Raw genomic sequence first — 56,286 nt, 5'->3', positions numbered from 1 at the left:
TGGTCCGTCGATCAATGTTCGGAAGAACGTGTCGTCGACGGTCGTGTCACCGGTTAGCGGTGCCCAGGTGGGTCAACCGGTGACGTTGACCGCGACGGTGACCGGTGGTGCCGACGGTGATTCGGTGGAGTTCTTCGACGCAGGTTCCAAGATCGGCGCCGGCGCGCTCGCCAATGGTGTTGCCACACTTGACTGGACACCGACCACTCGTGGGAATCACTCGATTACCGCGAAGTTCGCCGGCACCGCGCGAGCTGTCGAGTCGACATCGGCGGCGCTGAACGTGAACGTCTCGCAGGCTGATTCTCCGTCGACTACAGCGCTGGCGCCGATCTCGGGCGCTCAGGTGGGTAAGTCGACCACCCTCAAGGCGACGGTGTCTGCGCCGGGAACGGGTGGGACGGTGACGTTCAAGGTCGGTACGACGGTTCTGGCTTCGGTGCCGGTCGCAGGCAATGGCGAAGCCACTTACGCCTGGGTTCCGGCGGTTGCGGGCGCGCAGACGGTTGAAGCTGTGTTCGCGGGCCGATCCGGTGTCACCGGGTCGAGCACCACAGCGAGTACGACAGTTGCCGAGCAACCAGTCGGAACGACAAATTCCACAACAGTTCTCAGCGCCGGAGCGGGTCAAGTCGGTGTTGCGCAGACCGTTTCGGCTCAGATCAACCCGGCAAACGCCGGTGGCACAGTCACCTTCAAAGACGGTGAGTCGGTCATCGGCACAGCAACGGTCGATTCTTCCGGCAAGGCCGGCATTTCGTGGACGCCGGCAACTCAGGGCCAGCGCGTCGTAACGGCCGAGTACTCGGGCGCCGGAACAGTGACGGCTTCGGCCGATCAGGTCTCCGTTCAGATCGCAGCACCCGTCGACGGCGGAGAGCCAGGTACAGGCGGAACAGGTTCGCTCGGCAACCTTGGAAACATCTTCGGCTCCTAAGGCATTCGACACCTGGTGATGCCCCGTCCGCGTGAAGCGGTGGGGCATCACCCATATCGCTCGCTTCTCGAGAAGGAAAATCTATGTCTGTTGGTTCTGCACGCCGTGTTGTCGGTGGTGTGAGTGTGTTTGCTGTTGCTGCGGGCTTCGTCGCGGCTGCCGGTGTCAGTGTCGCGGGTGCTGCTCCGGTGACGGCGGAGGGAAATGTGCACGGTTACCAGGTTGTGCGCACTATTTCGAACGGAACGCCCAGTGCGGGTGAGACGATTACCGTGAAGTCAGTACTGACTCGAACTGGTTCCCTCGAATACTTGCAGCAGGTTAAGGATGTTCATCCGGATTGTCTTTCCTATGTGACGGATTCGGCCAAGGTTGACGGTTCGGTGATCGGCCGTGACAAGGTCGAGGTTGCTGCCGACTACGCGAAGATCTCTGGCAGTTGGGCGGTCTACTGGGATGGTGGTCTGATCAATCCGAAGTACCGAACGGTTGAGTTCAGTTATACGGTCGGTGCGGGTTGTGCTCGTGGTGTGGATTTGACGACTGAGTTGCATGTGAGCGGGACTTTGGGGTCGGGGCAGCTCAAGGGTGTCGGTCCGTCGATCAGCGTGGCGAAGAACGTGTCGACGACGACGCTGTCCCCTGCCAGTGGTGTTCAGTTGGGGCAGTCAGTTCCGCTGAAGGCGACGGTTACCGGTGGCGGCGACGGTGATTCGGTGGAGTTCTTCGACGCCGGTTCCACGATCGGCACTGGCACGCTCGCCAATGGTGTTGCCACACTGGCCTGGACACCGACCGGCGTCCGCACACACACCGTGACGGCCAAGTACCTCGGCAACACGAAGGTGGCAACCTCGACGTCGTCGGCGGTCGACGTCGTTGTGTCCGAAGCGGACAAGTCCACGGCCACCACGATCACCGGCCCAACGACTGCGGACGCAGGTGAGTCCGTGACTCTCGAGGCTTCGGTCGCGCCTGTTCCGGTGGGCGGCACGGTGCAGTTCAAGGACGGCACAACCGATCTCGGGAGCGCAACGACCGTCGACGCCAACGGCAAGGCCTCGCTGACGGGTTCCTATGCAGCCGGTGAGCATTCGATCGTGGCGGTGTACTCCGGTTCCGGTCTTTACCAGACCTCGACGTCGACGCCGCATATATTAACGGTCGCTCCCGTCGTGGTCGAGCAGAGCACAACGACCACCCTCGTCGGTCCGTCGAGCGCTTCGACAGGAGAGGAATTGTCGTTTACTGCCACGGTGTCGACCGGCGCTGCGGGCGGCACGGTGCAGTTCAGGGAAGGGGCCAGAGATATGAGCTCGCCGATTCCCGTAGACGCCTTGGGTAAAGCCACGATCACACCGACGTTCAACGACGCCGGTGAATACAACATCACCGCAGTGTTCTCCGGTTCGGGGAACTTCCTGGGTTCGACCTCGAGCGTTCAGACTGTGAAGGTCGCTGCGCCGGCTCCCGTCGATCAGCAGACCCAGACGGTCTTGACTGTTCCCGCGAACGCAAAAACCGGTACGGCAGTGGGTCTTTCCGTGACGGTTACGCCGGCTCCGTCAGGTGGCACGGTGCAGTTCAAGGACGGTTCGGGCACTCTCGGCTTGCCCGTGGTGGTTGTCGACGGCAAAGCGTCGATTATGCATGAGTTCGGCAGCGTCGGTACTCACGACATCACGGCGGTGTACTCGGGTGCGAGCGGATTCCTCACCTCTACCTCGGTCGTGCAAGCGATTTCGGTCACGGCTCCGGCCGCAGAAGATCAGGAAACGTCCATCACAGTGAGCGCTCCGGCGTCCGCCACGAAGGGCACAAAGGTAGATCTGGCTGCTGCCGTTGTACCCACGCTCAACGGCGGGACGGTCCAGTTCATGGACGGCGCCACCCCGATCGGCGGACCGGTTGCCGTAGTGAACGGTAAAGCCACACTCTCGCATGCCTTCACCGAGGTCGGCGATCGTCGGATCACCGCGGTGTTCAGCGGAACTGACGGATACCTCGGTTCCGAGACGCAGGCCGGCGTCACCGTCAAGGTCACGGCAGAGCCCGGCACCGGCGCTCCGACCGGTTCGCTCGGAGACCTGGGCGCCATCTTCGGTTCCTAGCTCGAAGCAGCATTGACGAAAGGCCCCGCCGCGGAGAACACCTCCGCGGCGGGGCGCTTCGTGTCTGTGAGGTCAGGGGTTCGGGGCGACAACGTGCCAGGGCACGGTCAGGATGCAGTCACGCACGCGTCGCCGCGCCGGTTGAACCGGAATGCCCTGCCCACGAAGTATTTCCAGTGCCGCCGCCCAGCGGTGTCTGGGGCCGAACGACGCATGGGGCGCCGCAGTGGCCCACGCGCGATCCGCGGCCGTGAGTAGCGCGTGAATCGGTTCTCCCGGAACATTGCGGTGAATGAGGGCCTTGGGCAACCGTTCTGCGATGTCCGACGGTTTCTCGATGTCGAAGGGATCCCACGCCAAGGTGAGGGTCAGGGGTCGGTGCGCATCGAGCAGCACCCAGGCGCACCGACGCCCCAGCTCGTCGCACGTCCCGTCGAGGATCAAACCGCCAGGCGCCAAACCGGACTGAATGTGCGACCACGCCGATTCCACCGCGTCTTCGGGGTACTGGCGCAAAACGTTGAAAGCGCGAACGAAAATCGGTGACAGGCCGGCCAATTCGAACCCGCCGCGCGCGAAACTGACTCCGTTGCGGCTTTCCACCACGCGGGCGGGGTCGATTTCGAGTCCGATGACCCGGCGGTCGCGTCGTACCGCGGTGAGGCGGTCGGCCATCTCGAACGTCGTGTCGGGGCGGGCGCCGTAGCCGAGGTCGACGATCAAGGGGTCGGCAGCGTCGTGCAGTGCCCGTTGAACGGCCCGGTTGTGCACGAGCCAGCGGTCGCTGCGCCGCAGACGGTTGATGCCGGTTGTGCCGCGTGTGATGACACCCTCGATCTTCGGGGGTGGAGCAGTCCTCACCGGGGGTCAGCGAGCGGCGAGCCAGGTCGCGGTGACCTGAGCTTCGGTGCGGAACAGGTCGACAAGATTGGTGAGCATCAGCTCTTCCAACTTTCCGCCGACAAAGGGGATGTGCACTTTGGCTTCCGACGACGTCCGCAAGGTGCAGCCTGTTTCGGTGCCGAACAGTTCCATGGTTCCGGTGAGACTGCCCGGTCCGGCCGGGATGGAGGCCTCGTAGGTTCCGGTTACCGTGTCACCGAACGGGCTGTAGGACTCGGTGCGCGTGATGATCAGGTCGTTGCGCATGACGGTCTGCGCGATATCGGGCAGATCGGTGCGGGGCAGGACGTGGTGCAGGACGAGTTCGATTCCGGAATCGCTGACCTCGAAATGTTCCACCCGATTTTCGGAATGCTTGCGCATCTCTTCGACCCGGGCGTCCCAGTATCCGCGATCGGTCAGTGCTTCGTAGACCTGTTCGGGGGAGTGCTGGTAGCGGGCGGAGTAGTCGATGCGTCGAGCCATGATCGCAAACGATACCGGCTACCTGCTGTTACAGAAAAAACCTACCCCGCCCGCAATGCCCTATTTTGCGATCCAGTCCCGCGTGAAGTCCTGCTCCGCCTCGATCAGACGGGTGACCTCGTCGACGATCGCGCTTTCGATCTTGCCGCCGAAAATCGGGATCTTGACCTCGACCTCACCGGTGGCACTCAAGGTGCAACCCGTGTCGTCTCCGCTGAGCACCTGGGTGCCCTCGATGCGGGCAGGGACGCCGTCGACGTGCGCCGAGAAGGTTCCCGTCGCGGTTCCGCCGTTGAGCGGTGCGATGGTCTCGCTGCGCTTGATGACGATGTCACCCTTGATGAAGTTGGAGACCATGGAGGGAAGGTGCTCGGCTGGAATGACCTGCGACATGGTGACTGCGACGGTTTCGTCCCGGACAGTCAGTTCGTCGATGGTGGCGCCAGGGCCACCTACTGCGGCGATACGGTCACGCCAGTACTGCTCCGACGTCACCGCCTCATGGACCTTGGCGACGGGGACGGTGTACTTCGATGAATGCTCGATGCGACGGCTCACGATTGTGGAGGCTACCGTTTACCGATGTGTGGGACGTAACCATTGGCCAACGCGTCGTAGATTCCGGCGCTTTCGTGTCCGAGAACATTGACCTGTCCGGATTGACGACGCTCCGGGTAGGAGGACCTGCGCGGCTGCTCGCGGAATGCCCGACGACGCAGTCTCTGGTCGACGTCGTTCGGCTTCTCGATCGTGAAAACGTGCCGACGCTGATCTTGGCGGGCGGGTCGAATCTCGTCATTTCGGACGAGGGTTTCGACGGAGTTGTGGTTCGTGTGGCGAACACCACGGTGACCCTCGACACGGATCGTGTTGTCGCCGAGGCCGGCGCCGTGTGGGACGAGGTGGTCGGTCAATCCGTCGCCGCGGAATTGGGCGGACTCGAAGCCCTGTCGGGAATCCCTGGTTCGACGGGCGCAACCCCGGTGCAGAATGTCGGCGCATACGGCGTCGAGGTGGGCTCGCGACTTCGGCGGGTCCAGTTGCTCGATCGCCGCACCGGAGAGGTGTCCTGGGTCGATCCGTCGACTCTGCAACTCGGCTACCGCTCGAGCGTCCTCAAGCATTCGGACGCAGCGCTGGTTCTGGCGGTCGAACTCGACGCGACAACGGATGGACTGAGCGCGCCCCTGGCTTACCGGGAACTGTTCACGGCACTCGATGCTCAGGAAGGTGATCGATTGCCGTCGTCGCAGGTCCGCGAAGCTGTTCTGGGTTTGCGCGCCGGTAAGGCGATGGTGCTCGACCCTTACGATCACGACACGTGGAGCGCGGGTTCCTTCTTCACCAACCCGGTTGTGCCCGAGGATCGGTTGCCCGCAGTTCTTTCCGCTATTACGACGCAGCTCGGGGAAGTGACTGTCCCGCAGTATCCGGGGGTCGGCGGAACCAAGCTGTCTGCGGGGTGGCTGATCGAACGAGCCGGCTTTTCCAAGGGATACCCGGGCGAGGACGCGCCGGCTCGGTTGTCGACTCGTCACACACTCGCCCTGACAAACCGCGGCGACGCGAAGTGCTCGGACATCGTGGCTCTCGCCCGCACCGTGCGAGACGGCGTGGACGCCGCGTTCGGTGTGCGTCTCGAGCCGGAACCGGTCACCGTGGGTTGCCGGATATGAGCTGACAATCGTTAGCGCGGGTAGCCTGTTGAGGTGCATCAGCTGGGTATTCGGAGAAAACGTTCGCGTCTTGCTGCTTTGGTAGCTGTTCTGCTTGCGGCGATGCTCGCTGTTGCGGGATGCACCATCGGTGGCGCCGAGACGGCCGGCGAGGCATCACCAGCTGACAAGGCACCCGTTGCGCAGGTTGTCGAGACGCCGGTTGTCGGTGCCAGGGACGTCAGCCCGATCGCCCCGGTATCCGTCACAGTCACCGGCGGCACTCTCGACGAGGTTGCGCTGAGCAACTCGGCGGGTACCCCCGTCGCAGGTCAGCTGTCTGCGGACCGGACGTCTTACGTCGTCAGCGAGGCTCTCGGGTACGCGGCCACGTATTCGTGGTCTGGTTCCGCCACCGGCACGGACGGAAAAACCGTTCCCGTCGAGGGCAGTTTCACAACGTTGGCACCCGATTCGCAGACCGGCGGCACCCTCAACATCGCCGACGGTCAGGAAGTCGGAATAGCAGCGCCGATCACCCTCCAGTTCGACAACTCCGTCGTCGACAAAGCAGCAGTGGAGAAGGCGCTTGTTGTCACGAGCGTTCCGGCGACCGCAGGTTCATGGGCGTGGCTGCCGGACGATAACGGGGGCTCGCGCGCGCATTGGCGTCCCGCCGAGTACTGGGTCCCGGGAACCGTCGTTCATCTGGACGCGAAGCTGTACGGACTGAACTACGGCGGCGGCGCGTACGGCGATCAGGACCTCACTCTCGATTTCACTATCGGTCGTAGTCAGATCGTGAAGGCAAACGCGCCCAGCCACCGTATGCAGGTCGTCCGCGACGGCCAGACGATCATGGACATCCCCGTCAGCTACGGCGAAGGCAACGAGGCCCGCAACGTCACGCGCAGCGGCATCCACATGGTGACCGAGAAGTACGAAGATTTCCTCATGTCCAATCCGCCGTTCTACGAGAACGTCCGCGAACGGTGGGCCGTTCGCATTTCCAACAACGGTGAGTTCATCCACGCAAACCCGCAAACCACGGGAGTTCAAGGTTCGTCGAACGTCACCAACGGATGTATCAATCTCTCGATGTCGGATGCGCAGGAGTATTTCGGAACCGCGCTGTACGGCGACCCCGTCGAGGTGACCGGGACGTCGATCGACCTCTCCGCCGCCGACGGCGACATCTACGACTGGGCGATCGATCTCCCGACCTGGAAGTCCATGTCCGCGTTCGCCTGAGCCGCAAGAATCTTTTCTGTCGGCGGAACCCCTGGCATCACCGATGCGTCTATCCAGGTAGACACGGATGAATTCGGGGGATAGTCGTGAGTCTTCATGATGTTGTGGCGGATGGTCTCGCCCTTGTGGCATCGGTGCCCGGTCGTGTCGCCGATGTGGCATTGGCCCCGACCGCTGTGCTCCAACATTTCACCGACGATCGCGGCGAGTTCGACGACACAATCGCCGAAGCATCGAAGGTCGCCGACCTGGAACGCGAAGTGAACTGGGCAATCCGCGATGCACTGACTCCGCGGGCGACGGCGTTGGAGTACAGCGAACACGCCATTCTTGAAGACGATCCCTTCGACGCGATGTCTCATGCTCAGATTTTTGCGCATGTCGACGAGATGAAGCCCGACATTCTTGTCGCGATCAGTAAGGCCTGGACCGAGATATCGGAGCGGGTTGTGAATGGAATCTCGGCCTTCAACCTCGCCGTCGGATCGGCAATCGGTGACGGCTGGCAGGGCAAGGGTGGATCTGCGGCCTTGGAGGCTGTTCTTGCGTACTCAGCTGACGGCCAGGAACTTCAGACACGAGTGCAACTGGTAGCCAACAAAGTCGAAGAAGCAAAGATCGCACTGGGACAGGCAAAACAGTCGATACCGCGTCCAAGCGACGCATCGCTTGGGGAACAGCTCATCAGCATGATTCCAGGGGAGTCGTGGCGTCAGGCGCAACATGAAGCCGAAGAAGCGGAGCGACTGGCGCGCCAGGTCATGAAGGAGATGTACCTGCCGTACATGAAGCGCGCCGATGATCAGGTTCCCGTCCTGCCGCCCGCATTCAATCCCATCACCTCCGGCGGCGGAACCTCCGGCGGCCGTAGTCCGTTCCAGACCGGTACCGATCAGATGTCGTACGAGCAAGCGGCATCCGCCGCGGGCAACTACCAAACATCTGGCGGTGGTAGCGGATTGGAACAGCGCACAGCTGATTCGCCAGGTGGCGCCGGGACTGACCCGACGGTCGGCGGCGCGGGTAACGGTGCTTCGGCTGGTGGATCAGGTGCGACGCCAGGCGCTGCGCTCGGCGACAGCGGACGGGTATCCGGGTCGGGAATCGGCCGGAGTGAAAGTGGTTCCGGGCCGGCGACTACCTCGGCGGCGTCCGCTGTGCCGCAGTCTGTCGGCGGTGGGTCCATCCCTGGTGTCGGACATGGCTCCGGACTTGGTGGAGGTACCGGTCTCACCGGCGGACCTGGGAGTGGCGGATTTGGCGGTGGCGGATCTGCAGGTGGGGCAGGTGGCGGCATCGCGGGCGGTGGATCAGGCGCGACTGGATTGGGCGGCAGTGGTTTGGGCGGCAGTGGTTTGGGTGGCAGTGTGGCAGGCGGCGGTCTGGGCAGTGCCGGCGGCAGCGGTGCCCGCGGCGGTGCGGCAGGCAGTCTCGGAGCAGTCGGTAGCCGGGGCATGATGGCCGGCGGAATGGGAGGCATGGCAGGCGGCCGCGGACAAGGCGACGACGACAAGATGCACGAGACGCCGGGCTACCTCATCACTCTCGACAACGGAAACGAACTGATCGGGGACCTGCCGATGGTCACGCCGCCGGTGCTGGGGCAGTGAACACTGGTGCTGGGGCAGTGAACACTGGTGCTGAAGCAGTGAACACACAGTCACAGTGGCGCTTCACAGGAATGGAATTCCAGATTCTGTGGGAAGCCGTAGGTCGGGACAGATTGCCGTACCCATTGAAATTCCGTCCGGCGGCCGAAACCATGACCGAACTGACTATGCAGCGGAAAAACGCGGCACTGCGGATCCGGCAGATTCTCGACGAGAATATGACCGACGCGTTGCAGATACTGGCGGAGCCCACTGTACGCATCGAAGTGTCAGGATTTCACGGCGCCCGGATGAACATGGTGACACGGCTGCACGGTGCGATCGCCGGCAAGTGGGGAGTGCTGGTTCAGCAGTTGCCAGGTGCGGCAGCTGATTCCGGCTCCGATGTTGTTCTTTCGGTGCAACGGGCGTCGGTGCTGGTGTCCGCGATGGTGACGCACCTGCCGCAATGCCCGGCGGGGAAGGTTCGGGTCGCGTCGGCTCGGAGCACGAAACATATTCCGGGAGAGTCGATCCTGAGTCGAGCCGACGATCCGCGACCAGCGCAGGAGCTGGTGAGGTTCTTTCGTCGGCCGCGCACGTCGATCGGTGAAATCACTATCTCGTCGGGCAGTGCCATAGACAGCAGACCGAACCGGGGTGACGTTGTCTTTCAATGGAACGACTTTGCCGACGACGGTAGGTACATCGTGAGAGGTGGTGAAACGCTCAGCGCTGTTGCGGCTTCCGCCCTCGACGTGGAAACGGCGATCATGGCCGCCGTTTCCACGAAGAGACAACAACGCTAGGTGGTTGGGCTGTGCTAGGTCGTAGTGCGGTGGAAGCGTCCAGCACCTGCCTGATCGCGAGGACGCACGACGATCTGATCCAGGTTCACATGTGACGGACGTGCCGCGACAAAGCCGATGATCTCGGCGATGTCCTGAGCCACAAGCGGAGTGATGCCTTCGTACACCTTGTCGGCCTTCTCCTGATCGCCCTCGAAACGGACCAGGGAGAATTCGGTTTCGACGGCGCCGGGAGCGATCTCCGTCAACCGAACGGGCTTGCCCAACAATTCGCCGCGCAGGGTCCGATGCAGAACGGCCTGAGCATGTTTGGCGGTGGTGTACCCGGAACCGTTGTCGTAGGCCTCGAGTGCGGCGATCGAGGTGATGGTGACCACCAAACCGTCGCCGGAGTCGATGAGCTTGGGCAGCAACGCTTTTGTGACCCGCAAAGTGCCAAGCACATTGGTTTCCCACATCCAGCGCCAGTCGTCGAGATCCGCCTCCATGACTGTCGCCAGGCCCTTGGCGCCGCCCGCATTGTTCACCAGGACGTCGACGCGGGGCAGGACCGCGGCAAATGCGTCGACGGAATCCTCGTCGGTGACGTCGAGTTCGAGCGCGGTGCCGCCGATCTCCTCGGCGATCTTCTCGAGGCGATCGAGGCGCCGGGCCCCGATCACCACGTGAAATCCCTGATCGGCAAGCGTGCGGGCAGTGGCCTCGCCGATTCCGGAGCTGGCTCCGGTGACAACAGCGACGCGGGCATCGGAAGAAATGGTCATGACGTAATCGTAGGGCTAGTCGGCCGCGTACTCCGCCTCCCGCTCGATGGATTCGATGTGACGGGCCGGGACCTGGACGGTTCCCGGGGTGTATGTGACGGCTCGGAGCGCGCCGCTGTAGCGGAAGCTGCCGCGTCGACCATGCAGGTCCCAGGACACCGGTCCACGCGCATCGACGCCGACCGAGATGCCGGTCCACGGCGCCATGCCCACAAGTTGGACCTGATCGCGGAGGTAGCCGGCCGGAACGCCGTCGACGCTGACGTCGAGGTTCCAGCGCAGGCGCGGCGCGACTCTCACCGCAACGTCGATGCGGGTGCTGCCCACCGCGAGCGGCCCGGTGTCGATGCTTCGGTAGTCCCCGAACGCGTTGTATCCGAGATGGAGATGGCCGTCTTCGACGTACAGGATGTACCCGCCTTGGGGGTCGCCGTGCGCTACGAGGACGCCGGAGTCGCCGCCCTGGTAACCGCTCAGTTCTACGGTGATGTCGAAGTCGCGGAAGGCGATGAGCCGAGACGATCGGTATCGCTCGAGGGTTGGGGTTCCTGCCAGGATTCGCACCGGCCGCGACAGCGCTTGTTCTTCGGGCCGACGCACCGCTCCGACGCCGTTGCCCAACAGCGGGAAGACGGTGTTCGCCCACGCCGAGTTGTCCCAGGCGTCGGCAAGTTCGCGGACCTTGTCCGGGTACTGCGCGGCGAGATTGTTCAGTTCGGTGGGGTCTGCGGTGACGTCGAACAGGTGCCAGTCGGGTTCGTCGATGTTGTCGGGTGCCAGCGCCAGCAGTTTCCAGCCGTCCTTGTAGTACCCGCGGTTGCCGGTCATTTCGGTGTATTGCTCGGTGTGGGAGCTCGGTGCCACCGGTGAATGCAGAACGTGGGCAGCCGAGACTCCGTCGAACTCCTTGGCGGGAAGGCCATGACGCACGGTCGGAACGTCGATGCCTGCAAGATCGAGGAGGGTGGGGGTCAGATCGGTGACGTAGGCAAACTGGTCTCGAATGCCGTTGTCGGCCGCAGCCGGTTTGATACCGGCCGGCCACGACAGGACAAACGGCACTCGGACGCCACCGGCAAACGACTGGCCCTTGTAGAACCGGAACGGGGTGTTGGACGTCTGTCCCCATCCGCGAGGGTAGTGAACACCCAACTGCGGACCACCGATCAACGATTCGTCGTGCGGGACGTCGCCTACCCACTCGGGATCCTGCACGTGCGCGAATTGCGCGAAGTAGCTGCGCGTGCCGTCCGAACCACCCTCGGCCGTGCCACCGTTGTCGGAGGTGAAGACGATGATGGTGTTGTCCAACTCTCCGAGTTCTTCGAGCGTCTCGACAATGCGGCCAACGCTTTGATCGACCGAATCCACCATGCCTGCATAGACTTCCATGTAGCGGGCAAACCGCGACTGTTGCTCCGATGTCAGGGAATCCCATTCGGGAACGTCGAAACCAGGCTCGGAATTACGCGGTGCTTGCCGCGTACCTTCGGGGAACAGTCCCGCCGTGAGCTGAGCAGCAAAGCGGGATTCGCGGATTCGGTCCCAGCCTTCGTTGTAGCGGCCCCGGTACTTGGCTTGATCTTCGGGTTTGGCTTGCAACGGCCCGTGCATGGCGACGTGCGCAAAGTAGAGGAAAAACGGTTTCTCCGCATCGTGAGCCCGGAGGTCCTTGATGTAGCCGACAGCTTTGTCGGTGAGATCGTCTGTCAGATAGTAATTCTCGGGATACTCGTCGACGTCGACGACGGAGTTGTCGGAGATCAATTGATTGGGGTAGTAGAAGGAATTGAGGCCTTCGAGTGATCCGTAGTAGCGGTCGAATCCGCGCTGCGTCGGCCAGGAGTCGCGGCTGCGACCCGGCGCGAGGTTGGCATCACGCACAAGGTGCCATTTACCGACGGCGTATGTGGCGTAACCGGATTCGCGAAGGATCTCAGGCAGGGTCAGGATGTCGTCACCAAGCTCGAGCCGTAAGCCCGGGTAGCCGGGGTCTGCGTTTGCCACGAACCCGTATCCCGCGCGATGTGGATTGACTCCGGTCAGGAGCGCTGCCCGAGAGGGTGAGCACAGCGGCGTCGTGTGATAGTTGGTGAGCCGAACACCTTGTGCAGCAAGTCGGTCCAGGGTCGGTGTCTCGATCTCCGATCCGAACGGGCCGATGTCGCTGTATCCCATGTCGTCGATCAAGACGACCACGATGTTGGGGGCATCCGACGCCGGTGACGCTGTCGACGGCCAAGACGGGATCGAGTCGGCTGCGGTACGGCCGATCCGGCCACCGAACCCCTCGTAGCCGCGTGCGTGTGGTGGGGGAGTGGTGTCTGCGCCGGTCATGTCAGCACTAAAACAGCTGTATTTGCGGTTGGCCATAGTTGCATTCACTGTGATCGTTACCGCACCCGATTTGTGAAACTGGGCAGAGCTGCTATTTTTGGATCTATGTCGACCGACCAGCCTGCCGCTTTGCGCGTCACCTATGTGACCGCTGCGTTGGGGTCGCGTCTGCCTCTGGCACGCGAACTGTGTTGTTGCCGCCGTTCTTTCTGCAGCTAATTTTCTGCGCCGCTCTCCACCCTTTCTTCCTTGACCAGCATTGATGCCGGTCCGAGGGCTGAAGTGTGCGCTTTCTCCTCCTTCTGCAAGGGACTGCCATGTCGACCCCCACACTTACTGCCCCGCAGCTTCGATCACGAACCGTCCTCTCCGGACCGCGGCCTCAGGTTGTTGCACCTGAGCTGCGCATCGCCGACGGACCGGCGGCTACGGTCCTCCGCATCGCTCGGCTGCGAGGCCCGATTTCGCGGGACACTGCTGCCAAGGCCTCCGGGTTGAGCATTGCAACCGTCAATCGGCAGGTCACGAGCCTGCTCGACCTCGGAGTGGTCCGTGAGCGAGCAGATCTGATTGCCTCAGGTGCCATCGGTCGCCCCAAGGTTCCGTTCGAGGTGAATCACGAGCCGTATCTGACGGTCGGCATCCACATCGGTGCAGCCGTCACCAGCATCATTGCCAGCGATATTCGGGGCCGGGTGCTCGGCGCCGTCGAAATCCCGACGCCCACCACCAATTCATCTGTTGCACTCGCGACCATCGCGCGTTCGGCAAAATCGTTCACATCCCGGTGGCACAAACGTCGACCGCTGGCTGTCGGCGTTGCGATCGGTGGACGCGTCGACTCTGCTACCGGCGTGGTCGACCACCCCCGATTGGGATGGAAGGGAGCAAAGGTCGGCGCCGTCATCGGAGCCGGATTGGGCTTGCCGGTTTCGGTTGCCGCGCACGTCGAGGCCATGGCCGCATCGGAATTGCTGCTGAGCGCCGATCGCACCGAGACACCGGCTACCGGGACCACTGCGCTGTACTTCTATGCGCGCGAAACATCAGGCATTGCGATCACTTTCGAGGGTCGCGTGCACACCCCGTCCAGCGGACCGGGCTCGATCGCGCACCTGCCGACGGGGTCGTCGGCCCGGTGCGCCTGCGGTTCCGTGGGGTGCTTGGAAGCGACCATCAGCGATCGAGCGATTGTGACGCAGGCGCTGTCGAGCGGCGCGGTGATTCAGGGTAGCGAGCGCATCACCATCGCCGACGTGTACGCGGCGGCCTCTGCCGGTTCGGCTGCGGCACATGAACTCCTGGTCGAACGAGCACGGGTGCTGGGTCGCACGGTGGCGCTGTTGCGTGATCTGTTCAACCCGGATCGTGTGATCCTCGGTGGCCAGGCTTTCACCGACTACCCGGCCGGCGCGCCGTATGTCGCCGAGGCTTTCTCGACGACATCGTCCCTGGAGCGTAAGGACATTCGGATCACCGGCTTCGGGAATCGGGTGCAGGAATATGCGTCGACCGTGGTGTCGCTGAGCTCGCTGTTCGCTGATCCGGCCGCAGCGATGCGCCGGGCCGCCGTAATCTGACTTCGTCTGTGCCGGTTACAGCTCCGGCCGGTCGAGTACCCGCAACCACCGTCCGTCGGGCTGGCGGCGCGCAACCTGAGTGCGTCCGCCGGTACCGTCGGCCGGCGCAGTGGAGGTCATCGCGAGATCACCGCTGACGACCGTCGGCAGCGCCTTCTCGACGGTGAACGTGGGTGCGGCAGCGAGCATCTGTGCGATCACGTCGCGGATGGCAGAACGCCCGACGGTAAGTGAACCGGGCGGAAATGCCATCACGGCGCCCTCTTCGTAGAGTCCCGCTACTGCGTCGGCGTCACCGGCGTTGGCGAACTCGACAAAGAGGCGAGCGAGGTCTTCCGGGGTCCGGGCTTCTCGAGTTGTGTCTGTTGTTGTCATGCCTCCATCGTGCTGCGATGCTGATGATAAGTCCAAGATCTGGTTTGTCTCATAGCTAGAATCAACAGTTATGGAACTTCGGCAACTCGAGTACTTCGTCGCAGTGGTCGACGAAGCGAATTTCACCCGCGCGGCCGAGCGTCTCCACGTCGCTCAACCAGGTGTGAGTGCGCAGATCAAACGCCTCGAGCGGGAGCTGGGGCAGGAACTGCTCGATCGAAGCGGCCGGACCGTACGTCCCACCGAAGCGGGGCGCGCTGTGCTGCCCCACGCTCGCGCTGCCTTGGCCTCCGTGGACAGCGTCCGCGACGTCGTGGACGCGCTGAAAGGATTGGTCCGAGGCTCGGTTTCCGTCGGGATGGTGACGGCCTGTGCTTCGGCTGACCTGACAGATCTCCTGGCTCGGCTGCACCTCCGACATCCGGGTCTGGATATCTCTCTGGCCGAAGATGATTCACGCAACCTTCTTGCCGGTGTCGCGGACGGAACCTTCGACATAGCGGTTGTCGGGGTGGCGGGGGAGCTGCCCGAGGGCCTCGAATCCCGCGTGATCACCGATGAGCGACTGGTGGCGGGAGTGGCCGCGAATCATCCACTTGCCGAACGGGATACTCTGCCGTTCGCGGAACTCGGGACGCGGTCCGTGATCTGCCCTTCCGTCGGGAACCGGTATCAGGACGTGCCTCGACGCGGCCTGCGTGGCGGTAGGCGTCGCCCCCACAGTTGCGCTCGAGGCCAGCAATCTCGGGATTATCGTCTCGCTGGCAGCGCAGGGGTTGGGGATGGCGGTTATCCCGGAATCCGCAGTGGGACAGTTGCATCGGATCAACCTCGAACCTGAGGCCCGGTCCCGCTTGGAACTGGTGTGGCGCGCCCGCGGCGGCAAGAATCCGGCGGCGTCGGCGCTCATAGATCTGGCGCGATCTGCTCCCGTCTCGTGACTTCCGATTGGGCGCGGTCCAACCCGCCGTGCTCGAGGGCCGCGAGGTGAGAAGTGTCGGTCCAGTACACAGCGCCTCGCCGACGTACGGTCACAGTCAACGTGGCACCCAGATGTTCCAGTGCGCCAGGAACGTTGCGGCGCTGCGCGGGAAGAGGTACCGGGAGGATATGGGCGTCCGACAGGGGAGCGCTGCCCTCGATCTCGACACTCCAGAGGTGATTGCGGCCGCGTAGTGTCCAGCGGTCGTCGGCAACCACTGTGGTCACGGGCGAGGTGACCGGGTTTCCCAGCCGGAATACGGTTCCGTCGGGCAGTGCGACAACAACGGCGGTGACTTCGGTGCGAAGCGGCCCCGCGCTGATCTGCCCGCCTGCGAAGGCGATACATGCATTCGGGTCGGTGAACCCCTGAGCCTGGCCCCACCACCAGGATTCGGGGAAACCACCCTTGCCCCAGTTCTTCTCGCCGTACACCTGTGCTCCGGTGAGATCCCAGGTCTCGCCGTCGATGATCGCGGCGCCCTCGGCTCTGCCACCGAGAAGCCACGGATGCCAGTACTGATTGAGAGCGGGAACAGACTGGAAATAGCTGGAACCGCCGAAGCGTCGACGCGGCCAGAATCGCTGGTTCGAGATGCGAACGTCCAGACGCGCGGTCTCGAGATCGGCGTGTACCTGATCCGTCGTGCCGCGAAAAGCGTTGTCCGCATAGGCCCCAAGCCGGTCAGGATCGGCATATCCGCCGGGATGCTCTGTGTCGCTGAGGAAACCGCCGGGATGCGCGGCTATCGCGAGCGTCGACCAATGGCCGTCGGCCGCTCGATTGATTCCCGCCAGTGCAATGACAACGCGGCCGCTTTCCGGCAGCGTGAACCGCCAGAAATAGCCTTCCATCGCAACATCGTGCGAGGCAAGTAGATTGCCGTACGGCGCGGTGGCGCCGGATGACCGGTACCCGGGAAGGTTCACGGCCCCAACACTGCCTGGGATGCCGTGACCTGAGCGACCAGACGGCCCTCGTCGTCCCGGAGTTCGGTGACTATCGCGATGGTGCTGCGGCCGGCATGCAGTGGCCGGGCAGTTGCAGTGACGGTGCCCTTGCGGACACCCCGAGTGAAGACCGTCGACGAACTGGTAGTCGAGGTGCCGGCGCCGGGTGGCAGGTTGAGGAATGCACAGACGGCGCCGACGCTGTCTGCCAGCGTCATCAAGGCGCCGCCGTGCATTCCGTTACCGGCGGTGGTGCGGTGGTTGTCCCAATCGAGGTGCCCGACAACCTCTTCGGAGGTCGCACTGTCCAACTGCACTCCGGTATGAACGGCAAAAGGCATGCTCGCGACAAGCTGTTCGAGGTCCATGCCTACCGATGCTAACCAGAAGTCGAAGCCGATGTGGAGCTTCGGCTACAGCGGAAGCGCAGTTTCCGACAGGCCGTCCGGGGCGTTGCGTCGACGGAACCACTCGGTACCGAATGCCGCGGTGAGCTGCTCGGTGGGCATTTCGAGGAACGGCCCGAAATCCCCGACCTGTGTGGCGTGCGCGTACATGGCCGCGCGCTTCGAGCTGATCACCGAACTGACGTCGACGGCAGTGGTGAGCTGTTCGGCTGGAAGGCCGAACGTCTCGATGTCCGGTGGCTGCGCTTCTTCCGTCCACTCCGGGTTGGCAAGCATCAGCATCTTCATGTGATCGCGGTTGGTGGACGCCTCGTAGACGAGCGGTGTGCCCGCGAGCTCAGCCGCCCGAATGCCGACGTAGTGCACCTGAATGTGGTCCGGGTGTCCGTAACCACCATTGGCGTCGTAGATCGTCAGGATGTCGGCGTTCTCCTCGCGAAGAACTTCTGCCAGACGCTCGGCCGCCTCGTCTACTTCGGCATTGCAGAAAGCGTCGGGATTCTCGTTCTCGGGGGTGCCGACCATTCCGGAATCCGGATAGTGCAGCGACACGACACGGCTGGCACCGAGGGCATCGGTGGACGCCTCGAGTTCGCGGCTGCGACGCTCCGCCAATGATTCGTGCTCGTCCAACAGGCCGTCGGGATACTCACCCAGCGCACCGTCGGTGGCCGTGACGACAACAACGCGATGACCCGCGTCGGCAGCCATTCTCATGACGCCACCCGTGATGAATACTTCGTCGTCGGGATGGGCGTGGAAACACACCAGGACACTCATTCGCGCAATCGTAGGGCAAGCTACCGACAGGTCAACTCGAGCCGGGATTTGTGGTGGCTGCACATATTCTGTGAACCTTGTGGGGTGCACGAGAATAAGTCATGACCAGTTCCGACGATAAAGGCCTGATGGGGGCATATCGCGAAATATTCGCCGCCCCTGGCGCCATTGCCTTCTCCGCCGCCGGTTTCATCGCGCGGTTGCCGATCGCGATGATCGGCATCGGAATCGTGACGATGATCTCGCAACTTCGTGGTGACTACGGGCTGGCCGGCGCGCTCGCAGCAGTATTTGCGCTGTCCTGCGCCGTCATAGCGCCGTTGGTGTCCCGCACGGTGGATCGATTCGGGCAGCGCGCGGTTCTGCCCCTGGCCGCTGCGGTCAGCGCCATCTCGATCGGTGCGCTGCTGCTGTCCGTGAGATTCGAAGCGCCGGACTGGCTGCTGTTCGCTCTGGTGATCCCGGCCGGTGCGACCCCGACGATCGGTGCGATGGTTCGCGCCAGGTGGGTTGCGATCTACGTCGGAAAACCTGAGTTGCGCACAGCTTTTGCGTTCGAATCCGTCGTCGACGAACTCTGTTTCGTGGTGGGGCCGGTGCTCTCGGTCGGTCTGAGCATCGGGTTGTTTCCCGAAGCCGGTCCGCTCGCGGGAGTAATTCTTCTTGTGGTCGGCACGCTCCTACTGGTGGCGCAGCGATCGACGGAACCCAAGATTCATCCGCGCATACCGGGCCGGGGACGCTCGGTTCTCGCGAACCCGGCGATGTGGATCGTCATCATCGTGATGGTGATGCTGGGAACCATGTTCGGCGTCATCGACGTCGGTGCCATCGCGTTCACCCAGGAACAGAACTCGCCCGGGTCGGCGACCGTCGTCCTCGCCCTGTTTGCCGGCGGATCGGGAATCGTGGGCTTGGTGTTCGGGTCCCGGCACCCGACGCGCTCGCTACGCGGACAGCTGATGATCGCGTCCATTGCCGTCACCGTGCTGAGCATTCCGCTCCTGCTGGTCGGCAACGTCGCGGGACTGGCAGCGGCCTACATCCTGGCCGGCGCGACAATCGCGCCGACGCTCATCATCGCCACAGCTCTTGTCGAGCAGATCGTCCCACCCGAGAAACTCACCGAAGGTATGACGCTGACGGTGACCGGCCTGGGCGTCGGCGTGGCGCTCGGATCCGCGCTGGCGGGGCAGCTGATCGACCGCTACGGAGTCTCGTCGGCGTACACGCTTGCCGTCGGCGCAGCGGTCACAGCCTCTATCGTGACGGCATGTCTATTCGTGAAGCCGTCAGCGTCGACGGCACGTCCATCGTCTACCGAGTAACCGGAAACCCGGAAGCAACCCCGCTGGTCCTGCTGCACGGCTGGGCACAGTCCTCGCAGTGCTGGGGTGAGCAGGCTCTGAGCGAACTGGCGTCCTCGCACCGGTTGATCGCCGTTGATCTACGCGGCCACGGATACTCCGACGCCCCCGAAGACGGTTACGACAACAGCGCGAACTGGGCCGGCGATGTTGCCGCTGTCCTGGCAGCCGAGGGCATCACCGAGAAAGCCGTGTTGCTCGGGTGGTCGTACGGCGGACTCGTGATCTGCGATTACCTGGCAGCGCACGGAACGGACGCTGTGGCCGGCGTTGTCCTGGTCGGGGCGATCACGAGCATCGGACGCGGTGAGAAGGGCGGCAAGGTGGGTGCGGCAATGCGCAGCGCTGTTCCCGGTGCCATGTCGGAAGATCCCCGCGAGGCGATTCGGGCACTCGGCGCGTTCGGCAACGCGCTCACCGGCCCGCCGGAAGGCAAAGGGGCCCAGTCGCAGGCCCTGTTCGGTGCGAGCCTCGCGACCCGCCCGCGCGTGCGGGCCGCACTGTTCAACCGTGCGGTCGGTCACGACGAACTGCTCCGTTCCCTCGACATCCCGGCGCTGGTTCTGCACGGCACCGAAGACTCCGTTGTCGACGTGAGTGCAGGTAAGCACGCCGAAGAGCTGATTCCGAAGTCGCAGGCGTCGTACTGGGACGGCTGCGATCACGGGCCGTTCGTCGAGGATCCGACCCGATTCGTGTCCGAAGTGAGAACGTTCGTCTCCAGCCTCGGTTAGAGTTCGCGCCCGGTGAGGGGGCACTATGGAGTCGTGACACCCACGCACACTTCGCGCCCTCGCCGGGTGGCCGTACTGTCGGTCCACACCTCGCCCTTGGCGCAACCAGGCACCGGTGATGCAGGTGGGATGAACGTCTACGTCCTGCAATCCGCGATTCAGTTGGCTAAACGTGGTGTCGAGGTGGAGATTTTCACCCGCGCGACGTCATCGGCAGACTCTCCCGTCGTCGAAGCCGCACCGGGGGTTCGGGTGCGCAACGTCGCCGCCGGTCCGTTCGAGGGCCTCGACAAGGCAGATCTCCCGACGCAACTCTGCGCGTTTGTTGCCGGAGTCCTGCGAGAGGAAGCGCGTCGTGAACCGGGCTATTACAGCCTGATTCACTCGCACTACTGGCTGTCCGGGCAGGTCGGCTGGTTGGCTCGGGACCGCTGGGGCGTTCCGCTCGTCCACACCGCGCACACTCTTGCCGCCGTCAAGAACCTGTCGATGGCAGAGGGGGACACGCCCGAACCCGCCGCTCGGCAGATCGGTGAGCAACAGGTTGTGGCCGAGTCCGATCGGCTTGTTGCCAACACCACCGACGAAGCCAAAGCTCTCCACGAGTTGTACGGGGCCGACCCGACGCGCATCGACGTCGTCGCGCCTGGCGCGGATCTGACGCTCTATCGTCCGGGCGATCGTGATCGGGCCAGGGCGTCGTTCGGCCTGAATCCCAACGAAGTGATCGTGACGTTTGTCGGTCGCATTCAACCCCTCAAGGCGCCGGACGTCCTGCTGCGTGCCGCTGCGGAAGTCATCAGCCGCAACCCCGGATTGCCGCTACGCATCTTGGTCGTCGGTGGTCCCTCCGGCACCGGGTTGGCTCAGCCGGACGTCTTGATCGAACTGGCGCGCACCCTCGGCATCACAGCGCAGGTGACCTTCCTGCCGCCGCAAGCGCCGACGCGCCTGGCCGATGTGTATCGGGCGTCGGATCTTGTTGCGGTACCGAGCTATTCGGAATCATTCGGCCTGGTGGCCATCGAGGCTCAAGCCTGTGGGACTCCCGTGATCGCCGCTGACGTCGGTGGGCTGGGTGTTGCCGTTCGCAACGGTGAGACGGGCCTACTTGTGCAGGGGCACAAGACGCAGGATTGGGCAGGCGCTCTCGAAGCGCTGGTCACCGAACCCGCGCGTCTGCAAACTCTTGCCGAGCGCGCTCCCCGTCACGCGGAGAACTTCTCGTGGGAACACACCGCGGACGGACTCCTCGAGAGCTACCGCAAAGCCGCCGTCAACTACAACAACGGAACCGGTCCCAGCGACTTCTCGCCCCGCCGCGCGCGGGGACTGTGGCGTCTGCGGCGGACCGGAGGAGTGCGTACATGAGCAGTGTTTCCGACATCATCGAGCAGGCCCTCACCGAGCGTGAACTCGAATTCACGAAGCGCGACGGCACCCATTTCATCGTCGAACTTCCCGGTGAGCACAAACTCAAGACGTCGACTTTGCTGACCGTCGGGAACCACGGTGTGCGGGTCGAAGCTTTTGTGTGCCGCAAGGTCGACGAGAACTTCGAGGGTGTCTACAAGTTCCTGCTCAAGCGGAACCGTCGCCTGTACGGGGTGGCGTACACGCTCGACAAGGTCGGGGACATCTACCTCGTCGGCAAGATCTCCGAACATGCGGTGACCGGTGACGAACTCGATCGGGTTCTCGGCCAGGTCCTCGAGGCTGCGGACGGCGATTTCAACGTCATCCTCGAACTCGGATTCTTCTCGTCCATCAAGCGTGAATGGGCGTGGCGTGTCTCGCGTGGGGAGTCGCTGGCGAACCTGCAACCGTTCAGGCATCTGATCGAAGAAGCGGACGCAGAGAACGCGGATGCCGAAGAATTGGACACTGCCGCCGAGAAGTGATGCGTGAGACATATCGGTGATGTGTCCCGTAGGGTGTTCTTTACTTTGTGACTACCATCACGGAATAATGCTGTTTCCGTAAGTCACAGTAAATTGTTCGTCGCCTTGCCGCGCAACCTTCACGAGGAGCACCGTTGAGCTTCAAGAGTCCGTTCCCCGACGTCGACATCCCCAACGTCAGCGTCTACGACTTCCTGTTCGGAAACATCGAACCCGCTGATCTCGACAAGACCGCGTTTGTCGAGGGCGCTTCGGGCACCGTCACCACGTACGCCTCGCTGATCGCGCAGATCAACGGCGTCGCTGGAGCCCTCGCCGCGCGCGGACTCGCTGTGGGGGACGTCGTCGCTCTGCATTCACCGAACGTCCCGGCGTTCGGATCCGTCTTCCACGGCATCTTGCGTGCCGGTGGCGTTGCGACCACCATCAACGCTCTCTACACCGCCGAGGACATCGCCAAGCAACTCACCGACTCGAAGGCCACGTTCCTCTTCACGGTCTCGCCGCTGCTTCCGCAAGCCAAGGCGGCGGCCGACGAGGTCGGCATCCCCGCCGAGAACGTGATCGTCCTCGACGGCGCCGAAGGCCACCTCTCGCTGCGCGATCTGCTCGGTGAAGGTGCGACGCCGCCCGAGGTTTCCTTCGATCCGGCCACCCAACTCGCGGTGCTGCCGTACTCGTCAGGCACTACCGGTCGACCCAAGGGGGTCATGCTCACCCATCGCAACCTGGTCGCGAATGTCTGCCAGATCATGCCGCGGATGGGCATCGGCTCCGACGACAAGATTCTCGCAGTCCTGCCGTTCTTCCACATCTACGGCATGACGGTGCTGCTCAACGCCGCGCTCTTCGCCCGCGCGAGCCTGATCACGATGCCGAAGTTCGATCTCGTCGAATTCCTGCGGATCGTCGCCGAGCAGAAATCGACGTACATCTTCGTCGCGCCGCCCGTCGCGGTCGCGTTGGCGAAGCATCCACTGGTCGACCAGTACGACCTGTCGAGTGTGCACACGATTTTCTCCGGCGCCGCCCCGCTCGATGCCGCCCTCGGCAAGGCCGTCGCCGATCGCCTGAACTGCCGGGTCCGTCAGGGCTACGGCATGTCCGAGATGAGCCCGGTCAGCCATGCAATTCCGTTCGACCGGGACGACATGCCGCTCGACTCGTGCGGCCCGACCATCGCGAACATGGAATGCAAGCTCGTCGATCCGGGCACCGGTGAAGAGGTTGCATACCCGGCGGCCGGTTCCGGTGAGGTCAGTGCGCCAGGTGAGCTGTGGTGCAAGGGCCCGAACATCATGGCCGGGTACCTCGGGAACGAGCAGGCAACCAAAGACACCCTCGACGCCGACGGTTACCTGCGTACCGGCGACATTGCGACCGTCGACGACGAAGGTGTCGTCACCATCGTCGACCGTCTCAAGGAACTGATCAAGTACAAGGGCTACCAGGTTCCGCCGGCCGAACTCGAAGCGTTGCTGCTCACCCACCCACAGATCGCCGACGCTGCCGTCATCGGAGTGCTCGACGAGGAGGGCGAGGAAGTGCCGAAGGCGTTTGTCGTCCTGCAGGACGGTGCCGCGTTGTCCGAGGCCGACGTCATCGCTTTTGTCGCCGAGCGCGTCTCACCGCACAAGAAGGTTCGCAAGGTCGCCTTCATCAGCACGGTCCCCAAGTCCGCGGCCGGAAAGATTCTCCGCAAGGATCTGCGCACCGCAGAAGCAGCGCAAAGCTGATTTCGCGGCAGGGTTGATCAAGACGTGTTCCGGTACTCATGCCAGGATGAACGGCATGAGTATCGGAACACTGGTCCTGCTTCGCCACGGCGAGAGCGAATGGAATGCACTCAATCTGTTCACCGGCTGGGTGGACGTACACCTGACCGACAAGGGCATGGCCGAAGGCAAGCGCGCCGGCGAACTGCTCGCCGAGCACGGCCTGCTGCCCGATGTCCTCTACACCTCGCTGCTTCGCCGCGCGATCAGCACAGCCAACCTCGCACTCGATGCGGCCGATCGCCACTGGATCCCCGTCGTCCGCGACTGGCGCCTCAACGAGCGCCATTACGGCGCCCTGCAGGGCAAGAACAAGGCTCAGACCAAAGAGGAGTACGGCAACGATCAGTTCATGCTGTGGCGTCGTAGCTACGACACGCCGCCGCCGGCCATCGAAGCGGGCAGCGAATACAGCCAGGACACCGATCCGCGTTACGCAAACCTCGACGAGGTGCCGCTGACCGAGTGCCTGCTCGACGTCGTCAAGCGGTTGATCCCGTACTGGGAAGACACGATCTCCCAGGAACTGCTCGCAGGTAAGAACGTTCTGGTCACCGCTCACGGCAATTCGCTGCGCGCCTTGGTCAAGCACCTCGACGGTATTTCCGACGAGGACATCGCCGGTCTCAACATCCCGACGGGCATTCCGCTGCGTTACGACCTCGACGAGAACCTGCAGCCGCTCAACCCGGGCGGCACCTACCTCGATCCCGAGGCGGCTGCCGCAGGCGCTGCCGCAGTGGCGAATCAGGGCGCGAAGTAGCGCCATCATGATGACTTCCGAAGCCCCTCGAACTGACTGTTCGGGGGGCTTCGGCGAACAACAGATGAACGGCGCGCCAACGCCGCCCACCGGGCGGATGACGTGGGCGGAAATGCTCGAACCCGCCGTAACCCACTCGACGCGCGAACGTACGATTGCGCCGTGAGTGTCGCAACTGCAGTGCTGCTGATCGTGGTTGGCGGCTTGATCGGATACCTCGTCGGAGGTGTGCTGATTCCGAGGCTGAGCTCACGGCACCGGGAACGTGCTGCAGAACAGACCGGGTTGACAATGTCGCAGGTCCTGGACCTGATCGTGCTGGCGTCCGAGAGCGGTATCGCCGTTGTCGACGGCTATCACGACGTGGTGCTGTTCAATCCCCGCGCGGAAGAGTTGGGGCTTGTCAAGAATCGCCGCGTCGACGAGCGGGCGTGGCAGGCAGCCCTGAAGGTGCTCGAGACCGGGCAACCCGTCGAAGTGGATCTGACGGCCACAACCGTCCAACGCGGACGCGACAAGATCGCGGTTCGCGGGGTGGCGCGTCTGCTCAGCAAGGACGAGCGCAATTTCGTGGTCTTGTTCGCGGACGACGATTCCGAGCAGGTTCGCATGGAGGCGACGAGACGCGACTTCGTTGCGAACGTCAGTCACGAACTCAAAACCCCGGTCGGAGCGATGAGTTTGCTGGCAGAAGCACTGCTGGAATCCGCCGACGATCCGGAGTCGGTGCGGCACTTCGGCGAACGAGTGCACAGCGAGTCGATTCGCCTCGGCAAGATGGTGACGGAACTGATCGCGCTTTCACGATTGCAAGGAGCCGAGAAACTTCCCGACCTCGATGTCGTGGACGTGGATACCGTTGTCTCCGAAGCGTTGTCGAGGTCGAGGTTGTCGGCCGAGGCGGCCGAGATCACCGTCACCACCGATCATCCGAGTGGACTCGAAGTTCTCGGCGATCAGACGTTGCTCGTTACCGCACTGTCCAATCTCATCGAGAATGCGATTGCATACTCGCCCAAGGGTTCTCCGGTGTCGGTCAGTCGCTCGATGCGCGGTGGCAACGTCGCCATCGCCGTGACCGATCGCGGCGAGGGAATCGCAAAAGCCGACCAGGAACGCGTATTCGAGCGATTCTTCCGGGTCGACAAAGCACGATCGCGCCAGACCGGAGGCACCGGACTGGGGCTCGCGATCGTCAAGCATGTAGCGGCCAATCACAACGGCTCCATCGACGTATGGAGCAAACCAGGAACCGGGTCCACCTTCACCTTGCAGATACCAGCGCATGTGGAGGAGACCGACGACCTCGACGACGGCGACGCGGGAACACTCGGTTCCGGGCGAAGCGGTAGACGAGACTCAGGCAGTAAAGACACAGGCATGGAGGCCAAACGATGACGAGGGTGCTGATCGTGGAGGACGAGGAGTCGTTGGCGGATCCGCTGGCGTTCCTGCTCCGCAAGGAAGGGTTCGAGACCACCATCGTCAACGACGGCCCGTCGGCCTTGGCGGAATTCGATCGTTCCGGCGCAGACATCGTGCTGCTGGACCTCATGCTTCCCGGTATGAGCGGTACCGACGTGTGCAAGGCGCTGCGCACTCGTTCCGGTGTGCCCGTCATCATGGTGACGGCCCGCGACAGCGAGATCGACAAGGTTGTCGGCCTCGAACTCGGTGCGGACGACTACGTGACCAAGCCGTATTCGGCCCGCGAACTCATTGCCCGTATCCGGGCCGTGCTGCGCCGCGGCGTCGAGAACGAGGCAGACCTGGGTTCGGAAAACGGTGTCCTCGAAGCCGGACCGGTCCGGATGGACGTCGAACGCCACGTCGTCCAGGTGGGTGGGAATCCGATCACGTTGCCGCTCAAGGAGTTCGATCTCCTCGAGTACCTGCTCCGCAATTCCGGACGCGTGCTCACCCGCGGCCAGTTGATCGATCGTGTGTGGGGAGCGGACTACGTCGGCGACACCAAAACCCTTGACGTGCACGTGAAGCGGCTGCGTTCCAAGATCGAAGCGGACCCGGCCAAGCCGGAGCATCTCGTGACCGTACGTGGTCTGGGATACAAGCTCGAAGCCTGAAAGAACGACGAAAAAGTTCAGCCGCCCCACACGTCGTGTGGGGCGGCTGAAGTTGTTTTTACGCCTGAGCTTTGTTCTGAGCGATCGTGGTTGCCGGGTGGACTGCGATAAGGCCGAGCCCGGCCCGGCGCCTGCAGAGGCGAGCCAGCTCGTCGTAAACGGCCTTCCCGAGTAACTCGGTCAACTCCGGGGCGTACGACTGCCACACCTGCTTCTGGCCGACATGAGCGTCGGGCGAGCCCGAGCAGTACCAGGACAGGTCGTCGCCGCCCTCGCCCCAGCCGCGGCGGTCGTACTCGGTGATCGTGGTCTTGAGGATCTGAACCCCGTCCGGGCGGTCCACCCAGTCCTGGGTACGACGGATCGGAAGCTGCCAGCACACGTCCGGCTTCACCTCGAGCGGCTCGATGCCCTTCTTGAGCGCCATCGAGTGAAGCGCGCACCCCTGGCCGCCCGCAAAACCCGGCCGATTCAGGAAAATGCACGCGCCCTTGTAGCGGCGGGTGCGCAGCGCCGGCTCGTCCTCGAGGTCGTCTTCCTCGACGTAGCCCTTCTTGCCGAGACCCTTCTCCATGAACTGCCAGTCCTCGGCTGTGAGCAGTTTCACTGACGCATCGAGCTTGTCCTGATCCTCCTGATCGGAGAGAAACGCGCCGTGCGAGCAACATCCGTCGTCGGGACGATCGCCGAGAATTCCCTGGCATGCCGGAGTACCGAACACGCAGGTCCAGTGCGAGAGCAGCCACGTCATATCGGCGGCAATGAGGTGTTCGGAGTTGTCGGGGTCGACAAATTCGACCCACTCGCGCGGGAAATCGAGGTCGACCTCGGGGCTTGGAGTCATCTTGTGGGACCGGTCTGGGTTACCTGCTGTCACAAGGGCAGACCGTAGACCCAGTAACGTGGCGATGTGCGACTAGGGGTACTCGACGTCGGAAGCAACACCGTTCATCTACTGGTAGTGGACGCCCACCGTGGCGGCCACCCAACACCCATGAGCTCCACCAAGGCGACTTTGCGGCTGGCGGAAAACACCGACGACCGGGGCGACATCACCGTCGTCGGGGCTGATCGGCTGGTCTCCACGGTCGGGGAATTCGCCGGTATCGCCAAAATGTCCGGATGTGAGGAAATGATGGCGTTTGCCACCTCCGCCGTGCGTGACGCCAACAATTCCGAAGCCGTGCTCGCCCGGGTGCGCGCCGAGACGGGCGTAGGGCTCGAGGTGCTCTCCGGTGTCGACGAAGCCCGATTGACTTTCCTTGCGGTCCGCCGTTGGTACGGCTGGAGCGCCGGACGCATCCTGAACCTCGATATCGGTGGAGGTTCGCTCGAGCTCACCGCAGGCGGCGACGAGGATCCGGACGTCGCGTTCTCACTCCAGCTCGGCGCAGGCCGGCTCACCCGGGACTGGCTCCACGCCGACCCGCCCGGCAAGCGCCGCGTCGCCGTGCTTCGCGACTGGTTGGACGCAGAACTGCTCGGACCAGCCAAGGAACTCCGCAGCGCCGGTGACTGGGACCGGACCGTCGGCACCTCGAAGACCTTCCGCTCCTTGGCCAGGCTCACCGGCGCGGCACCGTCCGCAGCCGGGCCGCGTGCCAAACGGACCCTGACCGCCAGCGGACTCAGGCAACTCATAGCCTTCATATCCAGGATGACGGCGTCAGACCGTGCAGAATTGGAAGGAGTGAGTGCAGATCGGTCACAGCAGATTGTGGCCGGCGCACTCATCGCAGAAGCAACCATGCGAGCGCTCGGAGTGGACGAACTCGAAATTTGTCCGTGGGCATTGCGCGAGGGTCTGATTCTGCGGAAGCTCGACACAGAAATGGGCGGTGAATTGGTGGTGAGTGCTTGATGACCGAGGACAGTCAGCAGATTTCCGTAGCGGAACTGCTCAAGCGGAACGGTCAGACGGTCGAGTCCCGCGGTGGGCGTCGTCGTCGGGGCGTGGCCGGAGGTATCTCCGTAGCTGAACTCACCGGCGAAATTCCGATCGTTCGGCCTGCCGGTTCACGTTCGGCAGCCGAATCGGACGCACCCCCGGCACCGCCTGAAACCAAGCCTGCCGAGACCGAGATCGTCGAGACCAAGACCGTCGAGACCAAGACCGTCGAGACCAAGCCTGAGTCCACTCAGGCTCCGGTGACCGAGTTCACGCAGTCGGTCGAGAACGACGATTCGGACGACACCAAGATCGACCTTCACAAGCCGATCTCCAAGAGCGCGCCGGGGCAGTGGGTCAGCCGCGCACCCGTCGAGCCGAAGAAGGCTGCGCCTCTCCCGCCGACCCAGGCTGTGCCGGTTGTGTCGACCCAGGCTGTGCCGGTTGTGTCTCAGCAGGACGTGCCCGAGACCACGACCAGGAAGCCGGTGCCGGCTGGGCCACCGAAGGTGACGCAGGAGCCTGCTCTGCTGTCCGGTCAGACGTTGGCAGGTGACCTGATGCGGCAAGAACGCGAGGTTTCCCAGAATCCGTCGATGCGCTCGCCGATCCTGCCTCCGCGAGTCGCGCCAAGCCCGGCTGACGCTGATGTCAGCACCGAGATGATGGCCTCGATCAGCGACGAACCGGCCGAGAATGCCGGTTCGACGGAACCAGCCGCCGCAGCGCCGGAGCCCTCGCCTGCTTCCGTGGAAGAGGTTGCACCGACCGAGCCTGCCACTGCAGAAGACACCGGCGATCGGAACTCGATCCGTGAATGGGCGATCCTGGCAGGACAGGTTGTTGTTGCGCTCATCATCGGCGGCGCGATGTTCAAGGGTTTCGAGAAGCTCTGGGACATGCTGCCGTGGGTGGCGCTGGTACTTGCCCTGATCGTTATCGTCGGTCTGGTGGCGGTTGTTCGAGTTCTGCGGAAAACGGACGACATCACGAGTTTTGTGATTGCGGTCGTTGTCGGCATGATCGTGACCTTGGGTCCGCTGGCGTTCTTGTTGACCTCGGGTTGATCCGACGATGATCGCTGTGGGCTTGTCGACGGCCTCGGTTTATCCCGAGAACACCGAAGCCGCGTTCCGCTACGCGGCCGATTTGGGATACGACGGCATCGAATTGATGGTGTGGGCCGAGTCGGTCAGCCAGGACGTCGGTGGCGTTGCGGCGTTGGTGCGCAAATACGGAATTCCGGTGCAGGCAGTTCATGCGCCGTGTCTGCTGATTTCGCAGCGTGTGTGGGGAGCCGATCCGATCGAGAAGCTCGAGCGGTCCGTCCGCACTGCGGAGACGTTGGGCGCCACCACTGTGGTTGTGCACCCGCCGTTTCGGTGGCAACGCAAATATGCCGACGGATTTGCGGATCAGGTCGTCGACCTCGAATCGCGAAGCAGCGTCGTCGTAGCTGTCGAGAATATGTTCCCCATGCGTGCCGACAGCTTTTTCGGCGGCAAGGACCGCTCGGCCGAGCGACTGCGTAAGCGCGGCGGTCCCGGTGCGGCGTTGTCGGCGTTCAGTCCGTCGTACGATCCCACCGATTCCGATCATTCCCACTACACACTCGACTTGTCGCACACCGCAACTGCCGGCATGGACGCGTTCGAACTGGCTGCGAGAATGGGCAAGGGACTCCAGCATCTGCACCTCGCGGACGGGCGAGGCGCGTCGATGGACGAGCACCTGATTCCCGGCCACGGATCACAACCCTGTGCCGAGATATGCCGACACCTGGCCGCAACAGGTTTCACCGGCCAGGCCGTCCTCGAGATCAATACCCAGAATGCTCGCACGCGGCGGGAAAGATCCTCGATGCTGGCGCAGGCACTCGCGTTTGCACGCGAGCACCTGGCCTGAATCTTTGGTGGTTGTCAGCGATGTCCGATATTCAGCGATGCCCGGCAGTGAGCGCTGCGTCGAACTGTGAGCGCACTTCCTCGATGTGAGAATCGAGGTCGTCGAGTTGCCATCCTGTAGTGGAGATGGGGTCGAGAACCGAAACGTAGACCGGGCCCGGATGGGCGACAAGGGAATTACGCCACATGCGTTCACCGGCATTGTGGATCACAACCGGCACGATGGGAACTCCCGCTTGCATGGCCAGGTGGAACGCGCCCTTCTTGAATGCCCCGAGTTTTGGTGTGGCGGAACGTGTTCCCTCGGGCGCGATGACTATCGAGACGCCGTTTTTCAGCTTGTCGACGGCCGGTTGCAATGCCGCCTTGGCCTTGGCGGTGTTGGATCGATCGATGTACGCGACGTCCAACAGGGCGCCGATCGGAATGAAGCGAGGATCGTTTGCCGCTTCCTTCTTCGCCACTCCGGTCACGTCGCGTTTGATGACGGTGCCCAGTACCAGCAGGTCCAGCGAGCTTTGATGATTGAACATGAAGACGGCTGGGCGGTGATCCCATATATTGTGCTCACCGTCGATTTCGACGTCGATGCCCAACAGTGACAGGGAGATATCCGGGCCGTATGTGCCCACGAGGTTGGCTCCCAGTTGCCGGTTGCCGGTGACCAAACCGGCCGAGAAGCCCACCACAGCAGTGGCAGCTAATGCGCCCATCGCGGTGGCGGTGCGCACCGTCGAGAGGGGAGTTGCTCCGCGTTGTGGTTTACGCAGCGTGACGGAGGGCCAGCCCTTGCGCCTCGCGACACTCGCCAGGGTGCGATCCGGATTCAAGGCGACGGGGCGGCCGACGGATTCGAGCATCGGAACATCTTCGGCACCATTGGAATACGCAAAGGCATTCCGCAGATCGACGCCGCGCTTCTCGGCGTAGGCCGCGAGTGCGTCGGCCTTCGCGGGACCCCATAGTGCCGGCGCCGACAGGTCGCCGGTGAGCATGCCGTCGATCACTTCGATTTCCGTGCACAGCACGTCTTCGATGTCGAGATCCGCGGCAACCCCTCGGGCCTGGAACGGCGTGGCCGATGTGGCCATCACAACGGTGTGACCGGCCTTTCGATGCGCCGCGAGAATCTCGCGAGCGTCGGGGTAGATCATCGCGGCGATTTCCTGCCTGAACAGCCGCTCGCCCCAGTCGTTCAGTTCTTCCTCGGTGCGGCCGGTAAGCGCGCGGACTGCGATGTCCATGAGCGCGCCGACGTCGGCACCGCGAAACTGGGTGTCGATGGCGGCGCCGGTGGTCCGCAGCAGTTCGCCGAGGCTGATATCGAAGCGCCGCAGTCGATCACGGTAGACAACGCTGGCGGAGTACCCGCTGATGAGGGTGCCGTCCAGGTCGAACGCGGCAATGGTGTCGGGTCCGGCTGGGGCCGCTTTGATCGCGGCGTGCAGACGCTCGAGTCCGGTCACGGTCCTGCTTCCTCGTGAGGGGTGGGATTGGGAGTGGCTGCGGCGCCATAGGATCTGGTTGCCGCGTCGAGGCGGGAGTGGGCGAGTTCGCGGATCCGCCGCAACCGGTCGACCAGAACCCGCAGTTCCTCGGCGAAGGCAATCCGACGCGCGGTGACCCCGTCGTCCACGGCTTCCACGAGATTGCGATTGCGGGCCAAATTGAGTGCGGTGGCAAACAATTCGCCGGATACCGATTCGCTGCTGGCGATCTGCTGGCGCAACCGACGCTCGTGGGCCACGTCGATGCAGTTGCGGGTGAACGACTTTTCGTCGAAGGACTTCGACACCGGCGCGAGGACCAATTGGTCGGCCACCACCTGGTACGCCTCGAGGAACGGTTGCAGTACACGGTGGGCTAGGTAAGGGCGAACGCCCTCGATGATGTGCGCGGTGCGGTTCGGGTCGGCGGTGACCGAGCTCCAACTGGGGTCGATCAGGTCCAGTTCGGTACGCATCTCTTCTTCGAAGGTGTCCCGGTCGCTGAAGAAGAACTCGAACTTCATCAGGTCCCGAATGCGTTTGGCCTCGTTCCAGCCGTCGAGGATCGGGTCGGTGAACTGCTCGTCTACCGCCGCTTGTAGGACCAGTTCTGCGATTGCCCGGGCGACGAGGAAATGAATGGTGTTGTTGCGGTAGAACGCCGCAACAAGACCCTGATCCTTGCCCAGGTAGAAGACCTTTTCGCCGCCCTTGTCGAAATGCATCAGCACGCCCGACTCGACATGCGTCTGCAGTGCCTTGTCGATGACGTGCGGATCGTCGAGTTCCACATCGCCGGCGAGCGGTAGTTTGCGCGCCGTGATGTATTGGAACAGGGGCGTGAGGATGAGGGTGAGTTCAGTGACGGTGAGCGCGCGATCCTCGATTCCGAGGAAGGGGAGCATCGCGAGAGAGGACACCGTAATCGGCGTCACCTCGTTGATGCGGTGGCACACTTCGATCGCCGCCTTCTGAATGGCCAGGCGCTGGTCGGGTTCTTGCCGGAGTGCTTCGGCAAAGGAAAGTGGCCGCCCGATCGTGACGTGTGCGACGCCGTTCCTCTTGCCTTGCGCCCGAACGTATCCGAACATCCAGCGCAGGCCTTCAGGCTTCTTCTCGGCGCCGAGGGCCTCGGCGGCCATGGCACCGACTTCGTAGAGTTGGTCGTAGCTCAGCGCCACCGGCACCAGGTAGACGTCGGAGGCGCCGCTGACGTGAAAAGCCTTGGCCAGATACGTCATCAACCCGAAACGCGGCGGACGAAGTTTGCCGGTGCGTCCACGACCGCCTTCGATGTACCACTCGAGATTGAATCGTTTGGTGAGCAGGTACCGCATGTACTCGTGCATCGACCACTTGTAGACCTCGTCGTCGCCGATGCTACGACGGATGAAGACGGTGCCACTGCGCTTGAGGATGGACCCCATTGGCCAGAAACTGATGTTGAGTCCGCCCATCACGTGATTGAGCGGAAGGCCGTTGTTGATCAGTGCGGGGCGGAGCACCAGCGGATCGAGATACGAGCGGTGGCTGGGAAGGAAGACAAGTGAATGTTCCTTGTTGAGCTCCCGCAGTTCGTCGAATCGGCTGGTGTCGACATCGATCGTGTACGCGCGAGCGAAGTAGCGTCCCAAACGATCCCACACCGCGATTGCCTGGCGGCTCTGGGTGGCAACCATTTCCTCGAGTGCTTCGCGCGCACGCCGGTCCACTTCGGCAACGGCGATGCCGAGACGGTCGGAGAGGGCCATGGTCTCGGTGGTGAAGCGCCGGGTGTCGGTGATTTCGTCGACGACAAATCGCGACACCTTGTACTGCCCGCCGATCAATTCGAGTTCTGCTCGCTCGAGGGAGAGGGCAGCCTGACGGCGGATGAACTCGGGCAAAGATCCGCCGCCGCTTTCGTCGAGGCGGCGTGACAGGTCGCTGAGCGGGGCGGGCTGGCCCTCGATGACCTGGCACCGGTCGGGGTCGGTACGCAGTGTGCGGCGCTGCGCGCTCCGGCCGGGGTGCAACGGATCTCGCGGGGCGAGCGCATTGCGAACGCGCCCTGCTACGTTCTGTTCGGTTCGGTTGCTGGGTAGCCACACCACTCGCAACGGAGCGAGCATCGGGTCGTCGGTTCGGCGGGACAGTTCGCCGAGCGTGCGATCGGTGATCGCGACGGTAGTCGACGGCTGCGCTGTGCCGCGAGCTTTGTCGGCCAACCACTTTCGCAGCACGCCTGCTTCGGCCTCGGTCATCGGCTCGGTCAGGTATACATTCTGTCGGGTCACGTCTGCGGTCATGACTCACGCACCTTCCGCAGCGGTTCCGAGGGCCACGATCTCATCGAGGCTGTCTTGGATGCACTGCATGAGTAATGCAGGTTTGGTGACGGCTGCGGTGTCGATATTGATTCCGATGCAGCAGATTCCGACGTGCGAGACCAGCGTTGCCATCACGGCGCAGCCAGGGGCGGGACCGAACGGGAACATCCGCTCGATCTTCGCGCCGGCAAGATAGACCGGGACGGGAACGCCCGCAACGTTGCTCGCTTGCAGATCGAGTCCGGTGGACTGGGACAGGTACCAGCTCGCGAGGAGCTGATTTGGCAGGCGCGCGAGGACGGGCGCAGCCAGGTCGACGGCGTCGAGTGCCGGCTCTTCGCGAAGGTTCAGAACGATTTCGCGGACCTGCCGGATTCGTTTGGCCGGGTCCGTCTCCGAGATCGGGCCGCTGAAGCGAACGGCGGCAAATCTGTTGCCGCCGGACGGATCCGAACCGGTGCGCATGCTGACCGGCATCCCCATGGGAACACTGTCGACCGATTGACCGAACGCGTCGTGATAGCGACGGAATCCGCCGAGTAGAGCTGCGACGTACGCGTCGTTGAGTGAGCCGCCGGCCGCTTTTGCGCCCGCTTTGAGTTCGGGCACACCAACTTCCAAGGTTCCGAACCAGCGACCGAGACCGCGTTCACGTAGGAGTGGAGAACCGGAACTGGCGGGCGGAGTGACAATTCGGCGCAGCGAGTTGGCGTAGTCCAGGACCTCGGTGGTTGTGGTGATCGGTTGTGTGATCGCGGTGGCCGCGATGTTGGTGACGCCGCGCAGGAGTCGTGCCACTCGCGACGGCGCCCGACGGATCTCGCCGATAACTTCTTCGCCGAAAGCACCGATCGAGGACAGATGCTCTGCCGGCGGCGGGGTGCGATCGGGCTTGTCCGGCGTGGGATCGGCGCGCCTGCTGTGCAGGAGCGTCATCATCTGGATTCCGCCCATGCCGTCCGTGATGGAGTGGTGGGTTTTGACGACAAAAACCGCGCGGCCGTCGTCCAGTCCCTCGATGAGCAGTGCGCTCCACGGCGGGCGAGCCTTGTCGAACGGTTCGGTGGCGAGGTGGCGGCACATACGCAGTGCGTGATCGAAATCGGCAGGCGCGGGTAGACGGACGCGTCGCAAGTGGTACCCGATGTCGAATTCGGGATCTACCGACCAGACCGGGTTACCCAGGTTCAGGGTGGGTTCGACAGCGCGCATCCGGATGCGGGGTACGACGTGCGACGCCCATTCGACAGCCCCGCGAAGACGATCCCAATCGGGCGCCTGGTCGAGGACTTCTACCGCGACGATCGGCGAGCGCAATTGTGGTTGCGCTTCTTCCATCCGCCACATCCCGGTCTCGAAATCGGACATCGTCCGGTTCGCGCCCCACGCGACCGCAGAGAGGTCGACGTCGACCGCACTAGGAGGAACAAATGGATTGTTGTCGGCCATACTTCAAGAACTCCCTCGGTCTTCGGGTCCACCCCGTCGTTCTGTATCTAAGTGTGGACCCGAGACCGTCGGCGCGTCCCGGTTTCGGTGGCAGTGAACAGATGTGACGTTCGACTGGACCGGTCAAATCAGACAGTGGCGACGGCGCCCACTGCGTTGAGTGCGATTTCTCGATAGAAGACACTGACTTCGTGCGGTGTCTGCGGACCGTCCGGCCGGAACCAGAGCGCCACCGATTGGCACATACCCAGCATGGCGCGCCCGGTGCCGGCGATGTCGGTGACGGTGAACTCGCCCTGTTCGACACCGGCGCTCAGGACGTCGGCCAGAAGGTTCTCGAGATGCTTTCGCTTGGCCGCATAGGCTTTTCGCTCTGTGTCTTCGAGGTAGCGCAGTTCGGAATCGAGGAAAGCGATGTCCGTTCGGCTGGTCATGTGCAATACAACGGCCTCGACAAGGTTTCCGAATTGTCGGGTAGGGGAGGGTCCGGCAGCGTCGACCGCTTCGCGTGCCCGGACGGTGACCGCTTCGATGCCGGTCATCATCAAGGCGACAAGAATGCCCTGCTTGTTTTCGTGGTGGTAGTACAGCGTCGGAACGGTGACGCCGGCGCGTTTGGCGATATCGCGGACGGAGGCGCCGTGGTACCCGAATTCGTGGAAGGTGGCCAGGGCTGCTGTGAGGAGCGGCGTCAGTGTCAGTGGTTCGACGGTGCGCCACCCTTCGTCCTGGGGCAGTGCAGCGTCCTGGGGCGGTGCAGAAGGTTTTCTTGCCATTGTGCCTGTGAGCTCCGCTCGACAATCGTTTCTTAGTGTTCGCTAGAACGTCCGAGGATAGTCCACGCAGGGGTGGGATCACGGGCGCATTTCGGTTGGATAGTATTGGTATCTAGTGAGGGGGCGAGGAGCGCGATGAAGATTTCCGAACTGTCGGCCAGATCCGGCGTGGCACTGCCCACTGTGAAGTACTACCTGCGTGAGGGTCTGCTGATGGCGGGCGAACCCACCAGTGCGACCGGCGCACAGTACGGCGACGATCACATTCGTCGCCTCGGGCTGATCAGAGCGCTCTCCGGGGCGGGCCTCTCCATTCCGCGCATACGTGCGATTCTCGATCTCGTCTCGGCGACGGACCTCTCCGAATTCGAGCGGATCGGACGCGCCATCGCCCAGCTGCCACCCCACGTCGACAACGATCCGGTGCACGAATTTCCGCGGGCGCAGAAGGTGCTGGAGTTTCTCGGGCAGGTGTACGACCCGCGGTACGTCGCCGTCGCTCATCTGGAACAAGCGCTGATCGGTCTCGAAGGAGCAGGTCTGACGTTGAGCGAGGAACGACTGCGGGCTTACGGAGAACACATTCGAGGAATTGCCGAAGTGGAAATCGATCTGATGCCGCTCGGTTCGACGGAAGAGGCAGTTCGGTACGCGGTCCTCGGGACCGCGATGTACGAACCGGTCCTGACAGCACTACGACGCTTGGCGCACCAAGACCTAGGATCCGCAAAGTTCACGTCACCTGCGGAGCACACGACAAACCGGATGAAGGAAAATTGATGAGCACCAGCCCTTTTCGTGATCTGAACCGACTGGAATCGCTCGGTGGCGGCCGTTTCCGCGCAACGATCGACCCGATCTGGACCATCGGACCCAAGGTTCACGGCGGGTCGATGATGGCAGTGTGCGCGGCGGCTGCGAGAGCGGCGTTGCGCGACGGCGCTTCCGACAACGACGGTGTGCGTGCGATGCAACCTATCGCCGTGAGCGCGAATTACCTTGCCGCACCCGATCCGGGTGACGTGGAATTGGCAGTGACAGTGCAGAAGCAGGGGCGCCAGGTGTCGCTGGTGGACGTCGAGTTGAGTCAGGCGGGAAGGGTTGCCGTCCGCGCCGCGGTCACACTCGGCATTCCCGACGGCGACGTGCCTGCCTTCGTGAGCACCTCGTCGATCGACGACATGCCTGCGGAACCGTCGGAGCACGCCGCCGCGGTAGAGGGTGATCATCCGATGGCGCAGATCGTGCATGTCGGTCAAGGTTGCGACATGCGGATCGACACGACGTCCGCGCACTTTCTCACCGGCGCTCAGGGGGAGCCGGAGGTGCGGATGTGGGTGCGCGCTCGGTCCGATGACGAAGCGGATGTCGACACCGCGGTGTTGTTCGCGATCATGGCGGGAGACATCAGCGCTCCGGTCACGATGAACCGTGGACTGTTCGGCTGGGCGCCGACCGTGCAGTTGACGACGTACCTGCGCAGGCTGCCTGCACCGGGCTGGCTGCGGGTTCGGGCGAGTTCGGATGTGTTGGGCAGCACGTGGTTCGAAGAGGATCACGACATTCTCGATTCCACCGGGGCCGTGGTGGTGCAGAGTAGGCAGTTGGCCATGATGCCCCGGTAATTCCCCTCGATGTCGTCGTGGCAGGCTTGACGGCATGACAAGAATTGCGATTATCGGTGGCGGCAAGATCGGCGAGGCGCTGATCTCCGGGTTGCTGCACGCAGGCCATGCGATCAAGGATCTGGTTGTTGCCGAGCAGTATCAGCCGCGCGTGGAGGAACTGATTGCCGAGTACTCCATCCGCGTCACCACGATCGAGGACGCGGCCGACGGTGCTGACGTTATCGTGATCGCCGTCAAGCCGAACGACGTCGAGGCAGCTCTGACAGCGCTGTCGAAGGTGGATCTCGACGGTGATCTCGAGCAGTTGATCGTCTCGCTCGCCGCCGGTATCCCCATCGGGTTCTACGAAACGCGGCTTCCTGCAGGGTTCCCGGTGATTCGGGTCATGCCGAATACACCGATGCTGGTCGGCGAAGGCGTCAGCGTTCTGGCGCCGGGCCGACACGTCAAGCCGGAGCACCTGGAATTGGTGCGCGGAATTCTGGGCAGCGTCGGCAAGGTCGTCACGGTGCCCGAATCGCAGATCGATGCTGTCACGGCCGTATCCGGTTCTGGTCCGGCATACATGTTCCTGGTGGCCGAAGCGATGATCGATGCCGGTGTCAGTCTCGGTCTCACTCGTGCAGTGGCGTCTGAATTGGTTGTTCAGACGATGGTCGGTTCGGCCGCGATGCTCGATCGCACCGGAGACAGCGCCGGCGATCTTCGGGCTGCCGTGACCTCGCCAGGTGGCACGACAGCCGCAGCGCTTCGCGAACTCGAGGCAGGCGGTCTTCGAACCGCGTTCTACAACGCTCTCGAGGCCGCTAAGACGCGTTCAGTCGCAATGGGTGCCGCTGTCGAATAGTCGCCCATTACGCCACACCCGTCGCTTTAACCCCACAAGTACAGCTAAGCTCGGGGTTAGTACGTACGTGTCTGTTCCGCCGGAGGGGAAGCCGGCGGCGCGAGTCGTACTGGAGGTATGTGGATTTATGGTGTCTGCAAACAAGCCGTCCATGGGTTCGTCCCACGACGGGAAGCCGGCCGTGGCCGGAACACAATTCCTCACGGTTGCCGAGGTGGCAACGTTGATGAGGGTGTCGAAGATGACTGTGTACCGTTTGGTACACAGCGGCGAATTGCCCGCTGTTCGAGTGGGACGTTCGTTCCGTGTACATGCGAAAGCGGTGCACGATTATCTCGAAACCTCGTACTTCGACGCAGGCTGACCAGCCGATTCGGAGAGGACGAGCTCGGCGTAAGCCCTGTCGCGGGCACAGCAGAAGCTGTGCCGGAGGCTCGGTTTATGTCGAGTGAGTCCGCACCGGTACGATAATCAACTGTCGTACCAGCAAGCTGGTGTCGTAAGGCGCTGAGCTAGTTAAAACGAGGGCCAGGCGCCAGTTGCTTGGCGCAGGCGTACGTGACCGGCGTGCGCAGGAACGCTATAGAAGAACGTGAGGGACACCCGCTATGGGTTCAGTGATCAAGAAGCGTCGCAAGCGCATGTCCAAGAAGAAGCACCGCAAGTTGCTTCGTCGTACCCGAGTGCAGCGCAGGAAACTCGGTAAATAAGCAGTACTGTGCACTAAGCGTCGATGCCCGCCACTTCTTCGGAAGCGGCGGGCATCGTTGTCTGTTCGGGGCCTGTTCGGGGGGGTTATGGACACGCCGTCCCACTCCGTGGGAGATATGTCTTGAATGAGTGTGATGCGGGTAAACAGCGCGAGACCCCGACTGGCCGTATGGTGGGGGAAACTTGTCACAAAAGTGATTCGGGAACGATCGTTCGTCCTGGATAGGGGGGTACTTGGTGGTAGTTCGTGACACAGCAGCCGACGAAAAATCAGCAGGCGACACGAAATCGGACAATGTAGTTCCCCGCGTGGTTCTCGTGACCGGCACAAGCCGATTTCTGGGCGGTTACCTGGTAACCCGACTGGCGCAGAATCCGGCAATCGAGCGAGTGATCGCCGTTGACTCCGTGAGCCCGAGCAAAGACATGTTGCGCCGAATGGGCCGTGCCGAATTCGTGCGCGCCGATATCCGCAACCCCCTCATCGGCAAGGTCATCCGAGGCGCCGAAGTTGATACCGTCGTACACGCGTCGACCCTGCAGAAGGCCCCCAAATCAGGTTCACGCGCAGCGATGAAGGACATGAACGTCATCGGCGCAATGCAGTTGTTCGCTGTGTGCCAGAAGGCCCCTACCGTTCGCAAAGTCGTTCTCCGCTCCGCGTCGGTTGTGTACGGGTGCAGTGCCAAAGATCCCGCCCAGTTCACGGAAGAGATGAGTGCGCGTCGGCGCCCGCCCGGAGGCTACGCCAGGGACACCCTCGAAATCGAGGGGTATCTCCGAGGCATGGGACGTCGCCGGCCCGACATCGACGTGGCAATTCTGAGACTTGCTCCGCTGATCGGCCCCCAACTCACCGCAACGGTCGGGCACTACATCAGTGCACCGGTGGTTCCCACCATTGCCGGACGTAACGCACGTCTGCAGTTGCTGCACGCCGAGGACGCGCTTGCCGCGCTCGAATGCGCCACCGTTACCCCGGTGGCGGGAACATACAACATCGCAGCAGACGGGGTTGTGATGATGTCGCAGGCCATCAGGCGAGCCGGACGCATCGAAGTTCCGATGCCGCTGGCGCTGTTCCGCAGCGTCGGCAACGCCTTGGTGGGTTCGTCCATGCGGTTGTACACCGACGAACAACTCGAGTACTTCCGGTTCGGGTGCGGTCTGGACACCACACGAATGCGCAGCGAGATGGGATTCGAGCCGAGGTGGACGACGATGCAGGCGCTCGACGACTTCGTCCGGGCCATGCAGACGCGGCGGATCATCGGGTCCGAGTGGATCGACCGGGCGGAGAAAACGTTGACCGCGATAGTCGGCGGCAACGGAGCCGTGGCGTCACCGAGCGCCGACGTGATGTCGATGACGACCCCGGACCGAGGTGTGGTGGAGCGATGAGTGACGTGGCAAAGGTAATTCCGTTGCGGCCGCACCCAACCCGAAGCGAAGCAAGCTCACGTGAATCGGTAACCGGCGCGCAACGATTGGTGCGAGAGCAGAGCGAGCGCCGGCATCCTTCGAGTGGGGCGTTGCCACCCAAGACTCCGAACGACGGGTCGTTTGTCGACACCGTCCGCTCGGGACTGGTCGATCAGATCGCGTCGACGGCGGAGTTCCTACGGCGCCGGATGGCCGGTGACTACGAGGTCGACGAGTTCGGGTTCGATCCGCACTTCGCGGACCACATCGTCATGCCTATGCTGCGGCCACTGTTCGAGAAGTGGTTTCGTGTCGAGGTCAGCGGAATCGAGAACATCCCCCTTACCGGCGGCGCTCTGGTGGTCGCGAATCATGCCGGCGTGATTCCGATCGACGGGTTGATGACGTCCGTTGCCGTACACGATCACCATCCGGCGCACCGGCCACTGCGAATGTTGGCTGCGGACATGGCATTCGAGATGCCGCTGGTCGGCGGACTTGCGCGCAAAGCGGGGCACACACTGGCCTGCAACCCGGACGCCGAGCGACTTCTGCGTGAGGGTGAAGTGGCGGCGGTCTTCCCCGAAGGGTTCAAGGGAATCGGAAAACCGTTCAGTGAGCGCTACAAGTTGCAGAGGTTCGGGCGCGGCGGATTCGTTTCGGCCGCAATGCGTACCGGAGTTCCGATCATCCCGTGCTCGATAGTCGGCTCGGAAGAGATCTACCCGAAAATCGGCGACTTGACGACGCTGTCGCGGTTGTTGGGTCTTCCGTATTTCCCGGTCACTCCGTTGTTTCCGCATCTGGGACCGCTCGGGCTGGTTCCGCTGCCGTCGAAATGGCACATCGAATTCGGGACGCCGATCGTCACGGACACGTACGACGCAGGTGCAGAAGAGGATCCGATGGTTCTCTTCGAAGTGACCGACCACGTGCGCGAGACCATCCAGCAGACGCTCTACCGACTGCTGGCCAAGCGCCGCAACATTTTCCTGGGCTGAACTGAAAGCGGGGCTGAACTGAAAGTCCGGATCGGATTCGATCCGGACTTTCGATTCCGTCAGGCGTTCTGTTCTTTCCGACGCGCAAGGATGACGGCGAGTGCACCACTGATCGCCCCGAGCACCAGCGCCGTGGGAACACCGATCTTGGCCGCTTTGCGCGCGGTGCGGAAATCACGTACTTCCCAGCCGCGGTTCTTTGCGAGTTCGCGAAGATCGGCGTCGGGATTGATCGCAACAGCGGTACCGACGAGGGACAGCATCGGGACGTCGTTGTGAGAGTCGGAGTACGCAGAGCACCGCTTGAGGTTGAGGCCCTCGCGAACCGCCAGCGTGCGGACGGCATGCGCCTTGCCCATTCCGTGCAGGATGTCACCGACAAGACGGCCGGTGAAGACGCCGTCCTCACTCTCCGCGACTGTGCCCAAGGCTCCGGTCAGACCCAACTTCTCGGCGATGACCTGCGCGAGTTCGACAGGGGTAGCCGTCACCAACCAGACCTGCTGGCCCGCGTCCAAGTGCATCTGAGCCAACGCACGGGTGCCAGGCCAGATCTTGTCCGCGATCACCTCGTCGTAGATTTCCTCACCGAGTCGGGCGAGTTCGGCCGTTGACCGGCCGGCGACAAACGAGAGAGCCTTCTCGCGGCCCTCGGCAACATCGTCACTGCTCTCGCGTCCGGTTACCCGGAATTTGACCTGTTTCCAGGCGAAATCCACCAGGTCCGACGTTTTCAGGTATTTCCGGGCGGCCAACCCACGTGCGAAGTGAATGATGGACGCACCTTGGACCATGGTGTTGTCGACGTCGAAGAATGCCGCAGCAGTGAGGTCTCGCGGCACCGCCGGTACAGCGTCGTCGGCCGTGGGCTCTTCCGCTTGGGCGGCCGCGGTGAGTGCCAGGGCCGCGTCCGCACTGGCCTCACCGGCGAGGTTGGCTCGAACTTCCGATTCGCTCGGTCCCAGCGGATTCTTGACCCGGCGACGACCAGGGAGAATGACCCCGGCCAGCCCCGACCCGAATCCGGAACCGTTCGGTAGTGATCGCGCAGGCACCCGCACCTCCCGTGTTGCACCGTTGAGCAGAGAACTCTTGAAGTCAGCCTATCCTCCGCGGTGAGGCTCCAAGGCGTGGATGGCGATGAGTGTCGGTGTGTGTGACCTTCCTCTCGGGCGATTTGGTATCGGGGTGGGCACAAAAGGCACACTTGACCGACTGATAGATGAACATCGCGCCTGAGGAAGGGTCCTTACTCGATGACTGTGAACACCCATGAAGTGACCTTGTTGACCCGTGCGGGATGTGCCTCCTGTGTAGGCGCGGCGGAGGTGCTGGCGCGGGTCTGCAGCGAGTTCGAGCTTGAAGTGACGTGCATCGACGTGGACGAAGCCGCAGCAAGCGACCCGGAACTGAGGGCCGAGTACGGAGACCGGCTACCGGTCATTCTTCTCGATGGGCGCGAGCACGGTTACTGGGAAGTCGACGAAGAGAGACTTCGAGCCGATTTACGCAAGTAAGGCAATGCTAAATATGGGGAAATCTGCCGCTCTGCAGGTTAAAGGCACATCGAACCCGTTCCAAGCAACTTTGTGCATGGGTTCACAAGCGGTTACCGTGGTGTGAACATTCCCCCCGGAGCATCGTGGAGGTCGACAACTGTGTCGGTCGGACGAGGAGCCAACGACGTGACCGAACCGCACCAGACGCACGAGCCATCGGCTCAGCGCGTCACCGGCGCTGCGGGCCGTCCTGTCACCACTGCTGCTCCAGTCGCTGCTGAGGTCGATCCCGCAACTACGCAGGATCGCGTCATCCCCCAGGCTACGGTGACCCGGTTGGCGGCATACCTGCGGGTCCTCGGAGTCATGTCCGATCGCGGTACGTCCATCGTCTCCAGCGAAGAACTGGCGCAGGCATCAGGCGTCGGATCAGCGAAGTTGCGCAAGGATCTTTCGTTCCTCGGTCCCAACGGTGTTCGCGGCGTCGGGTACGACGTCACCAAACTTCGCATCCGCATCGAGCGTGCGCTCGGGCTGGACCGCGGACACAAGGTTGTTCTGGTGGGCGTCGGAAACCTCGGGAAAGCACTGGTCGGCTACGGCGGGTTCAGTCGTCGTGGATTCGAGATGGTCGGACTCTTCGACAGCGACGCCGCTCGCGTCGGAACCCAGGTGGGGGATCTGACCGTGCGGGACACCGCCGAACTCGAATTCGCGTGCCGCGAACTGAAGGCCACCATCGGCGTCATCTCCACTCCGGACGAGGCCGCGCAGGACGTATGCGATCAGTTCGTTCGCGCCGGCCTCCTCTGCATCATGAGTTTCTCGCCGATCGCTCTCGACGTTCCGGATCACGTGGAACTGCGACGGGTCGACTTGGCAGTCGAAATGCAGGTTCTCTCGTTCAACAGTGCACGCAACGCAGATCAGGCGTCAGCTGCACCAAGAGTGCGCGTCGCTCATGCGGCACCCGCTTCGTCCCGTCCCTCCACAAGTTCACCCGCTCCGGTCGGAGCAGGTTCGACAAGAAACGGATCAGTGATCGCGCCGTGAGTGTTTTGCTTGTCGGGGTTTCGCATAGAACTGCGCCCGTGCCGGTTCTCGAGCGAGTGGCGGTGACCGACACCGACCGTCCGAAGTTGATCGACAAGCTTCTGGCGTCGTCGCACATCACCGAGGCGATGATCGTCTCCACCTGCAACCGGGTAGAGGTATATGCAGTCGTGGACGCATTCCACGGCGCTCTCACCGAGGTCGGCGAGATCCTCTCCGACCATTCCGGTCTGGACCTGACGGCCCTGCATGCCCACGCCTACGTGCGGTACAGCGAAGCTGCCGTCGAGCATCTCTTTGCCGTCGCGAGCGGACTCGACTCGATGGTGATCGGCGAGCAGCAGATCCTCGGCCAGATTCGTACTGCCTACGCGTCGTCCGACGCGCAGCAGGCGGCAGGGCGGGTTGTGCACGAGCTTGCCCAGCAGGCACTGCGTGTCGGCAAGCGGGTGCACTCCGAAACCGGAATAGATTCTGCCGGAGCATCAGTGGTGTCGGTGGCGCTCGACCGCGCTGCCGGAATCCTCGGTGACGGTGGATTGGTCGGACGCACCGCAGTGGTTGTCGGCGCAGGTGCGATGGGCGGACTGTCGGTCGCGCACCTGACCCGCGCCGGAATCGATCGCATCATTGTGGTCAACCGCACCCGCGAGCGTGCCGAGCACTTGGCGGACACCGCTCGTTCCAACGGCGTCATCGCCGAAGCTGTTGATTTCGAGCAGCTTTCAGCGGTCATGGCGCAGGCGGACGTGTTGGTGACCTGTACCGGTGCGGTCGGAGCAGTAGTCACATTGGCCGACGCGCACCGCGCGCTCGCCGAACCCGATCGCAACCCGAACAAGCATCTTGTCATCTGCGACCTCGGTCTGCCCCGCGACATCGACCCTGCAGTATCGGGTCTGCCCGGCGTCACGGTCCTGGACATGGAAGCGCTGCAACGGGATCCGGCTGCGGGGGCCGCGGCATCGGATGCCGACGCTGCCCGCGCCATCGTTGCCGGTGAGTTGGCGATGTACCTGGCCGGTCAACGACTCGCCGAGGTCACACCCACGGTAACGGCTCTGCGGCAGCGCGCCGCAGATGTCGTCGAATCCGAACTGATGCGCCTCGATTCGCGGTTGCCCGATCTCGACGATCCGCAACGCGACGAAGTAGCACGCACCGTACGACGCGTCGTGGACAAACTGCTTCACGCACCTACCGTGCGCGTCAAGCAACTGGCGTCGGCGCCTGGCGGAGATTCATACGCGGCCGCGCTGCGTGAACTATTCGAACTCAGCCCGGCATTGCCCGCGGCAGTGGCCGCACCCACCGATCGGGTGGACGGCGATCGCGGTGGAAGGGACAAGCAGGTATGAGCACCACACCACTGCACTCCGAGGGCACCCTGCGGATCGGTACTCGCGGAAGCCTTCTCGCCACCACACAAGCCGGAACCGTGCGCGACGCACTCATTGCGGCCGGGCACCCGGCTGAACTGGTCATCATCAAGACCAAGGGTGATCAGTCCACCGATCCAGTGCAGAAGATCGGCGTCGGCGTGTTCACGGCGGAGCTTCGAGAAGCGTTGGCAGACAACCGCGTCGACGTTGCCGTGCATTCGTACAAGGACTTGCCCACTGCGCAGGACGAGCGTTTCGTGATCGCCGCGATCCCGCCTCGCGAAGATCCGCGTGATGCGCTGGTTGCCCGTGACGGCCTGGTGCTCGGTGAACTTCCGGCGGGATCCAAGGTCGGAACCTCTGCGCCACGACGAGTGTCACAGCTCGCGGCCCTCGGTCTCGGGCTCGACATCGTGCCGCTGCGCGGAAACCTGCAGCGCCGGCTCGGCAAGGTCGAATCCGGTGAACTCGATGCCGTGATCCTCGCTCGCGCCGGTCTGTCCCGCATCGGCCTCCTTGATCTCATCACCGAGAACATCGAGCCCGTTCAGATGCTTCCGGCGCCGGCGCAGGGTGCGCTGGCAGTCGAATGTCTCTCTGCCAATGAAGAATTGGTGGCGATACTCGCAGAGCTCGATCACGCGGACACACGTGCGGCGGTCATCGCCGAACGCGCCCTGCTGGCCGAACTCGAAGCGGGATGTACTGCCCCCGTAGGGGCACTCGCCGAAGTTGTCGAATCAATCGACGACAACGGCAGAATTTTCGACGAACTGTCGATCCGCGGCTGCGCAGCCGCATTCGACGGTTCGGACGTCATCCGTACCGGTGCAGTCGGTGCACCGGACAACGCCGAGGAACTCGGCAGAGCGGTGGCCCGAGAGTTACTCGAACTCGGCGCCCGAGAGTTGATGAACGTGACCACAGGCGAGGCCGCCGATGTTTGACACAACCTATTGCACTTGCACCAAGTTCCCATTTCGATACAGCGCACTGGAGAATCACCGATGACCCGAGTCCGAAAGAACACTCCCGGACGGATCCTGTTCGTGGGATCGGGACCGGGCGACCCCGCCCTGCTCACCGTTCGCGCACGCGACGTCCTCACCGGCGCAGCCTTGGCATTCACCGATCCTGATGTGGACAAGGGCGTCGTCGCTCTCGTGGGCATCGACATGGGTCGCGACGAGGAAACCGGCGAACTGATCGCGGACGTGCGTCCCGCACTCGGGGAACCGGCCGAGGTCGCCAAAACTCTTGTGCACGAAGCCAAGAACGGCCACGACGTCGTCCGTCTCGTCTCGGGTGATCCGCTTACCACGGATTCCGTGATCGCCGAGGTCACCGCGGTGGCACGCACCCAGGTTCAGTTCGAGGTCCTGCCAGGACTGCCCTCCGGCTCAGCGGTTCCCAGCTATGCCGGCATGGCACTGGGATCGGGACACACCGAAGCCGACGTGCGCGGCGAGGTCGACTGGGCCGCACTGGCCGCAGCACCGGGACCGCTGGTCCTGCACGCAACCTCCGGACACCTCGCCGAGACCGCCAGCGCGCTGGTCGAGAACGGCATGGCTCCGCAGACCCCCGCAGCGATCACCGTGCGCGGCACCACCCGGCAGCAGCGCACCGTCGAGGCAACACTGGCGACGCTCAACGAGGCCGGCTCCGAACTGGTCGGCTCCTTGGTCATCACGGTCGGCAAGGTTGTCGCCCAACGCAACAAGATGTCCTGGTGGGAATCACGCGCACTGTACGGCTGGACCGTCCTCGTGCCGCGCACCAAGGATCAGGCCGGCGAGATGAGTGACCGTCTGGTCACCCACGGCGCCATCCCGATCGAGGTCCCGACCATCGCCGTCGAACCGCCGCGCAGCCCCGCTCAGATGGAACGCTCCGTCAAGGGACTCGTCGACGGTCGTTACCAGTGGGTCGTCTTCACCTCCACCAATGCTGTTCGCGCAGTGTGGGAGAAGTTCGAAGAGTTCGGCCTCGACGCCCGCGCATTCTCCGGCGTGAAGATCGCCTGCATCGGCGAAGCCACCGCAGCCAAGGTCCGCTCGTTCGGTATCAACCCCGAACTGGTACCGAAGGGTGATCAGTCCAGTGAAGGGCTGCTGGCCGAATTCGCGCCGTACGACGACGTTTTCGACCCGGTCAACCGAGTTCTGTTGCCCCGCGCCGACATCGCAACCGAAACCCTCGCCGAAGGCCTGCGCGAACGTGGCTGGGAAATCGACGACGTCACCGCCTACCGCACAGTGCGCGCCGCACCGCCTGCCGCCGAGACCCGCGAGATGATCAAGACCGGCGGATTCGACGCCGTGTGCTTCACCTCGTCCTCGACGGTGCGCAACCTTGTCGGTATCGCCGGCAAGCCGCACGCTCGCACTCTGGTTGCGTGCATCGGCCCGAAGACCGCCGAAACTGCCATCGAGTTCGGACTGCGCGTCGACGTGCAGCCCGAAACCTCGCAGGTAGGGCCGCTGGTCGAGGCACTGGCCGAGCACGCCGCTCGCCTGCGCGCCGAGGGTGCATTGCCGCCTCCGCGCAAGAAGTCACGTAGGCGCTAAAGCGCCTGTGCGCCTTTCTGGTAGTGCCCACTACCGGAAAGGCGCACAGCAACGTCCGACGAAGGAGAATCCGTCTCGTGTTTCCCACCCATCGTCCGCGCCGACTCCGGCGAACCCCTGCGCTTCGGCGACTGGTAGCGGAGACGACCCTCGAACCGCGGCACCTCGTGCTGCCGATGTTCGTTGCGGACGGTATCGCCGCCCCGCGTGAGATCTCCTCCATGCCCGGCGTGTACCAGCACACTCTCGACTCGTTGCGAGCAGCGGCTACCGAGGCGGTGAGCGCCGGGGTCGGCGGTCTGATGCTGTTCGGTGTGCCCAAGCCCGAGGACAAGGACGCACAGGGATCGGGCGCCATCGACCCCGACGGAATTCTCAACGTCGGATTGCGGGCTCTCGCAGACGAACTCGGTGATTCGACGGTCATCATGGCCGACACGTGTCTCGACGAGTTCACCGATCACGGGCACTGCGGAGTGCTGACACCGGCCGGCGCCGTCGACAACGACGCGACCTTGATTCGATACGTCGAGATGGCGTTGGCTCAAGCAGATTCGGGTGCTCATCTCCTCGGACCGAGCGGAATGATGGACGGGCAGGTCGGGGCGATTCGCGGCGCACTCGACGCGGCGGGGTACACCGAGGTCGGTCAGTTGGCGTACGCAGCGAAATACGCGTCGGCGTTCTACGGGCCGTTCCGCGAAGCAGTCGGATCCTCGCTGCAGGGTGACCGTCGTACCTATCAGCAGGACGCGGCCAACCGTCGTGAGTCGTTGCGCGAAGTTGATCTCGACATTGCCGAGGGCGCGGACATGGTGATGGTGAAGCCCGCCATGTCGTATCTCGACATCCTGCGCGAGACTGCGGACCGTTCACCGGTGCCGGTGGCTGCGTATCAGATCTCGGGGGAGTATTCGATGATCACAGCGGCTGCGCAAAACGGCTGGATCGATCGCGACGCCGCAGTTCTCGAATCGCTGACCAGCATCCGACGTGCCGGTGCCGACGTCGTTCTCACGTACTGGGCGTCCGAGGTCGCCGGTTGGTTGTGAGCTCGGACCAAGCCGGATGATCATGAAGTGCCGGACAGATAGGCTGTCATCATGACCGAGCCGTGGCAGCCTCCTCGCCAGGAACCGCCGTACGACAACCAACCGTCGTACGACAATCAGCAGTATCAGAACCAGCAGTTCCAGAATCAGTTCCATCCGCTGGGCCCGATGCCGACCAATCCGTCGTCGCATCCTTCGGGCACGCAGAAGTCCGAGCCGCCGACCGACGTGGTGACGGCGATTCAGCTGTGGTGGGCAGTGGCTGTGCTCGGTGTGGTGCAGGGCGGCGCGATGATCGCGATGATGCTCGGTCAGAAGTCGTCGTTCATCGACGAGATGATGAGCAATCCCGCCGCCGCCGACGCGGGTCTCACCCGCTCGGACATCGAGAGTGTTTTCCCGATGGCTGTGGTGGTGTCGGTGATCATGATTTTGGTGTTCACCGCGCTTTTCCTGCTGGTCGTGCGATCGATGAGCCGCGGCAAGAACTGGGCGCGCATGCTGTTGACCTTTGGTGGGGTCTTCATGGTCGTCTCTGCGATTCCGGTGATTCTCGGTCTCGGTGGGGGCGGTGACGGTGCCACCCTGCTGTTCGGCGGCGCGCAGATCCTGCAAGCTGTCGCGGCCGTCGGTGCCATCGTGATGATGCATCGCAAGGAGTCGAATCCGTACTTTCTGAGGTTCCCCCCACAGTCCCGGTGAGGCGCCATGCGGGGTAGTGTGAATCAGGTCACGACGGTAGTTGGGAGAGGCAAGCGCAGTGCATTCTCGAGACGCTTTGAACGCCGAGGGCACACATGACGCCCCACGACCGCGACGCAGCTCGCGAACCGAAATGATCGTATTTCTGCTGTTGGGTATATCCGTGATCGCCACTGCACTCCTGGTTGTCGTGCCAGGAGTCGTGAGTGGCTAGCGCGGACTCGGCACCTGTGACGACGTCGAAGAAAGTCCGGCCCCCCACCGCTGTCAACGCTGCCTTCTGGTTGTGGATAGCAAGTGCATTCCTCCTGATCCTGTTCGGCTTGATCAGTATGTCCAGCGCGTCGTACGAGCTCCGCGAACAGTTCGCCGATCAGGGGGTGTCGGCGGACAACATCGATACCTATGTCACGTTCGTTCGTGTGTCCGGTGTGGCGCTGTTGCTCAGCGGATTGATCATCGGCGGCTTGGCCGGACCGACGCGGCTCGGCCGGAGGTTGTGTCGACGGATACTCGTCATCTATTCGGGAGTCTTTGTGTGGCTCCAGCTGGCACTGGTGATCACCGGTATCAGCACCGCTCTGGCGTTGGTTGTTCCGGTGATGCTGATCAGCGCGGGGGTGTCGATTTATCGGGGCTCGACGCGCAGCTGGTTTGCTCATGGCTGACAACGCGTCCGAGGTTCTGTTCTACGAGCCTGGTTCGCGGATGTCGGCTGTTGCCCTCGGTCCGGCGTTCAGCCTGGTGGCTCTGGTGATCGAATTGTTTACCGGGCCGGTGGTGCACTGGTTCGGATTGGCAATGTTCGCGGTGATTCTGACGGGCTTGGTCTACGTGCAGGTCACTGCCGCGCGCCGGCATGTGAGCGTCGAGTTGACCGACGCGATGCTTCGTCAGGGCACCGAGGAGGTTCCGGTCGACGAAATCGCCGAGGTGTTTCCCGAATCGGACGACTCCGCCTACGAAGACGAAATGGAGCCGTGGGAAACCGCCCGAGCGCTCGGCGAACTGTCCGGAGTGCCACGTCGTCGTCACAGCATCGGCTTGCGACTGACGACGGGTGGTCTGGTCCGAGCCTGGGCGAAGGACGACATCGCGTTGCGTGAGGCGTTGAATCAGGTAATGGCGCGCCGCGGCGAAGCGGATAGTGCGCGAGATTCCGAGAGGGTGTCCGATGACTAGAAAAGTCGATGCCAAGACCTTGGTAGGTGTTCTGGGTATGGTCGCGGCGCTGACGCTGGCGCTCGTGTGCTGGCGATCAGGGCTGACCACGTCGACCTTCGGTCCGATTATCGAGGGCGCACCGTCGTTCGAGGGCACCCACTACGACGGACTGTGGATCTCCGGTGCCGGTCTGGCTCTCTTGCTGGCCGGGCTCATGGCGATCGATGTGACGCGTCGGCTCCGTATGGCCTACGTCGCATCCGACTAAGCACCATACGGGTAGGGGGTATAGTGACCTTATGAGTGGTTACAGCCCCGAGCAGGACGATCTGCTCAAACGTCTTCGCCGCATCGAAGGTCAGGTCGCGGGTATCTCGCGCATGGTTGCCGACGATCGGTACTGCATCGACGTCCTGACGCAGGTTTCGGCCGCAACCAGCGCGTTGCAGTCCGTGTCCCTGAAGCTTCTCGACGCGCATCTTGCCGGCTGTGTTGTCGAAGCCGCCAAGCAGGGCGGTCCGGAAGCCGACGCCAAGATCAAGGAAGCTCAGGCAGCGATCGCTCGCCTCGTTCGTTCCTGAGTAGCTGTTCGGTTCACTCCGTGATGGCCCGCGCGAGCGCGCGGGCGGAGAAGTTCACGAAATGCTCGGGTGTGATTTCTTTGGCGACGTTGATGACGATGGTGTCCGACAGGCCTTTGAGTCCGGAGAGCACAAGATGGATGAGCGCGGGGTCTTCGATCAACCGGCTGCCTTCGGCTGCAGCAGATTCGGTGAGCGCTCGAATCAATGCCGAGTTGAAGACCGCAACTGATGCGTGAAGTTCCCGCATACTGTCGCGGTCGGATCCGGCCATTCCCTCGATGTCGCGCCACGTGGTGGTGAGTCTGCCGACTCGCGCCCAGTGCCGCGCGAATTCGGGAATCATGGACTCGAGTAGCGGCGTCAGTCCTTGCTCGCGGGGGAGCGAGCTCACAAAGTCCGCCATTTCCAGTTGGCTCTCGCTGAGCAGGGCGGCAAAGATGTCCTGCTTGTCGACGAAGTACTGGTAGATCAGGCCGGTGCTGGTTCCCGATCGTTTTGCCACCGCGCGAATAGTGAGCGCGGAGTAGCCGCCTTCGTCGAGGAGTGCGATCGCCGCGTCCAAGGTGCGGCGTCGGCGCGCTTCGGCGTCGCCGTAGATCGAGTTAGTGCTGGTACTGCTCATTTGATCACCGTAGTCGGGACAGGCCGCAACCTCAATTGCAAATGAACGTCGTTCATTCTTGACCATAGGGTTTGCTGTTCAGTGATACCAATCACAGAAAGAACATTGTTCGAAATAGAATGAACATCGTTCATTCTGGTGCTACGCTATGGCGCAGACCACATCGAGACCAGTGCGTAGCGCTGGACACTCTGCGGTCGGCCTGACGTTTCTTCCCGTATCCATCGGGAGGTCTACACAGTTGTGGAGTACCTATGACACGCACCAACGATGAACGCGCGGCGATCGAGATCGCCGCTGCGGCTGGAGAACTTCTGCTCGAACACCGGAAATCCCTCGGTGCGAACGACGTCGATGCCGCGACTTTCAAGGACGCTGCCGATCGGCTCAGTCACGACTTCATCGTCGCCGAACTTGCCCGACGCTTCCCCGCGGATGCGGTGCTGTCGGAGGAAGGCGCTGACGACCTCGCGAGGTTGAATGCGGATCGGGTGTGGATCGTCGACCCGCTCGACGGCACCCGTGAATACGGAGAAGCCGGCCGATCGGATTGGGCCGTGCATGTCGCACTGACCGAAAACGGCGTCCTCACAACAGGTGCGGTCGCAATGCCTGCCCTCGGCGTCACCTATGCAAGCAGCGATGATCGAACCGATCGCGGCGCTACGACGCCGGTACGCGTCGTCGTGTCGCGGACGCGGCGTCCGGAACCGGTCATGCGAATGGCTGACTCGATGGGCGCGGAGCTGATCGAGATGGGCTCTGCCGGCGCCAAAGCGATGGCGGTTGTATCCGGAGAAGCAGACATCTATGCACATGCGGGTGGGCAGTACGAGTGGGATTCGGCGGCCCCTGTTGCCGTCGCACGCGCTGCGGGACTGCATGTTTCGCGTATCGACGGCAGCGAACTTCGCTACAACCAGGAAAACCCGTGGCTGCCGGATCTGCTGATCTGCCGACCTGAACTCGCCCCGAAAGCACTGGAGGAACTGGGCCGATGACCACGACACTGACGCACCTCGAACGACTCGAAGCCGAGAGCATTCACATCATGCGTGAAGCTGCCTCGCAGAGCGAGAATCCGGTGATGCTGTACTCGGTGGGCAAGGACTCCGCCGTGATGCTGCATCTGGCACGCAAGGCGTTCTACCCGTCGAAGCTGCCGTTTCCGCTGCTGCACGTCGACACCACGTGGAAGTTCCGCGAAATGTACAAACTTCGTGACAGTACCGCTGCTGCAGGCGATCTCGATCTGATCGTCTACACCAATCCGGACTGCGTGAAGCAGGGGATCAACCCGTTCACTCACGGCTCGGCCGTCCATACCGACATGTGGAAAACCGAAGGCCTCAAACAAGCCCTCGATCACTACAAGTTCGACGCGGCGTTCGGCGGCGCCCGCCGTGACGAAGAAAAATCCCGGGCCAAGGAACGGATCTTCTCGATCCGATCGGCAGCGCACCGCTGGGATCCGAAGCAGCAGCGACCGGAGCTGTGGCGGATGTACAACGTCCGCAAAGCGCCGGGTGAAAGCCTGCGCGTCTTCCCGCTTTCGAACTGGACCGAGCTCGATGTGTGGGAATACATACGCCAGGAAGAGATTCCGATCGTTCCGCTGTATTTTGCCGACAAGCGTCCCGTCGTCGAACGTGACGGCGCCCTGATCATGGTCGACGACGACCGGATGCCCTTGTTGCCGGGAGAAACTCCGGAACTCAAGAGCGTCCGTTTCCGCACCCTCGGCTGCTACCCGCTGACCGGTGCCGTCGAATCGACCGCCACCAGCTTGACCGAGATCGTCTCGGAAATGTTGCTCACCACCACCTCCGAACGCCAGGGACGGGTCATCGACCACGACTCGAGTGCGTCGATGGAAAAGAAGAAGCAAGAAGGGTACTTCTGATGACTGTTTCCTCGGATCTGATCGCCGACGACATCGAGGCATACCTCGAGCGCCACGCGAACAAGAGCATGCTGCGATTCATCACGTGCGGCAGCGTCGACGACGGCAAGAGCACCTTGATCGGCCGTCTGCTCTACGAATCGAAACTCGTCTTCGACGATCAACTGACGGCACTCGAAGCGGATTCGCGCAAGAGCGGCACCCAGGGTGAAGGGCTCGATTTTGCGCTCCTCGTCGACGGTCTCGCAGCCGAACGTGAGCAGGGCATCACGATCGACGTCGCCTATCGCTACTTCACGACAGAACGTCGCAAGTTCGTTGTTGCCGATACCCCCGGGCACGAGCAGTACACCCGAAACATGGTGACCGGCGCATCGACAGCCGATCTCGCGGTGATCCTTGTCGACTCACGCAAAGGCATCCTGACGCAGACGCGTCGGCACTCGTATCTTGTGTCGTTACTCGGGATCAAGCACGTGGTGCTCGCGGTCAACAAACTCGACCTCGTCGACTACTCGCAGGAGGTCTTCGACGCCATCATTGCGGACTACACGAGCTTCGCTCACGAGATCGGTCTCGACGGGTTTGTCGCCATTCCGATGTCGGCATACAAGGGCGACAATCTCACCGAGCGCAGCGCGAATACCCCGTGGTATTCCGGGCCCAGCCTGATCGAACATCTCGAATCCGTGGACATCGACGATGCCGCCGCCTCGGCTCCGTTCCGGATGCCGGTGCAGTGGGTCAACCGGCCGGACCTCGACTTCCGGGGATTCTCGGGCCAGATCGTCTCCGGGACAGTCTCTCCCGGTGATCCGATCCGCGTGCTCCCCAGCGGAAAGACGTCCACCGTCGAGCGCATCGTGACGATGGGCGGCGACCTCGATGTGGCCGGCGCGGGCCGCTCGGTCACCATCACACTCACCGACGAGATCGACATCAGCCGCGGCGACGTGCTGTCCATCGGCGACAATCCGCCGGCCGTCGCAGACCAGTTCGAGGCCCACATCGTGTGGATGGGCGAGGCACCCATGCTGCCCGAACGACCGTTCCTGTGCCAGATCGGTACCGTCACAGTCACTGCGCGCATCACGAAACCGAAACACAAGATCAACGTCAACACACTCGAAAAGACCGCAACGACAACCCTCGAGCTCAACGAAATCGGTGTGTGCAACATCAGTTTCGATCGCGCGGTCCCGTTCGACCCCTACACGGGAAACCGTGACACCGGCAGTTTCATCCTCATCGATCGCCTCACCAACGGCACGGTCGGTGCCGGCATGATCACGCACTCGCTGCGCCGATCCGACAACATTCACTGGCAATCCGTCGACGTGGACGAGGCCGCGCACACCAGGCTCAAGGGACATAAACCCGCCGTTCTGTGGTTCACCGGGCTCTCCGGTTCGGGGAAGTCGACCATCGCCAACGACGTCGAGCGCCAACTGCACGCTCTCGGCGCACACACCTATCTCCTCGACGGAGACAATGTCCGTCACGGTTTGAATCGAGACCTCGGGTTCACCGAAGCCGACCGCGTCGAGAACATCCGCCGCGTCACCGAAGTGACCCGCCTGATGGCGGACGCCGGCCTGATCGTTCTCGCGTCGTTCATTTCGCCGTTCGAGGCGGAGCGTCATGCGGCCCGTGAATTGATCGGGGACAGCCAGTTCGTCGAAATCTTCATCGATACCGCTCTTGCCGTCGCAGAGGAGCGAGATCCCAAGGGGCTGTACAAGAAGGCTCGACGTGGGGAGTTGGTGAACTTCACCGGCATCGACTCACCGTACGAAGCGCCGCAGAGTCCCGAT

57 protein-coding genes (2 of these 57 only partly in view) are annotated in these 56,286 nt (G+C 63.1%); 41 read left to right on the top strand and 16 right to left on the bottom strand.

Annotated features, from left to right (window positions below):
* A protein-coding gene (locus CJ178_RS11830; protein WP_095886750.1) for an Ig-like domain-containing protein crosses the window boundary here: on the top strand, positions 1-937 show its 3' portion. Its footprint begins 503 nt before the window's first position; only the last 937 of its 1,440 coding nucleotides appear in the window; the start codon falls outside the window, past its left edge; the stop codon is at positions 935-937.
* Positions 938-1,020: 83 nt separating this feature from the next.
* Entirely contained in the window at positions 1,021-3,048 is a 2,028-nt protein-coding gene (locus CJ178_RS11825; protein WP_095886749.1) for an Ig-like domain-containing protein, read from the top strand.
* 72 nt (positions 3,049-3,120) lie between these two features.
* Here the strand turns inward: CJ178_RS11825 and CJ178_RS11820 are convergent, their stop codons facing one another.
* From CJ178_RS11820 to CJ178_RS11810, 3 genes are read right to left on the bottom strand one after another with little or no spacing between them, the layout of a single operon-like run.
* Positions 3,121-3,909 (bottom strand): hypothetical protein, encoded by a 789-nt coding sequence (locus CJ178_RS11820; protein ID WP_033235520.1) that lies wholly within the window; start codon positions 3,907-3,909, stop codon positions 3,121-3,123.
* 6 nt (positions 3,910-3,915) lie between these two features.
* Positions 3,916-4,416 (bottom strand): DUF2505 domain-containing protein, encoded by a 501-nt coding sequence (locus CJ178_RS11815; RefSeq protein ID WP_045063896.1) that lies wholly within the window; start codon positions 4,414-4,416, stop codon positions 3,916-3,918.
* Between the two features lie 60 nt (positions 4,417-4,476).
* The gene (locus CJ178_RS11810; protein ID WP_033235518.1) at positions 4,477-4,974 is read right to left on the bottom strand and encodes a DUF2505 domain-containing protein; all 498 of its coding nucleotides are present in this window, start codon (positions 4,972-4,974) and stop codon (positions 4,477-4,479) included.
* Between the two features lie 74 nt (positions 4,975-5,048).
* Here CJ178_RS11810 and CJ178_RS11805 point away from each other — a divergent pair, with 74 nt between their 5' ends.
* From CJ178_RS11805 to CJ178_RS11790, 4 genes are all read left to right on the top strand, one after another.
* Positions 5,049-6,092 carry a UDP-N-acetylmuramate dehydrogenase gene (locus CJ178_RS11805; protein ID WP_051730646.1) on the top strand — a complete coding sequence of 348 codons (1,044 nt, stop codon included), beginning with the start codon at positions 5,049-5,051 and terminating at the stop codon, positions 6,090-6,092.
* A 33-nt stretch (positions 6,093-6,125) separates the two neighbouring features.
* A complete protein-coding gene (locus CJ178_RS11800; RefSeq protein WP_095886748.1) occupies positions 6,126-7,322 on the top strand; it encodes a L,D-transpeptidase in 1,197 nt (398 codons plus the stop codon).
* A gap of 86 nt (positions 7,323-7,408) precedes the next feature.
* Positions 7,409-8,932 (top strand): hypothetical protein, encoded by a 1,524-nt coding sequence (locus CJ178_RS11795; protein ID WP_143547508.1) that lies wholly within the window; start codon positions 7,409-7,411, stop codon positions 8,930-8,932.
* Between the two features lie 38 nt (positions 8,933-8,970).
* Positions 8,971-9,720 carry an ESX secretion-associated protein EspG gene (locus tag CJ178_RS11790; RefSeq protein ID WP_143547507.1) on the top strand — a complete coding sequence of 250 codons (750 nt, stop codon included), beginning with the start codon at positions 8,971-8,973 and terminating at the stop codon, positions 9,718-9,720.
* A 14-nt stretch (positions 9,721-9,734) separates the two neighbouring features.
* On the opposite strand, the gene CJ178_RS11785 is transcribed toward CJ178_RS11790, so the two are convergent.
* Together CJ178_RS11785 and CJ178_RS11780 are read right to left on the bottom strand one after the other, a co-directional pair.
* Positions 9,735-10,484, bottom strand: coding sequence for an SDR family NAD(P)-dependent oxidoreductase (locus CJ178_RS11785; protein WP_033235516.1), 750 nt, complete (start codon positions 10,482-10,484; stop codon positions 9,735-9,737).
* 15 nt (positions 10,485-10,499) lie between these two features.
* Positions 10,500-12,821, bottom strand: a complete 2,322-nt coding sequence (locus CJ178_RS11780; RefSeq protein WP_095886745.1) for an arylsulfatase — start codon at positions 12,819-12,821, stop codon at positions 10,500-10,502.
* A 317-nt stretch (positions 12,822-13,138) separates the two neighbouring features.
* Here CJ178_RS11780 and CJ178_RS11775 point away from each other — a divergent pair, with 317 nt between their 5' ends.
* On the top strand, positions 13,139-14,401 hold the full coding sequence (locus CJ178_RS11775; RefSeq protein ID WP_033235783.1) for an ROK family transcriptional regulator: 1,263 nt from the start codon (positions 13,139-13,141) through the stop codon (positions 14,399-14,401).
* 15 nt (positions 14,402-14,416) lie between these two features.
* On the opposite strand, the gene CJ178_RS11770 is transcribed toward CJ178_RS11775, so the two are convergent.
* Entirely contained in the window at positions 14,417-14,776 is a 360-nt protein-coding gene (locus CJ178_RS11770; protein ID WP_033235515.1) for a YybH family protein, read from the bottom strand.
* 70 nt (positions 14,777-14,846) lie between these two features.
* Here CJ178_RS11770 and CJ178_RS11765 point away from each other — a divergent pair, with 70 nt between their 5' ends.
* On the top strand, positions 14,847-15,617 hold the full coding sequence (locus CJ178_RS11765) for a LysR family transcriptional regulator (RefSeq protein WP_373557451.1): 771 nt from the start codon (positions 14,847-14,849) through the stop codon (positions 15,615-15,617).
* A complete protein-coding gene (locus CJ178_RS33200; protein WP_373557450.1) occupies positions 15,559-15,717 on the top strand; it encodes a hypothetical protein in 159 nt (52 codons plus the stop codon). Before CJ178_RS11765 ends, CJ178_RS33200 begins: the two co-directional genes overlap by 59 nt.
* Here the strand turns inward: CJ178_RS33200 and CJ178_RS11760 are convergent.
* From CJ178_RS11760 to CJ178_RS11750, 3 genes are read right to left on the bottom strand one after another with little or no spacing between them, the layout of a single operon-like run.
* Positions 15,683-16,687, bottom strand: a complete 1,005-nt coding sequence (locus CJ178_RS11760; protein WP_033235513.1) for a tocopherol cyclase family protein — start codon at positions 16,685-16,687, stop codon at positions 15,683-15,685. The two genes, CJ178_RS33200 and CJ178_RS11760, sit on opposite strands and share 35 nt — an antisense overlap.
* Entirely contained in the window at positions 16,684-17,076 is a 393-nt protein-coding gene (locus tag CJ178_RS11755) for a PaaI family thioesterase (protein WP_033235512.1), read from the bottom strand. The genes CJ178_RS11760 and CJ178_RS11755 overlap by 4 nt, the downstream gene beginning before the upstream one ends.
* 45 nt (positions 17,077-17,121) lie before the next feature.
* Positions 17,122-17,895: a PIG-L family deacetylase gene (locus tag CJ178_RS11750; protein WP_033235511.1), complete on the bottom strand. Its 774-nt coding sequence runs from the start codon at positions 17,893-17,895 to the stop codon at positions 17,122-17,124.
* A gap of 101 nt (positions 17,896-17,996) precedes the next feature.
* Here CJ178_RS11750 and CJ178_RS11745 point away from each other — a divergent pair, with 101 nt between their 5' ends.
* From CJ178_RS11745 to CJ178_RS11710, 8 genes are all read left to right on the top strand, one after another.
* On the top strand, positions 17,997-19,223 hold the full coding sequence (locus CJ178_RS11745; protein WP_095886744.1) for an MFS transporter: 1,227 nt from the start codon (positions 17,997-17,999) through the stop codon (positions 19,221-19,223).
* Positions 19,169-19,996 (top strand): alpha/beta fold hydrolase, encoded by an 828-nt coding sequence (locus CJ178_RS11740; protein ID WP_095886743.1) that lies wholly within the window; start codon positions 19,169-19,171, stop codon positions 19,994-19,996. Before CJ178_RS11745 ends, CJ178_RS11740 begins: the two co-directional genes overlap by 55 nt.
* A 12-nt stretch (positions 19,997-20,008) precedes the next feature.
* Positions 20,009-21,367, top strand: coding sequence for a D-inositol-3-phosphate glycosyltransferase (gene mshA / locus CJ178_RS11735; RefSeq protein WP_179300742.1), 1,359 nt, complete (start codon positions 20,009-20,011; stop codon positions 21,365-21,367).
* Positions 21,364-21,897, top strand: a complete 534-nt coding sequence (locus CJ178_RS11730) for a YbjN domain-containing protein (protein ID WP_095886741.1) — start codon at positions 21,364-21,366, stop codon at positions 21,895-21,897. Before mshA ends, CJ178_RS11730 begins: the two co-directional genes overlap by 4 nt.
* Before the next feature lie 134 nt (positions 21,898-22,031).
* Positions 22,032-23,633 (top strand): AMP-binding protein, encoded by a 1,602-nt coding sequence (locus CJ178_RS11725; RefSeq protein ID WP_095886740.1) that lies wholly within the window; start codon positions 22,032-22,034, stop codon positions 23,631-23,633.
* Positions 23,634-23,679: 46 nt separating this feature from the next.
* Positions 23,680-24,435, top strand: coding sequence for a phosphoglyceromutase (locus tag CJ178_RS11720; protein ID WP_172936322.1), 756 nt, complete (start codon positions 23,680-23,682; stop codon positions 24,433-24,435).
* Between the two features lie 162 nt (positions 24,436-24,597).
* A complete protein-coding gene (locus tag CJ178_RS11715) occupies positions 24,598-25,833 on the top strand; it encodes a sensor histidine kinase (RefSeq protein WP_092802151.1) in 1,236 nt (411 codons plus the stop codon).
* On the top strand, positions 25,830-26,519 hold the full coding sequence (locus CJ178_RS11710) for a response regulator transcription factor (protein WP_033235505.1): 690 nt from the start codon (positions 25,830-25,832) through the stop codon (positions 26,517-26,519). Before CJ178_RS11715 ends, CJ178_RS11710 begins: the two co-directional genes overlap by 4 nt.
* A gap of 58 nt (positions 26,520-26,577) precedes the next feature.
* Here CJ178_RS11710 and CJ178_RS11705 read toward each other — a convergent pair whose 3' ends face one another.
* Positions 26,578-27,363, bottom strand: a complete 786-nt coding sequence (locus tag CJ178_RS11705) for a hypothetical protein (RefSeq protein WP_033235504.1) — start codon at positions 27,361-27,363, stop codon at positions 26,578-26,580.
* A 66-nt stretch (positions 27,364-27,429) separates the two neighbouring features.
* On the opposite strand from CJ178_RS11705, the gene CJ178_RS11700 reads away from it, so the two are divergent.
* From CJ178_RS11700 to CJ178_RS11690, 3 genes are read left to right on the top strand one after another with little or no spacing between them, the layout of a single operon-like run.
* Entirely contained in the window at positions 27,430-28,380 is a 951-nt protein-coding gene (locus CJ178_RS11700) for a Ppx/GppA phosphatase family protein (RefSeq protein WP_033235503.1), read from the top strand.
* Complete coding sequence (locus tag CJ178_RS11695) at positions 28,380-29,474, top strand: hypothetical protein (RefSeq protein WP_095886739.1); 1,095 nt, start codon at positions 28,380-28,382, stop codon at positions 29,472-29,474. Before CJ178_RS11700 ends, CJ178_RS11695 begins: the two co-directional genes overlap by 1 nt.
* A gap of 7 nt (positions 29,475-29,481) precedes the next feature.
* On the top strand, positions 29,482-30,312 hold the full coding sequence (locus CJ178_RS11690) for a sugar phosphate isomerase/epimerase family protein (RefSeq protein WP_033235501.1): 831 nt from the start codon (positions 29,482-29,484) through the stop codon (positions 30,310-30,312).
* Positions 30,313-30,343: 31 nt separating this feature from the next.
* Here CJ178_RS11690 and CJ178_RS11685 read toward each other — a convergent pair whose 3' ends face one another.
* From CJ178_RS11685 to CJ178_RS11670, 4 genes are all read right to left on the bottom strand, one after another.
* Complete coding sequence (locus CJ178_RS11685) at positions 30,344-31,777, bottom strand: HAD-IB family hydrolase (RefSeq protein ID WP_095886738.1); 1,434 nt, start codon at positions 31,775-31,777, stop codon at positions 30,344-30,346.
* Positions 31,774-34,086 (bottom strand): glycerol-3-phosphate 1-O-acyltransferase, encoded by a 2,313-nt coding sequence (locus CJ178_RS11680; protein WP_095886737.1) that lies wholly within the window; start codon positions 34,084-34,086, stop codon positions 31,774-31,776. The genes CJ178_RS11685 and CJ178_RS11680 overlap by 4 nt, the downstream gene beginning before the upstream one ends.
* A gap of 3 nt (positions 34,087-34,089) precedes the next feature.
* Positions 34,090-35,556: a wax ester/triacylglycerol synthase domain-containing protein gene (locus tag CJ178_RS11675; RefSeq protein ID WP_033235498.1), complete on the bottom strand. Its 1,467-nt coding sequence runs from the start codon at positions 35,554-35,556 to the stop codon at positions 34,090-34,092.
* Between the two features lie 128 nt (positions 35,557-35,684).
* Positions 35,685-36,332 carry a TetR/AcrR family transcriptional regulator gene (locus tag CJ178_RS11670; protein ID WP_045063862.1) on the bottom strand — a complete coding sequence of 216 codons (648 nt, stop codon included), beginning with the start codon at positions 36,330-36,332 and terminating at the stop codon, positions 35,685-35,687.
* Between the two features lie 135 nt (positions 36,333-36,467).
* Between CJ178_RS11670 and CJ178_RS11665 the strand changes: the two genes are divergently transcribed.
* From CJ178_RS11665 to CJ178_RS11635, 7 genes are all read left to right on the top strand, one after another.
* Positions 36,468-37,112, top strand: a complete 645-nt coding sequence (locus CJ178_RS11665) for a MerR family transcriptional regulator (protein ID WP_033235497.1) — start codon at positions 36,468-36,470, stop codon at positions 37,110-37,112.
* Entirely contained in the window at positions 37,112-37,957 is an 846-nt protein-coding gene (locus tag CJ178_RS11660) for a thioesterase family protein (protein WP_095886736.1), read from the top strand. Before CJ178_RS11665 ends, CJ178_RS11660 begins: the two co-directional genes overlap by 1 nt.
* Before the next feature lie 34 nt (positions 37,958-37,991).
* Positions 37,992-38,807, top strand: coding sequence for a pyrroline-5-carboxylate reductase (gene proC / locus CJ178_RS11655; RefSeq protein ID WP_033235495.1), 816 nt, complete (start codon positions 37,992-37,994; stop codon positions 38,805-38,807).
* Between the two features lie 127 nt (positions 38,808-38,934).
* Positions 38,935-39,171, top strand: coding sequence for a helix-turn-helix domain-containing protein (locus tag CJ178_RS11650; RefSeq protein ID WP_003941845.1), 237 nt, complete (start codon positions 38,935-38,937; stop codon positions 39,169-39,171).
* A 244-nt stretch (positions 39,172-39,415) separates the two neighbouring features.
* Positions 39,416-39,517: a 30S ribosomal protein bS22 gene (locus tag CJ178_RS11645; protein ID WP_003402602.1), complete on the top strand. Its 102-nt coding sequence runs from the start codon at positions 39,416-39,418 to the stop codon at positions 39,515-39,517.
* Positions 39,518-39,827: 310 nt separating this feature from the next.
* A complete protein-coding gene (locus tag CJ178_RS11640) occupies positions 39,828-40,919 on the top strand; it encodes an NAD-dependent epimerase/dehydratase family protein (protein ID WP_045066581.1) in 1,092 nt (363 codons plus the stop codon).
* A complete protein-coding gene (locus tag CJ178_RS11635) occupies positions 40,916-41,941 on the top strand; it encodes a lysophospholipid acyltransferase family protein (protein ID WP_095886735.1) in 1,026 nt (341 codons plus the stop codon). Before CJ178_RS11640 ends, CJ178_RS11635 begins: the two co-directional genes overlap by 4 nt.
* 59 nt (positions 41,942-42,000) lie before the next feature.
* Here CJ178_RS11635 and CJ178_RS11630 read toward each other — a convergent pair whose 3' ends face one another.
* On the bottom strand, positions 42,001-42,996 hold the full coding sequence (locus CJ178_RS11630) for an HAD family hydrolase (RefSeq protein ID WP_033235493.1): 996 nt from the start codon (positions 42,994-42,996) through the stop codon (positions 42,001-42,003).
* A 201-nt stretch (positions 42,997-43,197) separates the two neighbouring features.
* Between CJ178_RS11630 and CJ178_RS11625 the strand changes: the two genes are divergently transcribed.
* From CJ178_RS11625 to CJ178_RS11575, 11 genes are all read left to right on the top strand, one after another.
* On the top strand, positions 43,198-43,458 hold the full coding sequence (locus tag CJ178_RS11625; RefSeq protein WP_033235492.1) for a glutaredoxin family protein: 261 nt from the start codon (positions 43,198-43,200) through the stop codon (positions 43,456-43,458).
* A gap of 141 nt (positions 43,459-43,599) precedes the next feature.
* Positions 43,600-44,493, top strand: coding sequence for a redox-sensing transcriptional repressor Rex (locus CJ178_RS11620; RefSeq protein WP_095886734.1), 894 nt, complete (start codon positions 43,600-43,602; stop codon positions 44,491-44,493).
* Complete coding sequence (locus CJ178_RS11615) at positions 44,490-45,851, top strand: glutamyl-tRNA reductase (protein WP_033235490.1); 1,362 nt, start codon at positions 44,490-44,492, stop codon at positions 45,849-45,851. The genes CJ178_RS11620 and CJ178_RS11615 overlap by 4 nt, the downstream gene beginning before the upstream one ends.
* The gene (hemC, locus tag CJ178_RS11610) at positions 45,848-46,822 is read left to right on the top strand and encodes a hydroxymethylbilane synthase (RefSeq protein WP_095886733.1); all 975 of its coding nucleotides are present in this window, start codon (positions 45,848-45,850) and stop codon (positions 46,820-46,822) included. The genes CJ178_RS11615 and hemC overlap by 4 nt, the downstream gene beginning before the upstream one ends.
* A 60-nt stretch (positions 46,823-46,882) precedes the next feature.
* Positions 46,883-48,445: a uroporphyrinogen-III synthase gene (locus tag CJ178_RS11605; protein ID WP_033235488.1), complete on the top strand. Its 1,563-nt coding sequence runs from the start codon at positions 46,883-46,885 to the stop codon at positions 48,443-48,445.
* A gap of 77 nt (positions 48,446-48,522) precedes the next feature.
* Complete coding sequence (gene hemB / locus CJ178_RS11600) at positions 48,523-49,497, top strand: porphobilinogen synthase (protein WP_033235487.1); 975 nt, start codon at positions 48,523-48,525, stop codon at positions 49,495-49,497.
* Positions 49,498-49,548: 51 nt separating this feature from the next.
* Complete coding sequence (locus CJ178_RS11595) at positions 49,549-50,199, top strand: hypothetical protein (protein WP_033235486.1); 651 nt, start codon at positions 49,549-49,551, stop codon at positions 50,197-50,199.
* 206 nt (positions 50,200-50,405) lie between these two features.
* Complete coding sequence (locus CJ178_RS11590) at positions 50,406-50,867, top strand: hypothetical protein (protein WP_230590253.1); 462 nt, start codon at positions 50,406-50,408, stop codon at positions 50,865-50,867.
* Positions 50,860-51,381 carry a hypothetical protein gene (locus CJ178_RS11585; RefSeq protein ID WP_095886732.1) on the top strand — a complete coding sequence of 174 codons (522 nt, stop codon included), beginning with the start codon at positions 50,860-50,862 and terminating at the stop codon, positions 51,379-51,381. Before CJ178_RS11590 ends, CJ178_RS11585 begins: the two co-directional genes overlap by 8 nt.
* The gene (locus tag CJ178_RS11580; RefSeq protein ID WP_033235484.1) at positions 51,374-51,631 is read left to right on the top strand and encodes a hypothetical protein; all 258 of its coding nucleotides are present in this window, start codon (positions 51,374-51,376) and stop codon (positions 51,629-51,631) included. Before CJ178_RS11585 ends, CJ178_RS11580 begins: the two co-directional genes overlap by 8 nt.
* A gap of 31 nt (positions 51,632-51,662) precedes the next feature.
* Positions 51,663-51,944: a metal-sensitive transcriptional regulator gene (locus CJ178_RS11575; RefSeq protein WP_033235483.1), complete on the top strand. Its 282-nt coding sequence runs from the start codon at positions 51,663-51,665 to the stop codon at positions 51,942-51,944.
* A 13-nt stretch (positions 51,945-51,957) separates the two neighbouring features.
* Here the strand turns inward: CJ178_RS11575 and CJ178_RS11570 are convergent, their stop codons facing one another.
* Positions 51,958-52,569, bottom strand: coding sequence for a TetR/AcrR family transcriptional regulator (locus tag CJ178_RS11570; protein WP_033235777.1), 612 nt, complete (start codon positions 52,567-52,569; stop codon positions 51,958-51,960).
* A gap of 254 nt (positions 52,570-52,823) precedes the next feature.
* Here CJ178_RS11570 and CJ178_RS11565 point away from each other — a divergent pair, with 254 nt between their 5' ends.
* The 3 genes in view from CJ178_RS11565 to cysN are tightly spaced (each overlapping or abutting the next) and all read left to right on the top strand, a layout consistent with a single transcriptional unit that may run on beyond the window.
* Complete coding sequence (locus tag CJ178_RS11565; protein WP_033235482.1) at positions 52,824-53,570, top strand: 3'(2'),5'-bisphosphate nucleotidase CysQ; 747 nt, start codon at positions 52,824-52,826, stop codon at positions 53,568-53,570.
* Positions 53,567-54,472 (top strand): sulfate adenylyltransferase subunit CysD, encoded by a 906-nt coding sequence (gene cysD, locus CJ178_RS11560; protein WP_095886731.1) that lies wholly within the window; start codon positions 53,567-53,569, stop codon positions 54,470-54,472. Before CJ178_RS11565 ends, cysD begins: the two co-directional genes overlap by 4 nt.
* Positions 54,472-56,286, top strand: partial view of a sulfate adenylyltransferase subunit CysN gene (gene cysN, locus CJ178_RS11555; protein WP_045063835.1) — the 5' portion only. 87 nt of this gene lie beyond the right edge of the window; only the first 1,815 of its 1,902 coding nucleotides appear in the window; it begins with the start codon at positions 54,472-54,474; the stop codon falls past the right edge of the window. Before cysD ends, cysN begins: the two co-directional genes overlap by 1 nt.

Source organism: Rhodococcus sp. ACPA4, assembly GCF_002300185.1.
In the GTDB taxonomy this organism is placed as follows: Bacteria; Actinomycetota; Actinomycetes; order Mycobacteriales; family Mycobacteriaceae; genus Rhodococcus_F; species Rhodococcus_F globerula.
The sequence above is the reverse complement of the archived record's forward strand: the minus strand, read 5'-3'. Positions and strand labels throughout refer to the sequence as shown.

What these genes read in the sequence shown, in the direction of transcription:
- CJ178_RS11825 (WP_095886749.1), top strand. Translation starts at nt 1,021, where the DNA reads ATGTCTGTTGGTTCTGCACGCCGTGTTGTCGGTGGTGTGAGTGTGTTT.
- CJ178_RS11815 (WP_045063896.1), bottom strand. Translation starts at nt 4,416, where the DNA reads ATGGCTCGACGCATCGACTACTCCGCCCGCTACCAGCACTCCCCCGAA.
- CJ178_RS11785 (WP_033235516.1), bottom strand. Translation starts at nt 10,484, where the DNA reads ATGACCATTTCTTCCGATGCCCGCGTCGCTGTTGTCACCGGAGCCAGC.
- CJ178_RS11780 (WP_095886745.1), bottom strand. Translation starts at nt 12,821, where the DNA reads ATGACCGGCGCAGACACCACTCCCCCACCACACGCACGCGGCTACGAG.
- CJ178_RS11775 (WP_033235783.1), top strand. Translation starts at nt 13,139, where the DNA reads ATGTCGACCCCCACACTTACTGCCCCGCAGCTTCGATCACGAACCGTC.
- CJ178_RS11770 (WP_033235515.1), bottom strand. Translation starts at nt 14,776, where the DNA reads ATGACAACAACAGACACAACTCGAGAAGCCCGGACCCCGGAAGACCTC.
- CJ178_RS11765 (WP_373557451.1), top strand. Translation starts at nt 14,847, where the DNA reads ATGGAACTTCGGCAACTCGAGTACTTCGTCGCAGTGGTCGACGAAGCG.
- CJ178_RS33200 (WP_373557450.1), top strand. Translation starts at nt 15,559, where the DNA reads ATGGCGGTTATCCCGGAATCCGCAGTGGGACAGTTGCATCGGATCAAC.
- CJ178_RS11755 (WP_033235512.1), bottom strand. Translation starts at nt 17,076, where the DNA reads ATGGACCTCGAACAGCTTGTCGCGAGCATGCCTTTTGCCGTTCATACC.
- CJ178_RS11750 (WP_033235511.1), bottom strand. Translation starts at nt 17,895, where the DNA reads ATGAGTGTCCTGGTGTGTTTCCACGCCCATCCCGACGACGAAGTATTC.
- CJ178_RS11745 (WP_095886744.1), top strand. Translation starts at nt 17,997, where the DNA reads ATGACCAGTTCCGACGATAAAGGCCTGATGGGGGCATATCGCGAAATA.
- CJ178_RS11740 (WP_095886743.1), top strand. Translation starts at nt 19,169, where the DNA reads ATGTCTATTCGTGAAGCCGTCAGCGTCGACGGCACGTCCATCGTCTAC.
- CJ178_RS11730 (WP_095886741.1), top strand. Translation starts at nt 21,364, where the DNA reads ATGAGCAGTGTTTCCGACATCATCGAGCAGGCCCTCACCGAGCGTGAA.
- CJ178_RS11720 (WP_172936322.1), top strand. Translation starts at nt 23,680, where the DNA reads ATGAACGGCATGAGTATCGGAACACTGGTCCTGCTTCGCCACGGCGAG.
- CJ178_RS11710 (WP_033235505.1), top strand. Translation starts at nt 25,830, where the DNA reads ATGACGAGGGTGCTGATCGTGGAGGACGAGGAGTCGTTGGCGGATCCG.
- CJ178_RS11705 (WP_033235504.1), bottom strand. Translation starts at nt 27,363, where the DNA reads ATGACTCCAAGCCCCGAGGTCGACCTCGATTTCCCGCGCGAGTGGGTC.
- CJ178_RS11695 (WP_095886739.1), top strand. Translation starts at nt 28,380, where the DNA reads ATGACCGAGGACAGTCAGCAGATTTCCGTAGCGGAACTGCTCAAGCGG.
- CJ178_RS11690 (WP_033235501.1), top strand. Translation starts at nt 29,482, where the DNA reads ATGATCGCTGTGGGCTTGTCGACGGCCTCGGTTTATCCCGAGAACACC.
- CJ178_RS11680 (WP_095886737.1), bottom strand. Translation starts at nt 34,086, where the DNA reads ATGACCGCAGACGTGACCCGACAGAATGTATACCTGACCGAGCCGATG.
- CJ178_RS11675 (WP_033235498.1), bottom strand. Translation starts at nt 35,556, where the DNA reads ATGGCCGACAACAATCCATTTGTTCCTCCTAGTGCGGTCGACGTCGAC.
- CJ178_RS11670 (WP_045063862.1), bottom strand. Translation starts at nt 36,332, where the DNA reads ATGGCAAGAAAACCTTCTGCACCGCCCCAGGACGCTGCACTGCCCCAG.
- CJ178_RS11665 (WP_033235497.1), top strand. Translation starts at nt 36,468, where the DNA reads ATGAAGATTTCCGAACTGTCGGCCAGATCCGGCGTGGCACTGCCCACT.
- CJ178_RS11660 (WP_095886736.1), top strand. Translation starts at nt 37,112, where the DNA reads ATGAGCACCAGCCCTTTTCGTGATCTGAACCGACTGGAATCGCTCGGT.
- proC (WP_033235495.1), top strand. Translation starts at nt 37,992, where the DNA reads ATGACAAGAATTGCGATTATCGGTGGCGGCAAGATCGGCGAGGCGCTG.
- CJ178_RS11650 (WP_003941845.1), top strand. Translation starts at nt 38,935, where the DNA reads ATGGTGTCTGCAAACAAGCCGTCCATGGGTTCGTCCCACGACGGGAAG.
- CJ178_RS11645 (WP_003402602.1), top strand. Translation starts at nt 39,416, where the DNA reads ATGGGTTCAGTGATCAAGAAGCGTCGCAAGCGCATGTCCAAGAAGAAG.
- CJ178_RS11635 (WP_095886735.1), top strand. Translation starts at nt 40,916, where the DNA reads ATGAGTGACGTGGCAAAGGTAATTCCGTTGCGGCCGCACCCAACCCGA.
- CJ178_RS11625 (WP_033235492.1), top strand. Translation starts at nt 43,198, where the DNA reads ATGACTGTGAACACCCATGAAGTGACCTTGTTGACCCGTGCGGGATGT.
- hemC (WP_095886733.1), top strand. Translation starts at nt 45,848, where the DNA reads ATGAGCACCACACCACTGCACTCCGAGGGCACCCTGCGGATCGGTACT.
- CJ178_RS11605 (WP_033235488.1), top strand. Translation starts at nt 46,883, where the DNA reads ATGACCCGAGTCCGAAAGAACACTCCCGGACGGATCCTGTTCGTGGGA.
- CJ178_RS11595 (WP_033235486.1), top strand. Translation starts at nt 49,549, where the DNA reads ATGACCGAGCCGTGGCAGCCTCCTCGCCAGGAACCGCCGTACGACAAC.
- CJ178_RS11585 (WP_095886732.1), top strand. Translation starts at nt 50,860, where the DNA reads ATGGCTGACAACGCGTCCGAGGTTCTGTTCTACGAGCCTGGTTCGCGG.
- CJ178_RS11580 (WP_033235484.1), top strand. Translation starts at nt 51,374, where the DNA reads ATGACTAGAAAAGTCGATGCCAAGACCTTGGTAGGTGTTCTGGGTATG.
- CJ178_RS11575 (WP_033235483.1), top strand. Translation starts at nt 51,663, where the DNA reads ATGAGTGGTTACAGCCCCGAGCAGGACGATCTGCTCAAACGTCTTCGC.
- CJ178_RS11570 (WP_033235777.1), bottom strand. Translation starts at nt 52,569, where the DNA reads ATGAGCAGTACCAGCACTAACTCGATCTACGGCGACGCCGAAGCGCGC.
- CJ178_RS11565 (WP_033235482.1), top strand. Translation starts at nt 52,824, where the DNA reads ATGACACGCACCAACGATGAACGCGCGGCGATCGAGATCGCCGCTGCG.
- cysD (WP_095886731.1), top strand. Translation starts at nt 53,567, where the DNA reads ATGACCACGACACTGACGCACCTCGAACGACTCGAAGCCGAGAGCATT.